We start from the raw sequence: 45,557 nt of genomic DNA, 5'->3' as shown, positions 1-45,557 counted from the left end.
CAAGTGGGTTAAGTGGTGATTAAATGTCGCTTCTGAGGAAATACTGTCACAAGCTGAAAGTCAGCTAAAAATTGTCTTACTTGTTCGTATGTTCCTTAATTACTATTAAGTTAATTTGTCCTTAAATTAACTTAAGGACAATATTCATATCTATCAAACACTTAAAAAATTCGCTCTATCTAACCTCTAAATTTATTGTCTATTTTTTCTTTTAAAGAAATGTACACCCGACTTTCATGAAAGCTTTAAACGACTTTCAAAAAAAATGTAAAAAAATATTAAAAAAAAATATTTGAGACTAATTTTTAAGATTATTCCCCCACTCCCCCAACGCTTTGCGCATCTGTTCTCTCGAATGGGTGTGCATGTAGCGTTTGTCCAGTCCGTCCCGTTCGTGGTTGAGTAGCATTTCCCCTATGACCCAGTCGATGCCCATATCTTGCCAGCTATCACGTGCGAGTTTGCGTATGTCGTGGCTGGTGAACTTGATACCCACGTCGTCGCTGAGGCTTTGATACCAACGCTCTATGGTGCGTGTGGTGATGGGTTTGATGCCTTTCACACTGAATATGTAGGTGCCTCGTTTGGGCAGGCTGTTGATCAGGTCCATGGCGTGTTGGGTGATGGGCAAGCGGTGCTCTTTGCCGTTTTTGGTATTCTCTGGCGGGATGTACCATTCCAGTTGGTTGGGTGAAAAGTGCTTCCATTCGGCAAGGCTGGTTTCGCCTTCTCGTGTGGCGTGGAGTAATTGGGTCATGAAGAAGACGCGGCGTTGCTTTGGTTGCTTATTGATGGCCGCTAGTAACGCGGGTAAATCGTGGGGCTTGAGTCGCCCTGGTTGGCTGTCGGGCTGGGAGGTGGTGAAACTGCTAAGCGTGATGTTTTTGGTGGGATTGCTGGCAATGAGGCCCAATTCATGGGCGCGAGTGAAGGCGGTTTTCAGGGTGCCAAGCACGCCTTTTATGGTAGATAGCGCGTAGTCGCTTTGCATAGGCATGTAGAGCTGCTTGTACAGTAAGGGCTTTTCTATGTCGTTGAGTCGCACTTTGTCGAGCTGGCTCAGTAAATGGTTGCCTATGTAGCTGGACGAGGTGGACACGTAATCCGCCGAGTAGGTTTTGTCGGCGTCGATGTGCTGCATGTACCAGATTAAGACCTCGCCGCCTGTTTGAAAGGCGGACACGGTGAGGCTGGCTTCCCGATCCGCCAAGGCGTTGGCACGTATAGCGGGGAGTTCGGCAAACAGGGTTTTGGCGGTGACGGCTGGCCATTTAGCAAGCTTGGTGCGCTGGCGCTTTTTGCCTTTGTAGACAACATCGTAAAAGGTGCCACCGGTTCGCGCCGCGTTGATGTGAAATTCAACACGGCGCGCATCGTAGAGGTAACGCTTGTCTGTTTTCAGGGCGGCTTTTATGGTGGTGTCGGTTATCTTGGTGGTGCCCTTGGTCATGCAATGGCCCTTAGCTGTTCCTCTGTCAGTCGTGCGGCCTGTTCGGTTTGCAGCTTGAGTAAGAAGCGTTTGCGCCCTTCTGCAATCTATTGGGGTCAGATGAAAAATGGTTTGCCTACCGTAAAAGAAAGCTGCGCTTTCACGGCAGATTACGCTTCGCTTATCGTGCCCTACATGCAGCGAGGGGCAAGGCAAGTTCGAGTCGGAAATCTATTAGGGGCAGATGAAGAATGGTTTTCACCCACAAAAGAAAGCTGCGCTTTCACGGCAGATTACGCTTCGCTTATAGTGCCCTACAAGTGATGTTGTTTATGTTCAGCAGTGAGGAAAGACGCAACAATGCATCAAAAGAGTTTTATAGAAACACAAAAAGATTAAATAAGTATTGAAGTATAAAAAAAGAGAATTTAGAACATTGGGGGAGATTAAGGTGGCATCTCTACCAGCCGCACCTCGGCACACAAGTCCACCGCTGTGGCTGCTTCCTTCCGGACCTGACCAGATTAACGGTTTATCGTTGCGAGGGGACCAGCAGAGACACCATAAAGGAGGCCTGTTGACCTTGGGGCGCAATTATACGCAGCCAATTCGAAATATCAACCGCCTTTCTTATGTATTTTCAAATACTTAAATCCAACTAACTATCTTACGCCCTCACCTACTCTTTTGCTTCTTAGTATCGCGCTATAACGCGGCTTCTATTTACGGTAAGATACGCACCATTAAGAATCATAGGAGTAGCGAGTTGAAGCTATTTGTTAAAAACCTAACCCATGTAGATTTTTCCTACTTTGATGCCACACGTGGTTTGTTGGGTGAAAGCTGGCAGACAGACATTGTTCTGACCGGCAAGTTAAACGATGAAAGCATGATTTGTGATTTCAGCATCGTTAAAAAACAAATCAAGAAATGGCTCGATGACCACATTGATCACATGCTGGCAATTCCTGCTGAGCACAGTGGATCAGCAGTCACACCATTAGCAAATGACCGCGTGTCATTTCATTTTGACCACAACAAAGAAATCTCTAGCGACAAGCGTGTATTTCAGTGTGATGCACCAACTCAAGCGATTTGTGTATTGCCAATGACAGAAATCACACCTGAAGCCGTGGCTAAATGGGTTGAATCACAAATTCTTAACCTGCTGCCTGCGGAATTAGAAGCAGTAAGCGTGCGCTTTTCACCAGAGCACATCACTGGCGCGCAGTATCAATACAGCCATGGTTTGAAAAAGCACGCAGGCAATTGCCAGCGTATTGCTCATGGCCATCGTTCTACGGTTGAGATTTACGCCGATGGCGCACGTAATGCAACAATCGAACACGATTGGGCAAGGCGTTGGGAAGACATCTATTTAGGTACACAAGAAGACTTAATAAGCCAAGCGACTGAAAACGGCGTGAGCTATCACTGCTTTAGCTACACCAGTCAGCAAGGCTTGTTTGAGCTAAAGATAGACAGCAATCAAGTCTACATGTTGGATTGTGATACGACAGTCGAATCCCTTTCCGCACACATTGCCGATGTATTAGCAGAAGAGAATCCAGGTGTGCACATTGAAGCCCACGGCTTTGAAGGCATTGGTAAAGGCGCGATTTCAGAAAAACTTAAGGCAAGAACATGAGCTTAAAAGAATACGAGAACCTCGCCAAAGGCGAAACACTCTCTTTAGACACTGTATTAGCTAACCTAAAAACAGACGAACATGGCTTGATCGCCGCTATCGCGCAACAGCACGATACAGGTGAAGTCTTGATGCTGGCGTACATGAACGAGAAATCCATTCGTGAAACCCTAGAAACAGGCCAAGTATGTTATTGGTCTCGCTCTCGTCAAACCTATTGGCGCAAAGGCGAAAGTTCAGGGCATCGTCAAACATTGGTGTCTATGTCATTTGATTGCGATGGTGATGCGATACTTATTCAAGTAGATCAAAAAGGCCCTGCTTGCCACACCAACCGTCGAGACTGCTTTTTCTTCACTGTCGAAGGAAATGAAGTGGTTGTAAAGTCCGCGCCACAATAGACTCTCCTCCCCACAATTTACGCACTATATTAGTGCGTAAATTCAAATTATTTCTGTACCTTTACTCCCATTTCACGCTATCTTAAGAGCTGGCCGCTTTTTTTGCACATTTCAGACAAGAAAAACGGGCTAATACATGACACAGAAATGACCCAATCTGTATCACCACCCCCCACTTTCTAGATTAGTACCTAAAACAGGACAAGTAAGTACCAATACATAGAAAGCTATAAGCAGACGTTATTTCTGTAAGGTAATGTAATTTAATTGGCATAACTATTGCTCAATTATTGTCATTCTCTTCCACTCTTAATATTGGATTCGCTATGTTAAAACTGTCCGTGCGCACAAAAATATTGTCGCTTATTGCCTTGTTTTCACTGGTTATTGTAGGAATTAGTATCAGCTCCGCTTTAACCAGTAAATCTGTCTCCTCCGAATTACAAAGCCTTTCCTCTCAAAGCCTCCTACTAGTTAAAAATTTAGAAAAGAGCCGTCAGCTTTTACTACAACAATCAGTTGAATTTGAACGAGGTTTTTTCCAAGTATCAATCGCCAAATCCATTGGTGGTTATGGCGTAGAGCAAGTTACCGAGTCGGCGAATAAATTCAAAACCTATACTGGCGAACTGCTCACCAGTATTGAAAATGTAAAAAGCATACTGGCCACTATGCCAGTCCACGATGGTCTAGAAGGTTTATTTGAACAAATCAGGGTATTAGAAGAACAGCAAGAAGTTTTCCTAGCATCCAGCACAGAGACCTACAATTGGTGGGAAAAACTTAATACACTAAAAGCCAACAAATTCCGTAAAGAAGCCGAAGAAAGCCTGATTACCGTTAATGCGCAGATGGAAGAAATCATTACTGCGATTAACGACTACAACGATACCGTTGCAAAAGCACAAAGCAGCAAGCTTGACCAAACTATTTATACCAGCGGTGTACTTGCTGCCATTCTTATCGCTATTGGCCTTATCGTCAGCATCATTATCGTTAACGGCATTTGTCGACCTCTTATCCGAGCCGTTCGCCGCGCTGAAGATATTGCAGCTGGCAACTTGGCTAAATCGCAAGTTACCAGCACACGTAAAGATGAAATTGGCCTATTAGAAACAGCAATGGATAAGCTTGTTATACAGCTCAGTAGCATCTTGCACGATGTGGCGGAATCCAGCTCCATGCTCACGAATGCTGCCAATGACCTGAATCGAATCACCGATGAGTCTTCCGATATGGTGGATCGCCAGCAAGAGGAAACCAACCTCGTCTCTCAGGCAATACAAGAACTTCAATCTACCGCGGTTCATGTTTCCGAAGCCACTACAGATGCGAGCCAGGCAGCACACGATGCCGAAAGCGCTGCGACTGAAGGCACAGCCATAGTAACAACAACCATTAAGAGTATAGAAGAGTTGGCCTCTGAAATTGCCAGTTCGGCCGATACCATTAATGAACTACAGTCTAATACCCAAGAAATCAGCACCATTCTGAATACCATCTTGGGCATTGCTGAGCAAACCAACCTACTCGCATTAAACGCGGCGATTGAAGCAGCACGAGCAGGTGAACAAGGACGAGGCTTTGCGGTGGTGGCCGATGAAGTGCGCCATCTTGCCCAGAACACTCAGAGCGCCACACAAGAAATTGAAAAAATGATTACTCTACTGCAAACTGGCACATCGTCTGCGGTAAAAGCCATGACATCCAGTCATCAGCGTTCAACTGATGCAGTGAACCAGGTGAAGCATGAGGAAAAATCGTTACAGAATATCAACCTTTCTGTTACCAAGATCCGCGATATGAATGACCGCATTTCGGCCACAGCAGAAGAGCAAGCTTCTGTTACCGCAGATGTCAGCCGCAACGTAGAGAACATTACTGAAATCGCCTCACGAACCACTACATCGATTCACTCGATTAGTAACTCAGCTGGGCAGCTAGCGTCGTTAGCAACACAGCTATCGGCAAAGATCAGTTATTTCAAAGTATAGATCCACAGTAGCGCGCTTTTAGATTAAGATAATTCGGGGAAGTAACTTACTTCCCCTTTTCATTCCCAGGAGAAAATCATGTGTCGTTGGATGGCGTATCAAGGTGATTCTGTTTATCTTGAATCGTTGCTTTTTAAGCAAGAGCACTCTTTAATTCATCAAAGTTTAAGTGCCAGAAAGTCGGAGGTCACAGTAAATGCTGACGGCTTTGGTCTTGGTTGGTACGATGAGCGAGAAGAGCCGGGCCTGTACCATGAAGTCTTACCTGCTTGGAGTGATAGCAATTTAAAAAGCCTAGCAAAACACATTAAAAGTGGTTTATTTTTCGCTCATGTGCGCTCGTCTACTGGCACAGAAACCAACCGTTCTAACTGCCATCCATTTAGTTACAAAAACTGGCTATTCATGCACAACGGACAAATTGGCGGCTATGAATCTTTGCGCTGGCAACTGGATCGTATGATTCCAGAGCACCTTTATAGCCATCGCCATGGAGCAACCGATTCAGAAGTGATTTTCTTATTGATGATTGCCAATGGCTTAGAGACGAATCCAGAGCATGCGATTGAGACAACCTTAGCGCAAATTCTCGACATGATGAAAGTAAAAAACATACAAGATCCGCTGCGTTTTACCGCTGTGCTTTCAGATGGCACAGAGATCACAGCCATTCGTTTTTCAAGTGATGAACAAGCCCCAAGCTTGTACTACAAGCAATTTGAAAAGCACATAGTCATTGGCTCAGAACCACTCGACTATTCTGGCGCCAGCTGGGTTCAAGTTCCTGCGGGACACATTGCCAAAATCAAAGATCAAGTCTACAAAATCCATCCCTTGTCTGAATTATTAAAAATGACCGCCTAGCGGTCATTTTTAATAATAGATTCCTCTTTAACCATTAAGCGCTAGATCTACGACCTGTTTCCTGAATTAAGCTTGTTCTTTTTCTCGATACGCATAAGTCGCATCAAAACGAGACTGAATCCAGTCGCCACTCAAGATCCCATCGTATTTCGCCGGTTTGTCAGCGGTCGCACAGCTAGGTACGCACTCAACATTCGTTTCGTAATCGGGTTCCACAAAGAATGGGAAAGAATAGCGATGTACATCTGGCAATGAAGCACGCACTCGATGCGCGGTGGAAACGTATTCGTCGTTAGTCCAACGCTGCATCAAATCGCCGATATTCACGACTAAGGCATTATCTATTGGCGTTGCATCCACCCATTCACCTTGGCGATTTTTCACCTGCAGGCCACCAATCTGATCTTGCAATAATAAGGTGACACAGCCGTAATCCGTATGCGCACCCGCACCATTGTCATGGTCGTTGGCTGGACGTGGCGGATAATGAATCATTCGCAAAACAGTCACGTGATCTTTAAAGCCGCGCGTAAAGAAGTCATCCTCTAAAGACAAGGCTTGCGCCATGGCAGTCAGTAGTTTTTGCGCTACTTGAAAAGCCTCTACATAGTATTCTTGCAGCACTTCAAGCGTAGTAGGATTGCTTGGGTTCTGATTAGGGCCGTACGCCGTCGGATATTTAATCACCAAAGGGTGATCTTTAGGAAAGTCCAACGCCATATCAAAGGTTTCTTTCCAGTCCCCTTGGTTCACTTCGTCGAGCTGCTCTTCACCAATATTGCCGTAACCACGATGGTTAATGCTGTTTTTTATGTCGATGGCGTTTTTTACGTCTTGCGGCTGATTGAAAAAACGCTTGGCTTCGCGCATCAGCGCGGCCATCAATTCTTTTGGGATGCCTGTGTTGGTTAGGTAAAAGAAACCAATTTCACGACATGCCTTATCTAAGGCTTTAATTTCGCTCTGACGAACAGATTCGTTCTCATCAATCAGTTTCGACAGATCAATTAACGGTATAGACATTAGGTGTTCCTTAAGCTCTGGAAGACAATTTTATAAGTTGTGTATGCTTGGGATTAAAGCGCTTTAGACCCATTTCACCAAAATCCACGAAAATCATTTGCTTGGCGTCTCGCTCTTGTCGGACAACAACGCCCTGACCAAATTGGTCGTGACGGACTTTGTCGCCGGGCTGTAATAGACTCTTACCTTCTACACGATGGCGAAAGGTTAAAGCAGGCGAAGGATCAACCGCATTTAAATAGCGCTGAAACACCGAACCTTTCTCCGTATCAATTTGCGTGCCAGTATTTTCACTGTACCAAGCTTCACAAATATGGCTCACCGCGTACGGCTGCGCTTCGAACACAAAACGCGACAAGGACAAGCTTTTCAACGCAGTACGGGGAATGTCACCCTGTTTCATACGTTTGTGCTCATCAGCACTTGGGGATTCGAGCAGGACTAACTTCTGTTTTGCCCGCGTAATGGCCACATAAAACAAACGTCGTTCCGATGCCATATCACTGGCGGCCTGCTTGTCTATGGCGCTCAAATCCTCGTCATAATACGGGAAGCGGCCTTCTTGTAAGCCAGACAATAGCACCTGATCGAACTCCAAGCCTTTCGACTTATGAATCGTCATCAAATGCACGCCGTGAACATCGTCCGTTTGCTTTTCATTCAGGGTGGCAAGTTGTTCCAAGATCGACTTGGCATCACCGCCTACGCCTCGCACATAGGCCATAAAGGCATCGCAGGTGGCGATCTTTTCTTGGGTCTGAATATCTTTGCTGCTGGTGCTTTCGAAATAACGATAAATGCCCAGTTTCTCCAAGGTATGCGCTAAGCCTTGCCCCGGATCGGTGCGATAAATGCCTAAGCTGCGCAACCAATCAGCACGTTCGTAGAGTTTTTTAGCACGCCAGCCATCCGTGGCATCAGCCACAGATTCGATAATCTGCGGCAACAAATGCGGAGACTGTTTCGCTTGTTGAATCAAGGTTTTGCGCTGCGCCATAGAACCACCAAGGCTCGGCACCGTCAGCAAGTATTCAATATCGTCAGGATGGAAGAAGGTGTTCGACGTTTCCAAACCACCAGCAATCACCGCCAGATACGCCATTAGCATGCGAATTTGGCGGTTTTCCAACAATGGCGAGTCACCATGTAATTGATACGGCACGCCCTTGTGCATCAAGGCTAGTTGCACTGGCACCATGTCACTGTACAAGCGCACCAATACCGCGGTATCGCTCAATGCACGACCTTCATCAACCCAAGATTTGAGCTCCCCCAACAACGCCTTACCCGTTTTCGGAGCGCGGGCAAAAGACACTCGCGTGCGCTCGCCAGCGCCAATCACCAAGGCATCAGGATCGTTTTCACTGATCACGCTCGACGCCATTAAACCGACGGCATGGCCAAAACGAAAACTGGTGCTCAACGGATAAGTCGCTACGTTTGAAAAGTCTTGATCAAACTGACTCGCCATAATCTCTGGACTAGCACCGCGCCATTCATAAATACACTGCTGAACATCGCCGACAATCATCCATTGGCAAGGCACTGGATAAAGCAGCTTGAGCAATTCGTATTGGCAAGGGTTAATGTCTTGAAACTCGTCAATTAGCAAGTAACGAAAATCCGGCACCAAACCACGCACTCTCACGCGTTCAGCTTCGTCTAATTCACTGATTAATTCATAAGGGTCGCTGAGTAAATCGGCAAAAAAGCGTATGTTATTACGCTTGCGCAGTTTTTCTAACTCATCATATAACGCTGGGAAAAACTTACGTTCGTTAGACCAGCCCAAAGCTTCAAAAACGATCTGCGCAGGTTGGTCAGAAGCTTTCACTTGATCGACAAACAACAAGACATCTTCTAGCCAATCTTTCTCGTCTAAAATAGCGATTTTCTCACCATTGCGAACCAAACGCTGTAACGCCTCGCGTAACATTTTTACCAAACTAAAATCGTCGGTAATTAACTTGGCACTCGCTAGCCAACCTTGCTGTTCTAAGCGGCGGCAAAACTTCATACCAAAGGCATGAAAGGTCATCACGCTTGGTGAACGCAAATGCCCAGCACTCATGAGTCGCTTGCTCAAACGCTCGGAAAATTCCTCTTGCGCGCTTTTGTTAAACATAAACACGCCAATGTGCGACGGATCCACACCCTGAGCCAACAGATGCTCGATACGAGAAATTAAGGTGGTGGTTTTACCCGCGCCCGCTACGGCGATGACTTTTGCTGGCAACGAAAGATCGTGATGAACAACGCTTTGCTGCTCATCGGTTAACGAGGACGTCACGTCAGTATTAGGTTGAGCTTGAATCAAAATAGTTTTGCCTTGTAAATCTTCAAAGCGCTAGTCTTCAAATAGATGGCCAATTTCACGAAACGCAAGGTGTTCTCTACCGGCGATCTTGGCAATAGATTCGCCACACACCACCAAACGTCGTTGTACTCGGGCGAAAAATACGCCATTGGTGCGTGAGATCAAAGGATAACTGGAGGTCTCAACGTCGTCGTCCATCAGGTTCACGACTTCACCAATCACCTCACCTTCTTCTACTGCGTCGCCAATGGCTTTGTGATAGCAGACAATGCCAGCACACGGCGCTTTGACTAAATCCATGGCATCCAATGGATAATATTCGACTTGGCTGTCATCAATCACAGGTGGTTTGCCTGCAATCACTTCTCGCAGCACAAGGTAATCGAACAAGGCTTGCGCATCTTGCTGAGCAAACTCATTGGATATATCGTTCTCGCCGCGTAATTCTACCGTTAAAGAGCGACTTCCCCAAGGAATCAAATGGGCATAATGGGCTTTTAAATCCCGCCACACGCTGACATTGGTTTCGTCAAACGAGGCGGCACCGGTTTCCAGTTCAGACAAACCGACTTTTGCCCCGAGTAACGCTAACAAGGGTGTAAAATGACTTTCGAATTCTTGCGCCACATAGGCGTGCATGCTGGCTTCGCCCGAACAATGTAAATCGAGCACTTCGTCTGCGTCCATAGACAGAGCCAACAAGGTTTTCTTCATACCTTGAAGTTCGGTGGTTTCTGGCAACAGTACCAGCTCGTCGTGAATTGCTTGGCGAACTAATTCGATATTACTTTGAATATCGCCGGTCACATCGCCCTTAATGCGTTTTTCTACTTTCGCGCCTAACTGGGGCCAGTTGCGGTTAAAATTGCCGCCGCCATCAGAAAAGGCAAAGCGTCCAGGAATATAACCATGAAAGTTCTGCGCCAAACCTATCGGGTTCGCCACAGGTACAATCACTATTTCCCCTTGAATCAAGCCTTCTTCATCGGCTTTCTTCAATTTTCTTAGCAAGGTGTTAAGTACCAAAAAGCCCGGCCATTCATCCGCATGCAGCCCCGCCTGAAAATAGACTTTAGGTCGCGCACCCGCTTCACCAAAGTGATGGGCTTTTAACACACGTTGAGTTCCCGGTGTCGCGCTAGGCAATACATGAGAGTAAATTTGGTAAGACATAACACCTCGAAAAAAGCAGTAAAACAGTCAAGCAATTTGAGCATGCAACATGGTACGCTAAAACCGATTCTTAATAAAAAACAATTCCTTAAATATAAAAGTTGTAAGAAACAAAGATCTATTTACGTCTAAGCTTTCGTACAGATTAAAAACATCAGGAGAAAGGAATGAAAAAATCGTTACTCGCAGCCTCCATCGCTGCCACGTTTGCGTTTACCAGCTTATCCACCCAAGCCAGCACAACAGAGACTTGGCAAGACACGCTACAACATGCCAAAGGACAAACCGTGTATTTCAATGCTTGGGGCGGTGCTGACAATATTAACGATTACATTCAATGGGCCGCCGACCGTATTAAAGAAGAATACGATGTGACGCTAAAACAAGTGAAACTGACCGATACTTCTGATGCGGTCAATCGTGTCTTAGCTGAAAAAGCCGCAGGCAAAAACACTAATGGTTCAATCGACCTCATCTGGTTAAATGGCGAAAATTTCCGTGCCATGAAAGACAACAATCTATTATTTGGCCCGTTCAGCCAGTCACTGCCAAACTACATCACTTATGTGGACGAAAACGCACGCCAAAGCTTAACGCAAGATTTCGGTACGCCCGTTGATGGCATGGAATCCCCTTGGGGCATGGCGCAAGTCATCTTTATGCACGACACCGCGACCTTGAGCAACCCACCCAAATCCATTGTCGATTTGCTCACTTACGCGAAAGCCAACCCAGGACGAATCACCTACCCAGAGCCACCGCAATTCCTTGGTTCAACCTTTTTAAAGCAAGCCTTGTACGAATTAACACCTTATCGCAAAGCGCTTTCACAACCTGCAGACAGTGTGGATTTCGATAAAATCACCGCACCTTTGTGGGCCTACTTAGATCAGCTTCATAAAGTCGCATGGCGCAATGGTCAAACCTTTCCATCTAGCTCAGAAGAAATGATGCGTTTGCTCGATGACCAAGAAATCGATGTTGCATTAAGCTTCGACATTTCCGCTGCATCGGTTCAGATCGACAAAGGCAATTTGCCAGACACAGTCCGCTCTTACGTTTTCACCAACGGCACCATTGGTAATACGCACTTTCTAGCGATTCCCTACAACAGCAGCGCAACAGCAGGCGCACAAGTGGTTGCCAACTTTATGCTGTCACCTGAAGCACAAATTAAAAAACAAACGCCGACCATTTGGGGCGACTTAAGTGTTTTATCTTACGCAAAATTGCCTGCGTCTGAACAAACCAAATTCGATGCCTTGCCACGTGGCATCGCCACATTAAGCATTGAAGAGCTAGGACAAACGCTACCGGAACCACACAGTAGTTGGGTGGGAGCGTTAGAGAGTGAGTGGCGTAAGCGTTACGCACAATAAGGTTTAAAGATACGGTGTAATTCCCGCGATGGAGACCATCGCAACACCCCCTCCCAGCCTCCCCCTTAGCAGGGGGAGGAGCAGACTGGTTTAATTCCCTCCCCTTGTGTCTTTAAAGGGGAGGATTAGGGTAGGGGTTTAGCGACAAGCTCAAACGCGGGAATGACAAACATTAGTAGCTAGGATTATTAGCCCCAAATATATTAAGAAGTAAGATGCCGTTAAAACACGCGAAATGGATCACTGGGATAATTAGTCTGTTATTGGTATTTGCCATTGGTTTGATCGGCACCTTGCTTCCTGCGTTTGCGTATTTTCCTCCCCTTGGTGAATACGACCTTTCTCTCTCTCCTTGGCGTGACTTGTTTACCCAAGGGGAATTTTACGCCAGTTTAAAACTCACTCTCATAACGGGAATTGCCGCGCCTCTGCTCGCCCTTTGGTTCGCTCTGTCGCTGTTGGCTTGGGGTTATCAACGACCATTTTTCCGTAAAGTCGAAGCACTGTTATCACCGATTCTGGCGATTCCTCACGCGGCCATTGCCATTGGCTTGTTGTTTCTATTGAGTCCATCTGGTTGGTTAGTTCGGTTGTTTAGTCCATGGTTGACAGGGTTTGACCGACCGCCTAACTGGATTACTGTACAAGATCCTTATGGCGTTTCCCTGATTCTCGCCCTTGTGATAAAAGAAATGCCCTACCTGCTGTTTGTTATGCTCGCCACCATGAAAAGCATAAAGGCGCGGGAAAGCTTACAAGTGGGCCAAGCACTTGGTTACAGCCGTTTCACCTTATGGCGCAAGGTGTTAATCCCTCAACTCTATCCGATCATTCGCCTGCCTATTTTTATCGTCATTGCTTTTAGTTTGACGGTGGTGGATTTAGCTTTGGTGATTGGCCCCAATACACCGTCAACACTGGCAGTCACTTTATTGCGCTGGTTTAACGACCCAGATTTATCCATGCGATTAATGGCCAGCGCGGGCGCAGTCACTCTTATGCTCGTCATTGTTGTTGTATTGGCTGGCTGGGAACTCTCGCACTTGTTGTTTAGCCGCTTAACTCGTGCTGAACGCAGCAATGGCAAGCGCTTTGGCTTAACCGACAGCGTACTCAGATTAGGTGTCGTTTTGGGTTTGCTCGCCTTATTGAATGCCTTTGTGGCTCTGGCTTTGCTACCTATTTGGTCACTGACTCGACGCTGGCGTTTCCCTGATGCGCTACCGAGCCAATGGACGTGGGACAATATCGAACGCGCCACACCGCTACTGATGGAACTCACCTCAAATACGCTAACCATTGCCTTAGTGGCAACTCTCATGGCGTGCGCGATTAGCCTTGTGATGCTGGAAACCAAACGTCACAACATGACAGCTTCAAACTCAAGTAAACCGCATGTATTCGATTGGCTGATTTATGTACCTATTCTTTTACCCCAAATTGGATTTCTATTTGGTTTGCATGTGTTGCTGATTTATTTGAACCTCAATGGCGACTTGTGCGCCATTATTGCCCTGCACCTAATGTATGTTTTGCCTTATGTATATCTAACGTTAAAAGGCCCCTATTTGGCCTACGAAGAAGAATACTTACTGCAAGCTAATCGACTCAATCATCGCCCTTGGCGTAATTACGTCTTAGTGAAAATCGCCATGTTAAAACCAGCAATATTGACGGCTTTTGCGATTGGTTTTTCCGTCAGCATCGCTCAGTATTTACCGACCCTTATCGCCGGTGAAGGCCGTTACAGCACGTTAACGACAGAAGCCGTGGCGCAAGCCGCATCAGGCGACAGAAAACAAGTAGGCAGCATGGCAATGCTGCAAGCTTTCTTTCCCATCATGGTATTTTGGCTCGCACAATTCATCCCACCACGTTGGACTAGGTGGCGACTGGTATTAAAAAATTTGTTTAGCAGAAGGAATACAGAGTGCTCAGTGTAAATGCGTTTTCTTTGACATTGGATGGCAAGACACTTATCAAAGATTTGAGCTTTGAGATCGCCGATGGTCAAGTCTTATCCATTATGGGGCCAAGCGGCATCGGCAAATCCAGCTTACTGCATTTTCTCAGCGGCTCTTTATCACCTAACTTAACCACTACTGGCGAAGCTTTTTTAAACAACCAAGCCTTGCACACAAAGTCTACCCAAGAACGAAAAGTCGGCTTGTTACAACAAATGCCTTTGTTGTTCCCTCACATGAGCATCATAGAAAATCTACTCTTTGCCATCCCTGCCGACATCAAAAAATCTGCACGAATCGACATGGCGCAAAACGCCTTGGAAAAACTCGGCATTCCCGACAAAGCCAACGCCCTACCAAAAGATCTTTCCGGTGGACAACAAGCCCGCGCTGCCCTGCTTCGCACACTGCTTTCCCAACCCGACTTCCTACTGCTCGACGAACCCTTCAGCAAACTCGACCCAGCTCTAAGACGCGACGTTCGAACCTTTGTGCTCAGCGAAATACAAAAAGCCAATATCCCCGCGCTCCTTGTCACACATGATCCTGAAGATGCCAAAGCCATGGAAGGAGACTGCTTGGAGTTGGGAGTAAAAAGCCCTTTTGAATAAAACAAAAACGCAGATAAACTGTTAGCAGATACAAAAATCAACAGGATGATTAACAATGAGCAAAGTCGTCGAAACGGAACTTCCTAAAAACAGCCTTCTTACCGATCGTATCAATAAATCGGATTTCATAGACAGCTACGCTGTTCAATCCAATTTATCACCTCGCGAAGCAGCTGAAATTATTACCGACTTTCCCGGATGGGCGCGTTTTCTAGTAAGCATACGAAACTCTGTTGTTTCAAAATTTGGTCTATTGAACGATGGACCAGAAGCAGCAGACAAGGTTGGCTTTTTCCCCGTTGAATCAGAGAATGATCAAGAATTGATCGCAGGGTTTAACGACAAACATTTGGATTTTAGGGTGTCTGTTATCGCTCAAGACGGGCGAGTATTTTTATCGACTTGGGTTCATCCCCATAATATTGGCGGAAAACTTTACCTTAAAACTATTCTACCTTTTCATGTGTTAATTGTTCGTAATGCATTGTCTCGCGTTCAGTCGTTAAGCCTGTCTAGCAACACTTAACCTTACAAAGCTTTCCCTATTCAAGTTCATAAACTGGCCATAGTCTCTTATTGTGCACATTAACGTTATGATATAACATCTCTTTTTTCGTTACCCTAGATTGACAGTATCGATGCAAATGACGAACACCGCATTGAGTAAAATTACAATTTCCAAGGAGAGAACTGAATGATCAAACGCCTTAGCAGTGTTAGCCTTCTCGCACTGAGCATTAGCTCCACTGCGATTGCAAGCGAGACCCACGATGACAGCATGACTCGTTATCGTGTATTTATTGGTGATCACGCTAAACCACAAGTCACCGCTTTTGATTTAGATAATCCAAGTAAGCGTTGGACATTTAATACTGCAGGACAAAGCAAGCTTTACTCTGTTTCCAATAACGGTCTAATTGTTGCTGTTCAGTCTGATAATGATCAGGTGAACTTTATTCAATCTGGCTTTCATTTCCATGATCACGGTGCTCACACTGATATAGAAATCAACGATCCTGTTGTACTAAAAAAAGCGCTCCAGGGCCCTCGTCCATTTCATCTAGTTGAGCACGATGGTCTTGTGTCCATCAACTTTGATAAAGGTGGGTACGCTGATGTATTGGACAGCCATGAACTGACAGAGGGTCATATTGAGGTAACGCGTGTTCAACAAAATCATGCTCATCATGGTTTTGTGACCTCTTGGAAGGATAACTGGCTTTCTAGTGTTGCATCGAACGAAGCAGAAGAAGGTCATGCCCCACCACGTATAGGCTTACAAGCAATCAAGACAGACGGAACAACCGTAGGTGAACTGCAAACTTGCACAGGATTACATGGAGAAGCCTTCTCTGGCACTTACCTGACAGTCGGTTGTAAAGAAGGAGTTTTAGCCGCAAAAGCAGGTAAAAACGGTACAGAATACAAAATGCTTCCTTATCCTGCAGACTTTCCAAAAGGGGAAGCGACAGGCACCTTACTAGGCTCTAAATCCTTTCAGATATTCCTTGGCAACTATGGCAAAAAAGGCTTAGCCATTATAGATCCAACAGAAGCACCTTACATGCAGCTTGTGGAGCTGCCATTCCGCCGTGTGGACTTCATTTTAGATCCAGTTAAGCTTCAGAATGCCTACGTTCTAACCGAAAATGGTGAAATCCACCGTATTAACTTATTAAGTGGTGAAATCGAAAAAAGCACTCGCGTAACCGCGCCATACAGTATGGACGGGCACTGGAATGACCCAAGACCTCGCTTAGCCATGGCTGGTGATAATATTGTTATAACTGACCCAAATGCTGGCCTGATACGCCTCATTAATGCAAAGGACTTCTCTGAGTCAAAGAGCATTAAAATTGATGGCATTCCTTATAATATTGTCATTGCTGGCGGTAGCGGTATTAGCCACTAATTTTCCCTCAGCTTTAGTTAGAGTGATAGTACCCCAAAACCACTTTATGCAATGTAAGGTGGTTTTGTTGTTTTAAATTGCTCAAAAATATTGCAGGATTTAAAAACTGTAATTTCAATTCGTTCAGACCAATAATTACCAAGTAAGAAAACGAATATGCCAGAACTCAAAGCTGAAAGCCGATGACACAGGCAACTATGATTTGTTTGTTAAACATTACGAAGATCAAGATCTGGTCGATTTCTCTCCAGAGCGTTTTGAGCAAGACATCAAACAAATGCAAGCCAGAAATGGAAAAAAATATGGGCTACGAGCGCTGACAGACACTCTTAGCTTACGGCCAATCCGAAAAGTCAGGTGTATTTTCATCACTTTCAATGACACCTTTCTCTGTGTGATTACGCTTAAATTGACTGGGTGAAATGCCTGTTTCCTTTTTAAAAAAATGACTAAACTGGCTGCCATCACTGTAGCCTAGGTCATTGGCAATAGCTTGTATGGATCCTGCGGACTTTTTAAGTCTCGATGTGGCTTCTATCAGCACTCTGCTATTTATCAGCTGCAAGGGCGACTTTTTTAAGTTGCGTTGACAGATTGCGTGTAATCGGTCATAGGTCATAATCAGTTCCTCGCAATAATAAGAAACTGGCCTTCTATTCCGGTATTCAACCTCCACAAGCTGACGAAACTGTTGAAGCACGAGTTCATCAGGGGAATGCGTTAGTCGAATAGATTCGATGTTGCTAAGGCGATAAATACCGATAAGCAAAACACGAATAATGGAGCAAATTACTGTACGCGAGCGCTTATTGGTAGTGGATATTTCGGCCTTTAATAACTTCATAAGAGGTAAAAACTCTTCGTCTATGTCTTGTTTTGAACTCGATGTAATGGTGAATTGTCGCATCAATGTTTCAAGTTTGGCACTGTCTAAGTCAGACCCTGTCACCAAAGAACTAAGCTCATCTCGATAACCTAACAACCAAACCTGACTACCTGCAGGCACTAATACCTTGGCTTGTTTTTTGTGAGGAATACAGAAAATAGAAGACTCTGTAACCTGATACATTTCCTCCATCGAGACAGTCGCATCGCCACGCTGAATGATGCCGATTAAATTGAAATCAAAAAAGTTGTCATTGCCCGTGCTAAATATTCGAGATTGCAAACCGGGTTGAATAGACTCAAACCGCACCATCGAGCCAATGATATTTGTCAGCATCGTTTTTCCTCAAGAAACCATCAAATAAACCAGAATTTAACAAGATTAAGCCATAATTTAACATGTTTATAGAAAATATAGCTGTTAGTCTTTTAACCGTTACTCATCGACCGATAAAAAATCTAATAACGGCAAGGTGTAATTTTGAACATTATGTACCGAGATGTAGATCCATCTATCATACCCGAAGTGAACTTGTTCATTGGCGGCCAATACACACCAGCAGCGGCTGGCGGCTATTTTGAAAGATTAGACCCGAGCACTAATTTGGTCGCTTCTCGCGCGGCATCTGGTCGCGTAGAAGATGCAGAGCACATGACTGCGCTCGCAGCCGCTAATTTTTCAAAATGGTCTACGACCCACGTTTCCGAACGAGCTAAAATTCTACGCCGTGCAAAACAGCTCATGCCTAAGTACAGAGATCGTTTTGCTCAGTTGATGCTTACGGAAATTGGCGCGGTGAATGACTGGGTTGATTTCAATATCAATGTCGCTGGTGAAGCCATAGAAGCTGCAGTTGCTTTGGCACTTAAACACCCTTCGTCCCTTGCCGAGAATGAAACATCCGATTCCTATATTGTCCGCCAGCCAGTTGGCGTATGCCTTGCCATTGCGCCTTGGAATGCACCTATTGTGTTGGCCATGCGCTCCGTCGTCTTCCCATTGGCTTTTGGCAACAGCGTTATTCTTAAAGCGTCTGAACTCTCGCCAGCCACACATTCTCTAATAGCGGAAGTACTACACGAAGCAGGCGTTCCAAAAGGCGTAATTTCTGTCATGACGAATGCACCAGAACATGCTGAAGAAGTCATCGCTAGCTTCATTGCGAACCCGTCAATACGACGGGTTAATTTCACTGGCTCGACACGTGTTGGGAAGATTATTGCGAGTCTTTCGGCGCAACATCTCAAGCGCTGTCTTTTGGAGTTAGGCGGTAAATCTCCATTAATTGTTTTAAAAGACGCTGATTTACAGCTGGCCGCACGTGAAGCGGTTTACGGCGCTTTTTTAAATCAAGGCCAAATCTGTATGGCGACGGATCGAATTATTGTTGAGCAAGTTATTGCAGACGAGTTTATTGGCATACTAAAAGAGATGGTTGCTGACCTGGTATCAGGAGACCCTCGTCGAAAAGGCGTTAAACTCGGGCCCGTAGCAAGTCCTTCCATCGCTTCACGGTTATCCGCACTTATTGAAGATGCTCTCGATAAGGGGGCAACGCTTATATCAGGTACACAGCGCAGAGGCCAATTTATTGATGCGACTTTGCTAGACCACATTACTCCCATGATGCGAATTTACTCGGAAGAATGCTTTGGCCCAATTGCCGGAATTTATCGTGTAGATTCACCAGAAGAAGCTATTACCGTCGCCAATAATTGCGAATATGGACTTGCCTCTGCCATTTTTACCCGAGATATCCCACTCGCCAGAAGAATGGCTTGTCTGCTTGAATCCGGTGCCTGCCATATCAATTCCGCCACCGTAAAAGATGACCCAGCGATGCCTTTTGGCGGATTAAAAGCCAGTGGCTATGGACGATTTGGTAGCGACGCTTGCGTGGACGAATTCACCGAAGTGAGCTGGATTACTGTCTCACCGACCTAGCTTCCAATCCTTATCACTTAACCCACGATAATGAAAAGAGGCTCTTATGGCATCAACAAGATCAACAAGATCAACAAGATCAACAAGATCAACAAGATCAACAAAAATAATTAAGCATTAAAATTATAAAAAGGAGAAACGTTATGACTGTTTTATTAAGCATTGGCGGTAATGACCTAACAGCCAGTAGCCGCAAAGAATATAACCGTTTAGATCCCGTTACAGGGCAAGTTGCCTCTACCTCAGCGGCAGCCACGCTTGACGATGTAAACGCAGCCACTAAAGCTGCTGCACTTGCCTTCCCGGCTTGGGCACAATCAGGCCCAGCCGAACGCCGCAATTTGCTCAATAAAGCGGCCGATATTATGGAAACGAAGCAAGACGAATTTATTGCTGCCATGATAGCCGAGACTGGGGCCACAGGTCCTTGGGCTGGCTTTAACGTTATGCTAGCCGCCGGACATATTCGTGAAGCGGCAGCATTAACTACACAAATGGGTGGCGAAGTGATCCCATCAAACAAACCGGGAACCTTGGCCATGTCGGTTAATAAACCCAAAGGCGTTTGTTTGGCTATGGCTCCATGGAATGCGCCTATTATCTTAGGCTCTAGGGCCATTGCGACACCTTTAGCATGCGGCAATACCGTGATATTAAAAAGTTCCGAATTTTGCCCTCTAACCCATCGTTTAATCATCGACTGTTTTTTAGAAGCAGGATTCCCAGCAGGCGTTGTGAACCTAATTTCGAATGACCCAAGCGATGCCCCAAGCATAGTAAAAGCCCTAATCGAAGCGCCAGAAGTACGTCACGTTAACTTTACAGGCTCTAGCCCTGTTGGACGTATCATCGGACGTATTGCGGGTGAAAACCTGAAGCCAGCCCTACTCGAACTCGGCGGAAAAGCACCGCTCATAGTCCTGTCTGATGCCGATATAGAAGGTGCTGTGAACGCGGCTATCTTTGGCGCATTCATGAACCAAGGGCAAATTTGTATGTCCACCGAGCGCGTTATTGTAGATGAAGCCATTGCAGACGATTTTGTAACGAAACTAGTAGCTCGTGCTTCAGCATTACCATGGGGAAATCCTCGTGATGCAGTCGTTCTAGGCTCACTCGTTAACCCAGAAGTCTCCGATAAAATGCACGATTTAATCGATGATGCGGTAGCAAAAGGCGCCAAACTGGCATGTGGAGGCGAAAACAATGGCGCTATCTTCTCTGCCACTCTGTTAGATGGCGTTAATGACACCATGCGCATTTACACTGAAGAAAGTTTCGGGCCTGTAAAATCTATTATTCGCGTCAATAGCGATGAAGAAGCTATCGAGGTCGCCAATGACAGCGAGTACGGATTATCCGCTGCTGTCTTTTCACAAGACATCAATCGAGCACTTGCCTGCGCCAATGCCATTAGAAGCGGAATTTGCCATATTAATGGGCCAACCGTAGGTGATGAGCCTCAAATGCCATTCGGAGGGGTTGGTGATTCTGGTTATGGTCGCTTCGGTGGCAAAGCTGGCATTGCTGAATTTACTGATTCACGCTGGATAACAATCGAAGATCCAAAGCAGCACTACCCTATCTAAAGGGTCTTCAAGCTCATTAAGGTGCTCAATGCCAGTCTATTACTATATGGTCTGGCATTTTTTATGACTGCTCAGTTGAGGTTTAGTAGACTTATTCATACCTCCCTTAATTCCACCCCCTCTACTTTTTATAAATCGACTTAATGTGTATTAAGTTATGTGCGCTTTTATTTACCTGTGTGAATCACAGAGCTAATAACTCCAAAATCTCTTTTTCGAAAGAATTAGGCTCAACACAAAACAGCCTACTATAATTAGATCTCTAACTTTTACCAATTTAAAGGTTACATAACTAATCATTAGAGATGACACCTATTTAAAATTTATATTTTCTACTCTAAACGCCTATTTTTAGGGCGATTACGCGCATTTTTAGAGCACGAAAATAAGCTTATTTAATTGATAAAAATGTGAATTTTAGTTTTTTTTAATATTTTTTACACTTTCATCTATGTGTTTGTTTTGAGCGCTTTTTTTGTTTTTTTCTTCTTATATTCCCTTCCTTATCTACTTTTATTTAACAATTTTTCTATTTTTCGGCCTTGCAAGTCACAAATTATTTAATTACTACTGTATGAAGTTTTCGAATTAAACAAAGTTTAAAAATCTTTTCAGGGAGGCGTTTATGCAGAAATTATGGCAAGACAATATCATCTTCGCTGAAAAATTGCGGAAGCAGTTGCACGCTCACCCCGAGCTTAGCTGGCAAGAAAAAAACACCGCGTCATTGGTACGAAACCAACTCGATGAATTAGACATTCCATGGCGTGCTTGTGCCGATACGGGAACGGTAGCTTGGCTCAATGAAGAAGCCAAAGGTACTGCGATTGCGTTACGAGGCGACATGGATGCCTTACCTATAGACGAACAAACAGGTAAGGAATGGCAGTCGGTAAATCATGGCTGTATGCACGCCTGCGGTCACGATGGCCATACCGCAACCTTGCTCGCAACGGCTCGCTGGTTAAAACAGTTTGAAAAAGAATTGCCTCAGCCTGTGGTATTAATCTTTCAGCCAGCCGAAGAAGGTTTTCATGGCGCTCGTGAAATGATCAAAGATGGCGCGTTGGAAAATGTCGGTGAGATTTACGGGTGGCATAACTGGCCAGCTTTGCCTTATGGCACGATTGCTTGCCCAGACAACATTGTCATGTGTGGTAATGGCACTTTCAGCATGGAATTCAAAGGTCGCGGCGGACACGCTAGCCAACCAGAGCTGTGCGCTGATCCATTGCTGGCTGCAAGCGCAGTTAATGTTGCTTTGCAGCAAATTGTCAGCCGGCGTATTGCGCCGCAAGCAACTGCAGTGATCAGTGTCACGCAAATACACGGTGGAACTGCGCCAACGGTAATCCCAGAAGAAGCGACACTAAGTGGCAGCATTCGCGTTCCAGACGAAGCGACACGAAGGTTAATTAATAAACACATTACCGATGTCGCTACGCAAACGGCAGCAGCTTATGGCGTGGAATGCATTGTCGAACATGATATGCGCTACCAAGCGACCATTAACCATAAAGCCCAAGCGACTTATGGTCGCGAGGTATGGCAATCACTTTATGGCGAGCAAACACTTAATCATGGACAAGCCTTGCCTATCATGGCGTCGGAAGATTTTAGCTATTACTTACAAGCTATTCCCGGTGCGTTTGCTCTGATTGGTAGCGATGATGGCGAAGGCCATAACGTGTCTTGCCACAGCCCACATTACGATTTCAATGATCGCTTGATTGCAGATGTCTGCCGTTGGTTTTGCCAACTTGCCGGCCTTACCGATCAATCACTACCAAAACACTCAATACCCAAGCAATAAAATCCAAAAACCCGAACCAAAGGTCATAGATATAAGACCTTTTGAGGAGACGTTATGACTATTTTCGAACAACGAGAATCCAATATTCGAGCTTACGCTCGCACGTACCCAACGGTTTTTGTTACGGCAAAAAACGCTCGCCAGATTGACGAAAACGGCAAGGAATACATCGATTTCTTCGCCGGCGCTGGGGTACTTAATTTTGGTCACAACAACCCACACATGAAAGACGCCATGATTGACTACATGCAAAAAGATGGCGTGCTGCACAGCTTGGATATGCAAACCCAGGCAAAAGCCCAATTTATGCAGAAGTTTACCGACGTCATTCTTAAGCCAAGAAACATGCCGCATTGCATGCAGTTCATGGGACCAACAGGCACCAACGCCGTCGAAGCTGCCATGAAGTTAGCTCGTAAAGCCACAGGCCGCCACGATATCGTCGCTTTTAGCCAAGGCTTTCACGGCATGACACTGGGTGCTTTGGCGGCAACAGCAAATGAATATTTCCGTCAGGCTTCCGGTGTGCCTTTGCTGCATGTCAGCCATGAATTATTCGATCAAGAACACGATCAAGAAACGTCACTTGCGGCGTTAGACACATTAGCGAGCCAATACCGCGACCCATCCAGTGGTATTAAACCACCAGCGGCCTTCATGGTAGAAACGATTCAAGCGGAAGGCGGTGTGAATGTCGCTTGTAAAGAATGGATGCAAAAACTGGAAAAACTCGCCAAAGAATTTGGCTCAGTGCTGATCGTTGATGACATTCAAGTAGGTTGTGGACGCACTGGCTCATACTTCAGTTTTGATGATATGGGCATCAGCCCAGACATTATTACCTTGGCCAAAGGTATTGGCGGCGCGGGGACTCCAATGGCAATGAACTTAGTACACCCTGATTTGGATAAACATTGGTCGCCAGGCGAACACACTGGCACCTTCCGCGGGCAAAACTTGTCCTTTGTAGCGGGTGAAGTCGCATTGAGCTACTTTGAAGACGATACACTGATGAAAGAAGTCGTCGATAAAGTCAAAACCGTTCGTAGCGCACTAGAACCCTTAGTAAGCGAAAACAGCGCCAAAGAACTGCGCGGCAAAGGCCTGATTCTAGGTTTGGATATGGGCAGCGGCGAAGTTGCAGCAAAAGTCGTACAGCGTTGCTTCCAAAAAGGCTTGATGCTAGGCGCGTGTGGCAGTGGCGGTCGCGTCTTGAAGATTATCCCACCATTAACTATCCCTGACGCGGACTTAATAGAAGGCTTGGATATTTTAAAAGACGCCGTACGTTTTGTAATGGAGGAAGCCGCATGATTGAACGTGATGATATGACCTTTACCTTTGCTGAATATCAGCGCCGACTAGGTGAATTACGCGCTCGCATTGCTGAGCGCCGCTTGGATGCAATTGTGATCACAGACCCTGAGAACATCGCGTATTTAACGGATTATCAGACTACTGGCTACTCCTTCTTTCAGGCGTTAGTGATTCCGCTCGAAAAAGAGCCTTTCATGATCACCCGAGCGTTGGAAGAATCTAATATATTTGCTCGCACATGGGTTGAACTCACTCGACCTTATCCAGATACAGGCGATGCAATTCAAATGCTAGTGGATGCGCTGCGAGAATTTGGTTTGGCAGACAAACGCATTGGTTATGAACGCAATAGCTACTTCTTCCCAGCTTACCAGCAAGATTGCATTCACACGACATTGAAAAACGCCAAGTTAATGGACTGTTTCGGCATCGTCGAAGAAGGCCGAATCTGTAAGTCTCAAGAAGAAATCATGGTAATGCGCCGTGCTGCATTGGCGACAGAAGCCGGTATGAAAGCCGGTATTGAGATCTGTCGCCCAGGCATTACGGAAAACGAAATTGGTGCAGAAATCGCGGCGGCCATGTTCCGTGCGGGTGGTGAAACGCCTGCAGTCATGCCCTACGTGACTTCTGGGCCAAGAAGCATGATAGGTCATGCTACTTTCGAAGGTCGAACGGTTCAACCGAATGAACACGTCTTTTTGGAAGTCGGTGGCTGTTATCGTCGTTATCACACCGCCATGATGCGTACTGTGATTCTTGGCGAATTATCCGATGCCATGTATCAATCCCAAGAAATCATGAAGCGCGCGCTCAATGAAATTCATCGCGTGGTGCAGCCGGGCATGACAGTGTCGGACGTGGATAATATGGTGCGAAACATTATTATGGACAACCAAGTCGGTGCCAGTTTAATCACGCGTTCTGGCTACTCCATCGGCATCGCCTTCCCACCAAGCTGGGATGAAGGCTACATCATCAGCTTGAAACAAGGTAATTCTGCGGTGCTAAAACCAGGTATGACTTTCCATATGATTCCATGGATGTGGGGCATTGAAGGCGATAAAACCTGTGGCATTTCCGATACCATCGAAATTACCGAAGATGGCTGTCGCTCTTTCTTTAGCATGGATCGTGACTTTACGGTGAAATCCGAATCCGGCATAGCCGTGCCTCAGGAAAACAAAGCGATCGACCTGTCCAGCACCTTGCCGACAAAAGAGGAAGTCAAAAAGTCCAAATCGAACACCAAGCAAACCGAGAAAGCGGCGAGCTAATTAGGAGGTGACTATGTTAACAGCAGCCAAACTAGAAACTGCAGCCCTTGAAAGCATCAACCCTACAACTGGGCAAGCCTTACCTTCATGTGCCGCGTTGTCACTTGATGAAGCACGCTCCGCCATCGATAAGGTGGCGGCAGGCTTCTCGGAATGGAAGGCGAAAAGCTTTCCAAAGCGAGCGGCTATATTAAAAGCCGTTGCAGCGTCAATGCGAGAAAACAAACACGAGCTGGCCGATTTAATGGCGCTTGAAATGGGCAAGCCAATTAAAGAAGGCGTTGCTGAAGTCGAGAAAAGTGCGTGGTGTGCAGAATATTATGCCGACAACGGTGAAGCGTTTCTAACACCTGAAAGCTTAGAGTCGGACGCGAGCCACAGCTATGTGCAATACCCTCCTCTTGGTACGGTGTTGGGCATCTTGCCTTGGAACGCACCGGTTTGGTTGGCATTACGCTTTTTGGCACCTGCCTTGATGGCGGGTAATACTTGCGTGCTAAAAGCCGATCCGAATGTGCCTGCCACAGCAAATAAATTGGTGGAATGTTTTTATCAAGCTGGCGTGCCAGAAAACGTCGTCACAAACTTAGCCGTCGAAAACTCGGTGGCGAGTAAAATGATCGACCATCCGCAAGTAAAAGCCGTGTCTTTTACCGGCTCAAGTAAGGCGGGACAATCCATTGCTTCACAAGCGGCAGCGGGATTAAAACCAGCCGTCTTAGAGCTTGGCGGTTCTGATCCTTGCATTCTGATGGCCGATGCGGATTTGGAAAAAGCACTCGATATTATAACTCTCTCGCGCATGATTAATGCGGGGCAATCTTGTATCGCCGTAAAACGCCTGTTTGTCGAAAAATCGATTTATAACGAAGTCTGTGAAGCACTACGTGAACGCTTTAGCAAACTCAAATGTGGTGATCCAAGAGACGAAAGTAATAATCTAGGGCCATTGGCGAGAGAAGATTTACGAGATCAATTACATCGCCAAGTATCTGCAAGCATCGACGCGGGTGCACGCTGTTTAACAGGCGGCGACTTACCTTCTCGTTCGGGTTTCTTCTATCCGCCGACGTTATTGGTCGATGTAAAGCCTGGCATGACAGTATTTGAAGAAGAGACCTTTGGACCAGTGCTCAGCGTGACGCCAATTGATACGATTGATCAAGCTCTGGAGTTGGCTAACAACACTGAATACGGCTTAGGCGCAAGCATCTGGACCAGCAGCCAAGTAGCCATAGACCGAGCCATTGAGACACTGGAATCAGGACAAATTGCCGTGAACGGTATCGTAAAAAGCGACCCAAGATTGCCATCTGGTGGGATTGGAAAATCCGGATATGGTCGTGAACTTGGCCCGCAAGGTATAAGGGAGTTTGTTAACGTACAACAGATTTGGATTGCTTAGCCATTAACAACGGCTATAAACAAAAAAGAAGAGCCCCATAATGGGGCTCTTCTTTACTTCAATACATAAGGCAACTTTCTGTCTACTTTCACTTTCGAAATTACAGTGTTGCGGTAAATACTTTAGAGAAGCTGGTTTTTTCTTGAATATCGATGTTAAGACGCAGTCTGCGCGAAATATCACTGGCTGAAAAAATGCCTCGAATCTTGTGATTCTCACGATCCATAACAAGACAGTGACGTTCACCATCATTTTTAAGGGCGGTGATCACATCCGAAATGCTGGCTTTGGAAATATCCTGCCAATCCAATGCTTTTAGATTCTTTTTAGCTGTCATTAGGTCAGCAACGACGATTTCAGCTCGCTCCAAACCCTCCGAAACTTTTTGAACAATTTTTCGTTCGATCAGATCATCAGCACTAACAACGCCAATAAAATGCTTATTTTCATCAATGACAAATTTTAAGCGCACATGCTCTTTTTGCATGAGCTCTTTAACATTTAACACAGACCATGTGGACTCAACGATCAACGGTTTATTGTTTTTAAAATCAGTAAAAAAGCTCAGTGCTGGGGAATCGATGGTAAGGTCATAATTTTCTTCAGGCCAAGCCAATTCGTCGATATCAGTTGTTGGGTAAAAATTTAGTTTTTTCATATAAAGCCGCTCCGAAGTTCTCTCTTGTAATAAATATAATGTAGACGGTGTCTGACAACCATATCGCAATCATTATTGATAAAGTAATAGATAAGTACTAAAAATAACAATTACAAGCCTAAGGACCGTCTCTACAGCAAGTTTTGCACTATTTATGTCGTTTCTACATTGAAATCATGTTGAGCTTGCTCTTTTTGTCAGTGGCTATAGTCGTGCTTCAATCATATTTGGTAGGATCAAGTCATTGTGAATTGGCTAAATGATAGAGAACGTAGGAAAAACGATGACGCAGTCCGAGCTTTCGATAAACGACCTCATGAATGATGTAATGACGCAATGTGTGCAATTTTACTATCAAATGGGGCCATTTAGTGTGTTAACTGAGTTCGAAAAAGCCAGTATTGAACGAGACATTCGAGTAAAAATCAGTCATCTAAGCGAACTGTCTAAAGGCTACAGCCACGTAGCAATGATGTATTTACAAGTGGCTCTGGGTAACCAAAAAGAGTTGAGCAAAGCGTTTTTCGAAACATTAAATTATCTAGATAATGCCACTATTTACAGTAACTACGCTTCTCATCTTAACAGCCTAGGTTTTCCAAAAATGGCAGTTCAGGTGCTCGAAGATTACCTAGCATCCACTCCGGCATCCATGAGCGTAATTGTTACGCTAAGCAATCTTTATCAAGGCATGGGGGCGTTTGCGAAAGACACCAAACTGATGGAGACGTATTTAAAATCCAACGTCCCTCAAGAAAACCTATTGCAAGAGTATCTTGTTAAGAACGATATTACTCCAGAAGAAACCGAAGAGTATTTCACACTTGTCAGCAATTATTTTCTTGCTCAACGTATCGAGCATTACAAGATTTCACGTCGCATAGAAAAAGGCCATGACGATAAAGATTGGATTACCACAGAATTCCAGATTGAAGACGATTTAAGCCCAGATCAAATTCATTCAACTAACCTAGGTCTTTCAACTTTGTTAGCCGACAGCAACCTACCCAGAAAATTCGCTGAACATTTCATCACCCGCATTTATTAGGTATAAAATATCCAACAATATCAACTGTCAAATCGTTATACATAAAAACGAGGTAAGAATGAACGCAGTACAGAAACAGTACAAGATGAAAGGCATGCAGATTACCGAATACGAGTTGGACGTACCTCTAGATTGGGCTTCCTGTGATAAAAATTCCGTTAATCACTCTGCTGGCAACACCCCAACGATCACACTGTTTGCTCGCGAAGTAGTGGATATAAACCGCGCCGATGATGAGCTGCCTTTGTTATTATTTTTACAAGGTGGGCCTGGTGGCAAATCCCCTCGCCCAATGCCAGGCTCCCCACCATGGATGGCGGAAGCGTTAAAAACGCATCGGGTTATTTTGATCGATCAACGTGGCACTGGCCGCAGCAGCCGAATTGATAGCAACTTGATTAGCAAGTTATCTGCTGAGAAAGGTCGTGATTATCTACTTAAATTCCGTGCCGACAGTATTGTCGCCGACTGCGAACATTTAAGAAAAACCGTTTATGGCGGCCGTTTGTTTGAAACCTTGGGACAAAGCTACGGTGGCTTTATTACGCTGGCTTATTTATCCCAAGCGCCGGAAGGGCTAGCGGCATGTTATGTAACGGGTGGATTGGCTGGGCTTGAAGAATCAGCAAAAGAGGTTTATCAGCTAACTTATCAGCGCGTGATCGAGAAGAACCAAGACTATTATGCGCGTTACCCGGAAGACGCCAATACCATGGCAAAAATCGCTCAATGCCTTACTAACGAAACGGTACGGCTGCCTGATGGCGACCAACTTACCTTAGAACGCTTCCAAAGCATTGGTATTTTGTTGGGAATGGGCCCTGGGATTGATCAAGTACATTGGTTGGTGGACGAAGCCTTTGCAGGCAGTGACAAAACGCGACTCAGCGATGTATTTTTGGAACAAGTAATGAACATTACCAGCTACCATGAAGGCCCGCTATTTGCGGCGATTCATGAAAGTATCTATGGTCAACCGAATGAACAAACCAACTGGTCAGCCCAACAGCTGCGTGGGCAATTGAGTGAATTTGACGCATCACACTCGCCTTTGATGCTTACTGGCGAAATGATCTATCCGTGGATGTTTGATCAAATCTCCTCACTGCGCCCTTTTGCGGATGCAGCAAACGCCCTAGCGGAATACCAAGACTACGCGCCACTTTATGATCTCGAAAAACTTGCCAAGAACAAGGTGCCCGTTGTCGCCGCTGTGTATCACAACGACATGTACGTGCCCCGTGAATTGTCGCTAAAAACGGCGAGCAAAGTCGCTAATACTCAGGTGTGGATTACCAATAGCTACGAACACGATGGAGTTCGTCAATCGCCAGAAGTGTTCTGCAAATTACGTGAATTATTGTTAGACCAAGGCGGCCCTTTAAAAAGCGAACAACACGCATAACATTAATTTATGCAATTGCTTCGCATTTCAACCAAGCATTAAACGCTATGCTTAAATGGATTTTTAAAATTAGTTTTTATCATCTATAAGAGGTTTCCATGAGTCACGTATTAGATTTGACAGTTAATGACATCCAAGGCAAAAGTGTTGATCTATCGACTTACCAAGGCAAAACCGTTTTGGTGGTTAACGTTGCGTCTAAATGTGGGCTAACGCCACAGTACGAAGGTCTTGAAGCCTTGTACAAAAAATACCACGAACAAGGTTTAGAGATCCTAGGCTTCCCTGCCAACGATTTTGCAGGTCAAGAGCCAGGCAGCGATGAAGAAATTCAACAGTTTTGCAGCCTTACCTACGATGTAACCTTCCCAATGTTTAGCAAAATTGCTGTCACTGGCGAAGACAAGCACCCTTTATACAAGGGCTTGATTACAGCGGCACCGGTTACACCAAATCGCGATGCTATGGTTAACATGTTGGCAGGTCATAAAATCGAAGCGACAAATGCACCAGAAGTCGTTTGGAACTTTGAGAAGTTTTTGATCACCAAAGATGGCAAAGTTGAGCGTTTCTCTCCAGATGTGACGCCGAAAGACGACGCACTTGTTGCATCGATTGAAGCTGATCTATAAGCGTTAAAGCAAAGTTTAGACAAAAAAGAGTCACGCCAATAACGTGACTCTTTTTTTTGCTATGAAGACCGGATTTGTCTAAGTATCTTCATGCGGTTCCATTTTTGTCTATTCAGTTTTTTATACATCCATAAACAGCCAATATCGAAACCAAAATAAAACACGCTAATGCCACTCGGCGGATTACTACTCGCAATGAAAGGCACCTTACCGAACCAGGTGTCGGGCCAAAACCAGCACTGGTAATAAGTTCCCAGTAATTCCAAATACACCACCATGAAAAACATGATAAGAAAAAACAGCTCATTGCCCGTTTTCTTTCTTAGCAACAGCACAATCACCAACATACAAAGGAAGCCAAATACATCCTGGTCGAACAGCAGCCAAAGGCTTGAATAGACAATCATTGCCCAATACAAAATCGAAATGACACGCGCCTTATGACGCTGGACAACTTTTTCTTTTTGGATATAAAACACTGCAGCATAGATAAGACTATGGCCAAGGGGCACATAAATAGGGACATTCTCAAGCCGATATTCGTACATTCCCAGCACGATAGAAAACACCACCTCCCCCAGCAAAGCCAACGCAATGCCATACAACATCAGCTTTTTGATTCTTGCCGTAACACGAGAATAAACCCAGGCAAAACAGATCAATACCAAGAAATTAGTGATCCATTGATTAAACGGAATGTGCTCCGCCAATGCTTTGCTATCGAGGAAAAGCCCCAGCCATAACACAAGGAAGACAGGCAGATAAATAGCGGTAAATTGCAGTTTTGATTTCATGCTGGAATCATAGCAAACTTGACGGTAGGCACCATTGAAAATAAACCCGTTAGCGTAAGAACCTGCTTTTCATAAAACGCTTTGGCGTAATACCTGCGATTAACTGACATTCACGTGTCATGTGCGCTTGATCAGAAAAACCGTATTCGACAGCGAGTTCAGCCAGTTTAACATGATTTTCTTCCATTTTTAGAGCCAACAAAACCGCTCGAACTCTTCTCAAGCGTTGGAAGTATTTTGGAGACATACTCAAACGAGTTTGAAACTGACGTTCTATTTGACGCTGACTAAGAGGAAGGCTATCTAACAAATCAACTCGGGAAGATTGTTGAAGCAATTCTACGGCTTTCACTACTGGGTCATGATCATATGCCGATCCTGAAGTAACGTGATCGAAAGCCTTATCCAATAAATTAATACGTTCTTCTACACTTAAAATACTTTTTAACTGAACCAATAAAGATTGGATAAATTCAGACGATTGCCATGAGCCAATATTGCCTTCCAGCGCAGCTAACTCCGTCTGCAACAAGCCCCCCATTCCGGGCTGAAAACGCACACCAATTAAATTAGCACCAGTGGGTAAATGAATAATATGCGCCTGCCGATTGGTTGATTGAAATATCACGGGGTCATTCCAAACTTCTTGATCAACCCGTATCGGCTCTCCAAGATTGAACAATATTCCACTACCTGCATCAGCAACCAATCGACGCGTAACACCCTGTTGATCCATTGGGATTTGTGCCGACCAAATAGCCTGTACCCACAGAGAAAGTGGCCCTTGCGGAAAGCGAATATCAAACAACAAGGGCGATAACATATTAGTCCTCTCATTTACTGGTGAGCGAAAGTACTTTATTCAGCGTAAACTACCAACCTCAGGCTTAAAGACTTTTACAATTCGATTCCAACTCGAAATAGCATTTATTGCAATGGTTAAATAAGTTAGTCCAGATTCACCGAAATTAGCCAACATTTCTTCATAATAAGCATCATCAACAGAATATCCAGAGACAAGATGTTCCGCAAAACCCAAAGCTAGACGCTCTTGCTCAGAAAATAAAGGTGAGTCTTTCCAAGCATTCAATGCAATCATTCGTTCGTACGTCTCACCCATTTCAAATGCTTGCGTACTGTGCATATCCAAACAAAAAGCACATTGGTTTACTTGTGAGACACGAAGCTTCACTAGCTCCCAAATAGTTTTACTTAAGTTTGGTATCTCTGCGAATTGTTTACCTATGATTTCTTCTTGCTTGAACAAAAGCTCTAACGCTTGTGGTGCTGCGGCAAAATAGTTGATGCGTTTTAACATAGTGAGTTCTCCAAAGAATAAATTTGAAGCCCAATCCTAGCGATAGCTGATCAGCATTAATTGAAGAAATTCGACATTTTGAAGGGAAATATAAAACACACCAAATTAATGTAGAAACGTCAATTCGGTGTGTTTTGCTTTATTTTTCTATAGCTCTCTATTACCAATAATTTAACAATAGTAGAGCGACAGTTTACTGACTACTGAACAAACTGCTCAGCCCAAAATGCCACAGGCGAGGCGATTAGGATCGTCAAGGCCACACGCTGATACCAAACCATCAACATTTGTTTAATATTCAATGGGATCTCGGTCGACAAGATACAAGGAATCGATGCAGAGAAGAAAAGTATGGATGAGATAGACACTACACCAACGACAAACTTCACAACAAACACGCTTTTCGCTGCGATTAGCGCCGGTAAGAACATTTCAGCCAAACCAGTAGCCGACGCTGTCGCCACCATCATTGGATCTGGCAACTGGGCGATCCATGCGAATGGGTAAAACAGGTAACCAATCCACTCAAACACTGGCGTGTATTTCGCCAATAACAAGCCACACAAACCAACCGACATAATAGAAGGCAAAATGCTCATTGCCATTAACATGCCTTCTTTGATGTTTTGTAGGATATTACGACCGATAGGCGCGGCGTTTTTCGCCACATCCAACCCTTCCAATGCAGCTTGTTTGAAGCGCGAATGTTCGAACTTTTCGACTTCACGACTTTCTGCCGTGTCGTCCATTTTGCTAAGCGGAAAAATGCGTACTGTAATGGCTGTCACTACAAAAGTGATCAACAAAGTGGCCCAGAAAAAGACATTCCAAACATCCATCAACCCCAATGTTTTCGCCACAATAACCATAAAGGTTGCTGATACGGTGGAAAAGCCAGTGGCAATAATTGCCGCTTCTTTCGCGGAATATTGGCCAGACTTATAAACACGATTGGTAATCAACAAGCCAATAGAATAACTACCTACAAAGGACGCAACCGCATCAATCGCTGATTTACCTGGCGTTTTAAACAGAGGCTTCATAATTGGTTGTAAAAGCACACCAGCGAACTCAAGCAAGCCGTAGCCAATCAGAAACGCAAGAAATACTGCACCGATAGGTACGATCAAACCAACCGGCACGACCAACTTGCTAAATAAGAACGGCAACATGTCTTTTTCGAACAAGAAGGCAGGTCCAACGGAGAAAAACGCCATTACAGCCGTCACTACGCCCAAGAATTTGAAAATAGACAAGACAGTTTGAGTTTTACTGGCACGCCAGTTACCCGAGATAAAAGGATAAGCACCACCAGCCAACACCACTAAAATAGCGTAAACCTCAGCCATTTGACCGTAATCATTACGGAGCCAAGACACAATATGATCAAGCGGGATGGTTTCTTTCCCACCGATATTGATCGGAATGAAAAAGACAAAAAGACCAATGCAGCTATAGGCAATGAGTTTAAGAAGAGACAGTGGAGACACCGCTCCTGACTTTGGATCTGTAGCATTCATATGAAGACTTCCTATGAGAAGGTTATTAATCATAAGCTAAAAAGCAACATACGTACCAACATGTATATACATATTAAAATGACGTAAATTTGCTCTTATTTCTTACGATTAAATGAATTTGTTTTTATTTTTTAAGGTAACAACCATAGGAATATCGCACAAAATAGGCGCAATATAAAGCATTACGCGCCATTTTGATTCATAAATAATGTAGAGAAAAACAGAAACAATAAGTGCTTGATAAAATACAGATTAGCCAAGTTGTCTATACATAATCATTTTGACATCCGTGCTGATCAATAAGCTCATCATATTTTTTTAGTAAGTTTTCGGCTTGGTAATGGCTAACATCTGGCGCTTTCACATCATCCCTAACAACACGCAGAATCAAGTCCACTGCTCGCTCAGCTTCGCTCTGAATATCCTTTAAATCGCTTTGATAAAGATACAGCTTTTCGTTTAGGTGATTGCCAAACAGCTCTGGATAAACCTGTCGGTCTGGCAGCACTGGCACACAACCCAGCGCAACCGCTTCCAGCACAGCAAGACCTTGGAATTCATGTAACGCCGTCGACAGAACGATGTCTGATGAAGCAAGGAAACCTAGATAATCCGCCCGACTTGGTGCAAAGCCAAACTGTGTGATTCGATGAGCAAACTTGGCTTGAATCTGGTCAAATTCTTTTGGAATAGAACGAAACTGTTCGCCAAGAATGGCAATTTCATAGTCTAGCTTGCGGCGCTCTAGTTCTTCTAATATAGCCAGCAATCGATCTGGCCCTTTGTCAAATTCCCAACGCGCCGACCAAACCAATTTAATTCGCTCTGATGCTTTGCTATTCACGCCCTGCTCGTCAGGCATTAAAACATTTTTTGCTAACTCATCTTTAGAAGTAGGCATATCCAAAGGCACAGCAAGCACTTGAGCTTTGGCTTCTGTGTCATTTAACCAATCTGGCGAGACATAATCAGGCAGTTTCTTTAGTAAAGCCCGCGCCCCACCAAAGAAAGAGTCTTTATTGAATGCGCTATTAAACACGCACAGGTCAGCAGCCAAGGCGCTGTACAAGGTGACCATCTGCATTTCCACCAAACCTTGCTGTTTATCACTGGCCGGGTAAGCAAATTGATTTTCATGAAAATACAGCACCCAAGGAATGTTCTGTAAGTTTGTGCAAAAGGCTTTTAAACCGACACAGTCTGTCATCGACGTCGCAATGACCAAATCGTACTCTTGCTCTATCTGAGGTTTAAATTGCGGATCAAACGCAAAACTCATGGCGTTACCGCGAATCCGCCACGCAAAATGTCGAGCAGGCAAAGACAAATAATGCCATTCATGCTGATCTAAACCATTCATCAAAGTATTTGCCCAGGCTTTATGGCTGCTGGCTTCGTAGGCGCTGATCAATAAAATTCGCACGATTTCTTTCTACTCGTTGGTTAAATTTAGTTTTTTATCTATTTAAGAGCTTTTATGTCTATTTGAAAGCTTTGCGGCTGGCTCATCTCGGTTGGGTCGAATATCATGTAGGAAAATTACGAATTGCTTTAAGGAAAACCATGATCATTCAACGTCACGATCAAGATATTAACACGCCAACAGGCACCATGCGCTGTACGGTTTATCGCCCTCAAGCAGAAGGTCGCTTTCCTTGTATCTTTTTCTACTCTGAGATTTTCCAACAAACCGCACCAATTGCCCGCTCTGCTGCCATTATGGCTGGCCATGGTTTTGTGGTGATTGTGCCAGAAGTGTTTCATGAACTTAACCCAATCGGCACAGTGTTGGGCTATGACGATGAAGGCAAGGACAAAGGCAACGCGGACAAATTCACCAAAACCCTAGAAGCCCATGACAGTGACACAGTAGCTATGCTGGAATATTTCGAACAGCAAGATTATTGCACGGGGCAATTTGGCACCATGGGCGTTTGTTTGGGTGGGCATTTGGCGTATCGTGCGGCGTTAAACCCTCGCATCCAAGCGGCTTTTTGCTTGTACGCAACAGACATTCATTCGAATACCATTCCTTGCGATGAAGGTAACGACTCTTTTACTCGCACAAAAGAAATTCAAGGCGAAATCACTATGGTGTGGGGCAAACAAGACCCGCATGTTTCTACGGAAGGACGCCAGAAGATTTACCAGCAATTGATCGATACTAACCGCTTATTCACTTGGCATGAATTCAACGGCCAGCATGCTTTCATGCGCGACGAAGGCGATCGTTACGACCCTGCCCTCGCCTTAGAGTGTTACAACAAAGCGGTTGCGCTGTTCCAACGCACTTTGCACAAGGCGTAACACTGTAAACTGCACATCGTGGTGGAAGGTGAGCTTATTGCTCGCCTCGCCACATAGGTGTCATCTGGCATTCGCCTAGCTCACCAGAGATCCACATTTCGCCGTCTTGAATGGTTACATTCAATTGCATAGAACGGGTACAGATCTTCGCTAACGCTTCAACTTGAGCCTCTGGGAAACGCAATACTCGCATGTTATCAAAACGGCTATTCTTGCCTTTGTTTTGTTCCCACCAAATATCGGACTTATCGTTGTAATTCACTACAACGACGTTTTGAGCGCGACCACAGGCTTTGCGCAAACGCTTCTCGTCTGGCTGGCCCAACTCGACCCAAAGCAAAATTTCGTCTGAGTAATTTTTCTGCCAAAGATCTGGCTCGTCTTCAGTACTAATACCTTTACTGAAACTCAGTTGCTCGCCACCCTCTTTCTCATCAGCCAACAAGGCAAACGCCGCCAAACGCACCATCATGCGCTCTTCGGTTTCAGAAGGGTGTAATGCCAAGGTTAATTCATAACTTTGGTAATGGTTCCGATCCATATCAGACACTTGAACCGATGCTTTGTAAATTGTTGCTTTCGTCGCCATGAGGTCACTTACTACATTTGTTAACTATAAAAAGAGCACAGGAAAATCGCGAAGAATTGTACAGCAAAACACACCCATAATACCGACATAAACAAACTGTTTTTTTGCATTCAAGAGTGTATTTATAGTTTTTAAAAAAAGAACCGTTATTTCAATATAAGTAATTGACATAAGTCACGAAAAAAGGCTCAATTAAGGAGCTCAAACGAGCAAATATTACACAATGCATAACGCAATGAATAAACCTCAAAGTTAAGGAGAAGCAAAATGACTACTTATACGCTAAATCATTCTACTTCTTCCATGGCGACTCGCTGTAATAATCGAGTACGCAAAACTTTGTCCACGCGTTCAATGCCTGTGTAATACACCATTGACCGCGGAATTTACGCGGTCACCTCTGTAAGAAATCACCCCGTAAGTTCCGCCAAAACACACTATTAAATGTATATTTTGGAGAAAACTTATGAGTATCATCGCCCTATTCAACGCCGCTAAAGAATACTTCGAAGCTCGCCGTACGAATCAGCTGTTTCGTCAGCTTGATGACCATTACTTAAAAGATATTGGTTTCTACCGCGACAACGGACAAATCCGTCCTTTGGCTGGCAACAAAGACCTAGAAAGTCACAGCAATGAGAAAGCCCAAATACCACCGGGAGAACAACCGAGTGACGGGTGACCAGATCGTCACCTCAGAGGGCTCTGAGGTGACGGTAAACCACTAGGCCGGATGGCCAAACACGCCTTTCATTATTCGGTAATGAAAGGCGTTTTTTTTGACTACTAGCAGCCAATATTCAACATAAAAATTAGCAGCAGACGCAAAAAAGGACACTGTATAAATACAGCACCCTTTAGTATTACCATCATCAAGATATTGACCTTCTAGCTGTCTATTTTTTTATCTCAAATAGAATCCAGACAAATCAAAAACTGATTAACAAAGTATTTTACTTCGCCGCTTTTTTGGCTTCTGAGATCCAGCCATCAAATGTCGCTTGATTAGCACTGATCCATTTATCAGCATGGATATCCATCTCACGCTGAGAATCCTCACCATCTGCAATCAGCATATTCTGAGCACTTACTGCATTAATAGGTAATTTCATGATCTCAAATAATTTTTCAGCAGCAGGGTTGGCTTCTGCAAAGGCTTTGTTTGCAACAATTCGCTCGCTATTGATGTCAAAACCGTAGTTTTTACCATTTGGCAGCGCAGTGTCTGTGTTGTTCGGATTCGAAGAATAAGGCACTTCTAACCATACAACATCACGACCTGGAACAAGCTTGCCGGATACCCAATAAGGCGTCCAAGTGTAATAAAAGATCGACTCACCTTCATTGTAGCGAGCAATCGTGTCAGAAATAATCGCTGCATATTGACCTTGATTATGAGTAATCTTATCACGCAAGTTGAATGCATCTAGCTGATGCTCAATAACGCCTTCACAACCCCAACCAGCCTGACAGCCCGTTAGGTCTGCTTTACCATCACCATTGGTATCAAATAAAGCCGCAATTTCAGGCTTTTTGAAATCAGCGATATTGGTAATCTTGTATTTGTCTGCGGTTTTCTTATCAATTAGGTAGCCTTGCGCCGCCCCTTCTATATAGTTGCCACCGCGATAAAACTTGTCATCACCACCGGCATTTTTGTACATAGCATTATGCAGAGGGTACCAGTTCACTGCGAGGAACTGTGCATCACCATTCGCAACAGATGTATAACCAGCACTATAGTCAACCTCTTTAATTGGCTGTACGTCGTAGCCCAATTTTTCTAGCGCTTTGTTAACAACTATTGTTTGAAATGTTTCTTCTGCGATTGGGCTTTGTACCGCTGTGACTTTGACGCCCTCGCCAGGCAAGTGACCATCGGCTAGGACAGCACCGCTAAACAGTGCGGCAAGTGAAGTTAATGTAACTACCTTTTTCATTGGAACATCTCCTTTGAATGAGTTTAGTGTAACCGTTTTGATTTTCATTTTTTAAAAGCGAGCAATAGGCCAATTGGTCCAGTTTCATACCAATGACGTGTGCCACGCTGACGAGCATCTTGTCCAAGTGATTGAGTCATGCGATCTAAGATAACAGCGAGAATAACAATACCTATACCACCGATAGTCGCGAGACCAATATCTAAACGGCCAATACCTCGTAACACCATCAAACCTAAACCACCGACCGAAATCATCGATGCAATTACCACCATAGACAAACCAAGCATTAGCGTTTGGTTAACACCAGCCATGATAGTCGGCATAGCAAGTGGCAATTGAACTTTGAACAACATCTGTTTCTTATCTGCACCAAACGAGTTTGCTGCTTCTATCAAGTCACTGGGTACTTGTCGAATACCTAGGTTCGTTAAGCGAATAACGGGCGCGACAGCAAAGATAATAGTCACGATAACCCCAGGAACATTACCAATACCGAACAACATAACGATTGGAACCAGATACACGAAGGCTGGCGTTGTTTGCATGATATCCAGAATCGGACGAATCACTTTGGCTGCGCGATCACTCCGCGCCATGGCAATGCCAGTCGGAATCCCCAGTACGATACAGAACAGGACGGAAGTTACCACTAGAGCCAAGGTTGTCATCGATTCTTGCCAAGCACCAATTGCACCAAGCGTTATCAAGCCAACTACAGAGCCTATCGCTAAACGTCGACCAGACAATTGCCAAGCAATCAAACCGAACAACGCAATAACAAGCAGCGGAGGTGCAGCATTAAATGTACTATCAACCGCTGTCAAAGTAGCATCTACTGGCGCTTTAACAGCGGTAAAGAAAGGACGGAAATTCGTTACTACCCAGCTAACACCCGTTTCAATCCAGCTATCAAGTGGAATCCAAACGTCTTGAAAAGGATGAAGTAAACTAAAATCCGTTTGCTCGACAGGCGTGCCACTAGCTGACATAGACATAGCATCTGAATTTTGAGTCGATGCAGCGCCACCCCAAGGGTTACTGGCTGTCGATTCCGCTGCACCCGTGTCGTCTGACGCGGTTGCCCAAGGATTTGATTCGGTACTCATACAGAAGCCTCCTTATCCAATGTTTCTAGTAAACGAGCTTTACTGATAACACCTACGTACTTCTGCTGATCATCAACAACCGGCACAGCACACGGAGAGTGAGCCACAATCGAAATAATATCCCCGATAGAAGTATCTGCAGCAATCGGTTGAATATCATCAATAATAGCCTCAGAAAGCGTCTGCTTATTCTTGATCACATCTTGCAGTGAAATAGTAGATACCACTCCTAAAAATCGCTGGCTTTTATCAATGACATAACCATAGTCACGCTCATTTTCATTTAACAATTTCAAACCGGTTATAAGCCCCTCGCTAGAATCTTTCTTAATAAGAGTAAGACTGGATCTAGAAGCAATATCTCTAGCGCAGAAAACATTACTAACATCAACGCCTTTGAAGAAGGAGCGGACATAATCATTCGCAGGATTATGCAAAATATCATCTGGTGTTCCGACCTGAACAACTTCACCACCTTGCATGATGGCAATTCGATCGCCGATACGCATAGCTTCATCAAGGTCATGTGAAATAAACACTACAGTACGCTGGTGCTCAGACTGCAAGCGGACTAGCTCATCCTGCATTTCTGTTCGAATAAGTGGATCGAGCGCTGAAAATGCCTCGTCCATAAGAAGAATATCAGGGTTATTGGTTAATGCCCTAGCAAGACCAACACGCTGCTGCATACCTCCAGACAGTTCGTCAGGGTAACTGTTGGCGTGAGATTCCAAACCAACTTGAGCCAATGCATTGCGTGCTTTTTCATGACGCTCTTGTACATTGACGCCGGAAAGCTCTAAACCAAAAGCCGTATTATCGAGCACATTCATGTGAGGCATTAATGCAAAGGACTGGAAGACCATACTGATTTTACTACGGCGAATGTCGCGTAATTCTTTATCATCCACTTTAGTGATATCGTGGCCGTCAATTAACACTTGGCCTTGGGTAGGTTCAATAAGACGGTTTAATAAACGAACGAGGGTTGATTTACCAGAACCCGAAAGCCCCATTACAACAAAGATTTCACCTTCATTAATAGCCAAACTGGCGTTCTTTACACCAACTGTTTGACCCGTCTTTTTAAAAATTTCGTCCTTGTTTATGCCTTTATCAAGCATCTTCAATGCTTTCTTGGGATGTTCTCCAAAAATTTTATATAGGTTTTTAACTTCGAGTTTTGTGACCATAATGGCTCTCTGTTGTTAAACACAATCGTAAATCGTTGTTGAAGAACGACTTAACGTTTATTTAGCATAAAGACAAAAATTATTAGTTACAAGTCTAAATGTTTACATTTTGTTTAACATTCCAAAAACTTGCCCGTATCAATGTCATGGGCAATACCGCAACAATTAGACCATCAAAATTGCATTTTTTTTGCTAAATAAACCCTAAAATTACTATGTTAATGAACTATTTAGCTAGATTCGTAAGCTTAAGAGCATAGACACTGTGCTTGTTGAGTTGCGAGCAAACAACACTAAAAAATTAGAGCCGTAATCATTTTCCACAACAATGATACTAGCCGACTTTGATGAATTGTTCCGGTCAATTATCAAGAGGAGCATTTTTATGACTTTTTCCATCTGAACGGAGCTTTGCCGGAAATCAACAAACCTTCCTTGAACCGCAAAAAACACTACCCGCCCTAGCGCCAAACACCTGCTAAAGACATTAAATAAGTCTTGATACAGAAGAATCGATAAAAATGCTCCTTTCAGATTCTTTACTTATTTTAACCACAAACCCTCGGATAAATTTCGTTATGGTGAAAAGGTTATAAACATTTAACAAAAGGCTATTTCCGTATAGATACATTCTAATTTCACAGGAGAAGTTTATGAGCTTTGAAAATAAAGTCGTACTAATAACCGGTGCCGCTGGCGGCATTGGTATTGCCGCAGCGAAAAAATTTGCCGCCGCTGGAGCACATCTCGCATTAGTTGACCTATCAAAAGAAGCCTTAGAGAAAATCTCTGCTGAGATCAATGGAGAAACGCTATTAATAGACGCCGATGTGTCTAACGAAAAAGATGTCGAGAATTACGTACAAAAAACATTGGATAAATTTGGCAAAATTGATGTTTTTGTAAACAACGCAGGTATTAATGGCGATTTTGCTAACATTGTTGATCAGACCGTAGAAAACTACAAAAAAGTAATGGACGTAAACCTGATTGGTGCCTTCCTTGGACTAAAATATGTGATGAAAACAATGATGGGGCAAAAAAGTGGTGTCATTGTGAACACAGCATCCAATGGCGGATTACTAGGCGCACCGGGCATGAGCGCCTATGTTTCATCTAAACACGCTTTAATCGGCTTAAGCAAAACCGCCGCTCTTGAGGCAGCGCCTTATAATATCCGAGTCAATTCCGTCGCTCCTTCCGGTGTCGATACAGCAATGATGCGCTCCATTGAAACAAATTCAGCGAAAGGCCATGAAAAAGAAGCGAGAGAAGCCTTCGAAGCCGCAGTACCATTAAAACGCTATGCAAGAGCCGATGAGATAGCCAACTTAATGTACTTCCTAGCGTCTGACGACGCTTCCTTTATCACTGGCGCCTACTACCGTATTGATGGCGGCGGCGGTGCATCCTCCGTTTAATTCTGTTGCAGAACTAAGTAACAACTAAACCGAAAAAACCACCGAATGACGTGATCAATCGTGATAAAAAACATTGAATATCAATGCTTTCGGTGGTTGCGGGAAGGTGTTTTTGCTAGTTGTGCTGTTTGGAGTCGATGAAGGCTAGGCGCTATTTTTCATCTAGCCCAAAATTCACAAATTCAAATACTAACGCTCATGATCTTTCAGTAAATCACTGTCACTAACCTGCCCCCTCGTTGCCAGGGAGATGCGCCGGATGTATTTTGCCGGCGAACGCTTATGGATGTGCAACCAGCTCCAAACGTGAGCTTGCTTAACTCCTAAGATGTGCGCGAGTGCAGTTTGACTTCCTACAATTTCGACTGCTTTTGCAATGGCTGACATATAACCTCCTTAACAACCTTTACTGTATTTGATAACAGCTTTTATTGTTTGTCAAATACAGATAAAGTTGTAATTATTCACCTTATGAGCATCTCAGAACGCGTTAAACAAAAACGAACCGACCTTAGACTAACTCAATCAGAGCTAGCCAAGCGCGTTGGCATTTCACAGCAGTCTTTGCAAAAAATCGAAGATGGCAGAACACAAAACCCGCGAAAGCTACTCAATTTAGCCAAAGCGCTTGATTGCGACGCAGAGTGGCTGTTACTGGGCACAACAAATGAAGTAAGAGAGAACACCTCTCACTACATCAATGATGATCAAGCCTCACAGCCCTTTAAAAATGACCTAAGACCCATCATCACAGCCCAACAAGCTGCACAATGGCCAAACATAGGCGAGTTAGAATCTTTAGAGCTAAAACACCTAGAAGTACCAGATACGGTATCTGCAACGGCATTTTGGCTAAAAGTGATTGGCGACAATATGATGTCATCGTCTGGCATTAGTGTCCCAGAAGGGTATTTTATTCTTGTTGAGCCTGCCTTAACGGCAAATAGTGGTGATTTGATCGTTGCGAAATTAGCAGACAGCAAAGACGTAACCTTTAAAAAATTTGTCGTAGACGCGGGTCGCACTTACTTAACGCCACTTAATTCAAACTACAGGCCTATTGAAGTGGCTAATGATCTACAGATCGTAGGGGTTGTGACCCAAGCCCGAATAATGTTCTAAACTATGTACAAGCCATCCTCTTCATACTAGCGCAGTGGTTTTTTTTCATAACAAAACAACTTAGACTGTTGGCTAGCTAACAATAAAAACTGTAACTTGAAGTGGTCGACAACAACCAAAGGATAGGAATCATGCTAGTCATAACTCGACACCCAGGTGAAACGATTAATATCGGTGATGATATGGAAGTCACGGTATTAGGAATCCAAGGTACGCAAGTACGCATAGGCATTACAGCCCCAAAAAAAATAAGCGTTCACAGGGAAGAAATATACAAACGCATTCAAGCCGAAAAATTACAGCAGTCGAAAAGCGAGCAGCTCAGTGAAACTGAACCTGCTTAGTGCTGTATCACTTATTATCTGAATTTAGGCCTAAAACCACTCGAACAACAGCGGCCAATAAAAAAGCCCAATACTCTAAAAAGAGCATTGGGCTATTAACCTATTATCAACTAAGATCAAACTCTATAGACAATATGGTGTCTATGTCATATGAGCCATTAAACAGCTCAAATATTTTACCGTTTAAATCTTCTCTACTCAGAATATATAAAATTGATTTAGCAACATCGGCTCGTGGAATCTTCATTTCTTTTATGGTGGTTGGTCGTCTAGTGGTAATCTTCCCTTCGCCTTCATCATTCGTTAATGGGCCAGGACGAACAATGGTGTATGGCACACCAGACGCCATCAGGTATTGATCCGCCATGTGCTTAGCCACTAAGTAGGGCTTAATGTCAGACTCCATGGCATCTGGGTCGTCAGCACCAATACTGCTCAACATAATAAACTGTTTAATATTGGTTTTTTGTGCATAGTCGACGGCTTTTTTAGCAGCCCACAAATCAATCAGCAAGGTTTTGTCCGCACCTGTTGAACCACCAGAACCAGCCACAAAAATCACATTATCAATACCATCAAATGCATGACTAAAATCTTCTTCAAGATCAGCCTCGACTATCTCCAGCTCACTGTCTTTAAATTCATCCAGCTTACTTTTATCTCGCACCAGAGCACGGGCAACTTCTTTTGACTCAACAAGTGTCTTCGTTATCAACTGCCCAATTTGACCACTTGCACCTATAACGAGAGTTTTACTCATAACCTGCCTCCTTTTACGTTTCAAGGAACGAGACGCGAATATTAAAACGCCACGGCCTTTTAAATTCTTACCTATTACTATAAGGACATGAGGCTAAGATAAAACCCCAAACGACAAGCTTGCATATTTACTGGATATTAGAGAATCATGCTTAAGAAAGTAGATCACACCTAAATTAACCTCATAACTACAAACTCGAAAATGCCATTCAGATAACACCACAAAGCTGTCACACAAACCTCATACAACCCATACACTTACTCACAAACCTCATACAACCCATACACTTACTCACAAACCTCATACAACCCATACACTTACTCACAAACCTCATACAACCCATACACTTACTCACACCTGAATTCAAGTCCGAAGTGCGACACTTTCACTTCAAGCAACTAAGCACATTTCTTTAAACACTACGGCTGGTTGCTTGAACCCTAAACACTTC

41 protein-coding genes and 1 other RNA gene are annotated in these 45,557 nt (G+C 44.4%); 24 read left to right on the top strand and 18 right to left on the bottom strand.

The annotated features are described in order from the left end of the window. Nucleotides 1-298 precede the first annotated feature (298 nt). Nucleotides 299-1,450, bottom strand: a complete 1,152-nt coding sequence (locus tag DFP77_RS16870) for a tyrosine-type recombinase/integrase (RefSeq protein ID WP_114413394.1) — start codon at nucleotides 1,448-1,450, stop codon at nucleotides 299-301. A 3-nt stretch (nucleotides 1,451-1,453) separates the two neighbouring features. Here DFP77_RS16870 and DFP77_RS19580 point away from each other — a divergent pair, with 3 nt between their 5' ends. Continuing rightward, nucleotides 1,454-1,753 carry a hypothetical protein gene (locus DFP77_RS19580; RefSeq protein WP_181858585.1) on the top strand — a complete coding sequence of 100 codons (300 nt, stop codon included), beginning with the start codon at nucleotides 1,454-1,456 and terminating at the stop codon, nucleotides 1,751-1,753. 134 nt (nucleotides 1,754-1,887) lie between these two features. On the opposite strand, the gene ffs is transcribed toward DFP77_RS19580, so the two are convergent. Beyond that, nucleotides 1,888-1,984, bottom strand: an RNA gene (ffs, locus tag DFP77_RS16860) — signal recognition particle sRNA small type. A gap of 211 nt (nucleotides 1,985-2,195) precedes the next feature. Here ffs and DFP77_RS16855 point away from each other — a divergent pair. The 4 genes from DFP77_RS16855 to DFP77_RS16840 all read left to right on the top strand — a co-directional run bounded on the left by DFP77_RS16855 (nucleotide 2,196) and on the right by DFP77_RS16840 (nucleotide 6,336). Beyond that, entirely contained in the window at nucleotides 2,196-3,077 is an 882-nt protein-coding gene (locus DFP77_RS16855; protein ID WP_114413392.1) for a 6-carboxytetrahydropterin synthase, read from the top strand. Beyond that, nucleotides 3,074-3,478 (top strand): phosphoribosyl-AMP cyclohydrolase, encoded by a 405-nt coding sequence (gene hisI / locus DFP77_RS16850; RefSeq protein ID WP_114413391.1) that lies wholly within the window; start codon nucleotides 3,074-3,076, stop codon nucleotides 3,476-3,478. The genes DFP77_RS16855 and hisI overlap by 4 nt, the downstream gene beginning before the upstream one ends. 326 nt (nucleotides 3,479-3,804) lie before the next feature. Next, entirely contained in the window at nucleotides 3,805-5,472 is a 1,668-nt protein-coding gene (locus DFP77_RS16845; RefSeq protein ID WP_114413390.1) for a methyl-accepting chemotaxis protein, read from the top strand. A 78-nt stretch (nucleotides 5,473-5,550) separates the two neighbouring features. Further along, nucleotides 5,551-6,336, top strand: a complete 786-nt coding sequence (locus DFP77_RS16840) for a class II glutamine amidotransferase (protein WP_114413389.1) — start codon at nucleotides 5,551-5,553, stop codon at nucleotides 6,334-6,336. A gap of 66 nt (nucleotides 6,337-6,402) precedes the next feature. Here the strand turns inward: DFP77_RS16840 and DFP77_RS16835 are convergent, their stop codons facing one another. Genes DFP77_RS16835 through DFP77_RS16825 form a run of 3 tightly spaced genes read right to left on the bottom strand, consistent with a single transcriptional unit; the run spans nucleotide 6,403 to nucleotide 10,849 of the window. After that, the gene (locus DFP77_RS16835; RefSeq protein WP_114413388.1) at nucleotides 6,403-7,359 is read right to left on the bottom strand and encodes an isopenicillin N synthase family dioxygenase; all 957 of its coding nucleotides are present in this window, start codon (nucleotides 7,357-7,359) and stop codon (nucleotides 6,403-6,405) included. 10 nt (nucleotides 7,360-7,369) lie between these two features. Next, nucleotides 7,370-9,676 carry an ATP-dependent helicase gene (locus DFP77_RS16830; protein WP_258861201.1) on the bottom strand — a complete coding sequence of 769 codons (2,307 nt, stop codon included), beginning with the start codon at nucleotides 9,674-9,676 and terminating at the stop codon, nucleotides 7,370-7,372. A 30-nt stretch (nucleotides 9,677-9,706) separates the two neighbouring features. Next, a complete protein-coding gene (locus tag DFP77_RS16825) occupies nucleotides 9,707-10,849 on the bottom strand; it encodes a succinylglutamate desuccinylase/aspartoacylase family protein (RefSeq protein ID WP_114413387.1) in 1,143 nt (380 codons plus the stop codon). 167 nt (nucleotides 10,850-11,016) lie between these two features. On the opposite strand from DFP77_RS16825, the gene DFP77_RS16820 reads away from it, so the two are divergent. The 5 genes from DFP77_RS16820 (at nucleotide 11,017) to DFP77_RS16800 (ending at nucleotide 16,715) form a co-directional block, all read left to right on the top strand. Then, on the top strand, nucleotides 11,017-12,228 hold the full coding sequence (locus DFP77_RS16820; protein ID WP_114413386.1) for an ABC transporter substrate-binding protein: 1,212 nt from the start codon (nucleotides 11,017-11,019) through the stop codon (nucleotides 12,226-12,228). Between the two features lie 215 nt (nucleotides 12,229-12,443). Further along, the gene (locus DFP77_RS16815; protein WP_114413385.1) at nucleotides 12,444-14,171 is read left to right on the top strand and encodes an ABC transporter permease; all 1,728 of its coding nucleotides are present in this window, start codon (nucleotides 12,444-12,446) and stop codon (nucleotides 14,169-14,171) included. Then, on the top strand, nucleotides 14,159-14,803 hold the full coding sequence (locus DFP77_RS16810) for an ATP-binding cassette domain-containing protein (protein ID WP_114413384.1): 645 nt from the start codon (nucleotides 14,159-14,161) through the stop codon (nucleotides 14,801-14,803). The genes DFP77_RS16815 and DFP77_RS16810 overlap by 13 nt, the downstream gene beginning before the upstream one ends. 55 nt (nucleotides 14,804-14,858) lie before the next feature. Next, the gene (locus DFP77_RS16805; protein ID WP_114413383.1) at nucleotides 14,859-15,329 is read left to right on the top strand and encodes a DUF2867 domain-containing protein; all 471 of its coding nucleotides are present in this window, start codon (nucleotides 14,859-14,861) and stop codon (nucleotides 15,327-15,329) included. A 168-nt stretch (nucleotides 15,330-15,497) separates the two neighbouring features. Then, the gene (locus DFP77_RS16800; RefSeq protein ID WP_114413382.1) at nucleotides 15,498-16,715 is read left to right on the top strand and encodes a metallochaperone AztD; all 1,218 of its coding nucleotides are present in this window, start codon (nucleotides 15,498-15,500) and stop codon (nucleotides 16,713-16,715) included. A gap of 334 nt (nucleotides 16,716-17,049) precedes the next feature. Here DFP77_RS16800 and DFP77_RS16795 read toward each other — a convergent pair whose 3' ends face one another. Then, entirely contained in the window at nucleotides 17,050-17,937 is an 888-nt protein-coding gene (locus tag DFP77_RS16795) for a helix-turn-helix domain-containing protein (protein WP_114413381.1), read from the bottom strand. 153 nt (nucleotides 17,938-18,090) lie between these two features. Between DFP77_RS16795 and DFP77_RS16790 the strand changes: the two genes are divergently transcribed. The 6 genes from DFP77_RS16790 (at nucleotide 18,091) to DFP77_RS16765 (ending at nucleotide 26,946) form a co-directional block, all read left to right on the top strand. Beyond that, on the top strand, nucleotides 18,091-19,545 hold the full coding sequence (locus DFP77_RS16790; protein WP_114413380.1) for an aldehyde dehydrogenase: 1,455 nt from the start codon (nucleotides 18,091-18,093) through the stop codon (nucleotides 19,543-19,545). Nucleotides 19,546-19,688: 143 nt separating this feature from the next. Continuing rightward, on the top strand, nucleotides 19,689-21,134 hold the full coding sequence (locus DFP77_RS16785) for an aldehyde dehydrogenase (protein ID WP_114413379.1): 1,446 nt from the start codon (nucleotides 19,689-19,691) through the stop codon (nucleotides 21,132-21,134). A gap of 625 nt (nucleotides 21,135-21,759) precedes the next feature. Further along, on the top strand, nucleotides 21,760-22,947 hold the full coding sequence (gene doeB2, locus DFP77_RS16780) for a N(2)-acetyl-L-2,4-diaminobutanoate deacetylase DoeB2 (RefSeq protein ID WP_114413378.1): 1,188 nt from the start codon (nucleotides 21,760-21,762) through the stop codon (nucleotides 22,945-22,947). Nucleotides 22,948-23,001: 54 nt separating this feature from the next. Beyond that, entirely contained in the window at nucleotides 23,002-24,261 is a 1,260-nt protein-coding gene (locus tag DFP77_RS16775) for an aspartate aminotransferase family protein (protein WP_114413377.1), read from the top strand. Then, complete coding sequence (doeA, locus tag DFP77_RS16770; RefSeq protein WP_114413376.1) at nucleotides 24,258-25,541, top strand: ectoine hydrolase; 1,284 nt, start codon at nucleotides 24,258-24,260, stop codon at nucleotides 25,539-25,541. The genes DFP77_RS16775 and doeA overlap by 4 nt, the downstream gene beginning before the upstream one ends. A 13-nt stretch (nucleotides 25,542-25,554) precedes the next feature. Next, a complete protein-coding gene (locus DFP77_RS16765) occupies nucleotides 25,555-26,946 on the top strand; it encodes an NAD-dependent succinate-semialdehyde dehydrogenase (RefSeq protein WP_114413375.1) in 1,392 nt (463 codons plus the stop codon). A gap of 100 nt (nucleotides 26,947-27,046) precedes the next feature. Here the strand turns inward: DFP77_RS16765 and DFP77_RS16760 are convergent, their stop codons facing one another. Next, entirely contained in the window at nucleotides 27,047-27,604 is a 558-nt protein-coding gene (locus tag DFP77_RS16760) for a CBS domain-containing protein (protein WP_114413374.1), read from the bottom strand. A gap of 283 nt (nucleotides 27,605-27,887) precedes the next feature. Here DFP77_RS16760 and DFP77_RS16755 point away from each other — a divergent pair, with 283 nt between their 5' ends. The 3 genes from DFP77_RS16755 to DFP77_RS16745 all read left to right on the top strand — a co-directional run bounded on the left by DFP77_RS16755 (nucleotide 27,888) and on the right by DFP77_RS16745 (nucleotide 30,689). After that, nucleotides 27,888-28,652 carry a hypothetical protein gene (locus DFP77_RS16755; RefSeq protein WP_114413373.1) on the top strand — a complete coding sequence of 255 codons (765 nt, stop codon included), beginning with the start codon at nucleotides 27,888-27,890 and terminating at the stop codon, nucleotides 28,650-28,652. Between the two features lie 58 nt (nucleotides 28,653-28,710). Further along, nucleotides 28,711-30,057, top strand: coding sequence for an alpha/beta fold hydrolase (locus DFP77_RS16750; RefSeq protein ID WP_114413372.1), 1,347 nt, complete (start codon nucleotides 28,711-28,713; stop codon nucleotides 30,055-30,057). A gap of 98 nt (nucleotides 30,058-30,155) precedes the next feature. Beyond that, nucleotides 30,156-30,689: a glutathione peroxidase gene (locus DFP77_RS16745; protein ID WP_114413371.1), complete on the top strand. Its 534-nt coding sequence runs from the start codon at nucleotides 30,156-30,158 to the stop codon at nucleotides 30,687-30,689. A gap of 59 nt (nucleotides 30,690-30,748) precedes the next feature. On the opposite strand, the gene DFP77_RS16740 is transcribed toward DFP77_RS16745, so the two are convergent. The 5 genes from DFP77_RS16740 to DFP77_RS16720 form a co-directional block, all read right to left on the bottom strand. Then, nucleotides 30,749-31,483 (bottom strand): hypothetical protein, encoded by a 735-nt coding sequence (locus DFP77_RS16740; RefSeq protein ID WP_114413370.1) that lies wholly within the window; start codon nucleotides 31,481-31,483, stop codon nucleotides 30,749-30,751. A gap of 49 nt (nucleotides 31,484-31,532) precedes the next feature. Continuing rightward, on the bottom strand, nucleotides 31,533-32,306 hold the full coding sequence (locus DFP77_RS16735; protein WP_114413369.1) for an AraC family transcriptional regulator: 774 nt from the start codon (nucleotides 32,304-32,306) through the stop codon (nucleotides 31,533-31,535). 39 nt (nucleotides 32,307-32,345) lie between these two features. Continuing rightward, a complete protein-coding gene (locus DFP77_RS16730) occupies nucleotides 32,346-32,801 on the bottom strand; it encodes a carboxymuconolactone decarboxylase family protein (RefSeq protein WP_114413368.1) in 456 nt (151 codons plus the stop codon). Between the two features lie 200 nt (nucleotides 32,802-33,001). Further along, a complete protein-coding gene (locus DFP77_RS16725) occupies nucleotides 33,002-34,321 on the bottom strand; it encodes a YjiH family protein (protein WP_114413367.1) in 1,320 nt (439 codons plus the stop codon). Between the two features lie 265 nt (nucleotides 34,322-34,586). Then, nucleotides 34,587-35,744 carry a tRNA-queuosine alpha-mannosyltransferase domain-containing protein gene (locus DFP77_RS16720; RefSeq protein WP_114413366.1) on the bottom strand — a complete coding sequence of 386 codons (1,158 nt, stop codon included), beginning with the start codon at nucleotides 35,742-35,744 and terminating at the stop codon, nucleotides 34,587-34,589. A gap of 140 nt (nucleotides 35,745-35,884) precedes the next feature. On the opposite strand from DFP77_RS16720, the gene DFP77_RS16715 reads away from it, so the two are divergent. Next, nucleotides 35,885-36,628 (top strand): dienelactone hydrolase family protein, encoded by a 744-nt coding sequence (locus DFP77_RS16715; RefSeq protein ID WP_114413365.1) that lies wholly within the window; start codon nucleotides 35,885-35,887, stop codon nucleotides 36,626-36,628. A 34-nt stretch (nucleotides 36,629-36,662) separates the two neighbouring features. Here DFP77_RS16715 and DFP77_RS16710 read toward each other — a convergent pair whose 3' ends face one another. After that, a complete protein-coding gene (locus DFP77_RS16710) occupies nucleotides 36,663-37,217 on the bottom strand; it encodes a YaeQ family protein (protein WP_114413364.1) in 555 nt (184 codons plus the stop codon). A gap of 466 nt (nucleotides 37,218-37,683) precedes the next feature. Here DFP77_RS16710 and DFP77_RS16705 point away from each other — a divergent pair, with 466 nt between their 5' ends. Further along, nucleotides 37,684-37,899: a DUF1127 domain-containing protein gene (locus DFP77_RS16705; protein WP_114413363.1), complete on the top strand. Its 216-nt coding sequence runs from the start codon at nucleotides 37,684-37,686 to the stop codon at nucleotides 37,897-37,899. A 271-nt stretch (nucleotides 37,900-38,170) separates the two neighbouring features. Here DFP77_RS16705 and proX read toward each other — a convergent pair whose 3' ends face one another. The 3 genes from proX to proV are packed head-to-tail and all read right to left on the bottom strand — an operon-like array spanning nucleotide 38,171 to nucleotide 41,459. Next, entirely contained in the window at nucleotides 38,171-39,157 is a 987-nt protein-coding gene (proX, locus tag DFP77_RS16700) for a glycine betaine/L-proline ABC transporter substrate-binding protein ProX (protein ID WP_114413362.1), read from the bottom strand. A gap of 44 nt (nucleotides 39,158-39,201) precedes the next feature. Then, nucleotides 39,202-40,266, bottom strand: coding sequence for a glycine betaine/L-proline ABC transporter permease ProW (proW, locus tag DFP77_RS16695; RefSeq protein WP_114413361.1), 1,065 nt, complete (start codon nucleotides 40,264-40,266; stop codon nucleotides 39,202-39,204). Beyond that, nucleotides 40,263-41,459 carry a glycine betaine/L-proline ABC transporter ATP-binding protein ProV gene (gene proV, locus DFP77_RS16690; protein ID WP_114413360.1) on the bottom strand — a complete coding sequence of 399 codons (1,197 nt, stop codon included), beginning with the start codon at nucleotides 41,457-41,459 and terminating at the stop codon, nucleotides 40,263-40,265. The genes proW and proV overlap by 4 nt, the downstream gene beginning before the upstream one ends. Nucleotides 41,460-42,112: 653 nt before the next feature. Here proV and DFP77_RS16685 point away from each other — a divergent pair. Continuing rightward, nucleotides 42,113-42,880, top strand: a complete 768-nt coding sequence (locus DFP77_RS16685) for an SDR family NAD(P)-dependent oxidoreductase (protein ID WP_114413359.1) — start codon at nucleotides 42,113-42,115, stop codon at nucleotides 42,878-42,880. A gap of 189 nt (nucleotides 42,881-43,069) precedes the next feature. On the opposite strand, the gene DFP77_RS16680 is transcribed toward DFP77_RS16685, so the two are convergent. After that, nucleotides 43,070-43,267: a YdaS family helix-turn-helix protein gene (locus tag DFP77_RS16680; RefSeq protein ID WP_114413358.1), complete on the bottom strand. Its 198-nt coding sequence runs from the start codon at nucleotides 43,265-43,267 to the stop codon at nucleotides 43,070-43,072. 84 nt (nucleotides 43,268-43,351) lie between these two features. Here DFP77_RS16680 and DFP77_RS16675 point away from each other — a divergent pair, with 84 nt between their 5' ends. After that, a complete protein-coding gene (locus DFP77_RS16675; RefSeq protein ID WP_114413357.1) occupies nucleotides 43,352-44,002 on the top strand; it encodes a LexA family protein in 651 nt (216 codons plus the stop codon). 131 nt (nucleotides 44,003-44,133) lie between these two features. Further along, on the top strand, nucleotides 44,134-44,346 hold the full coding sequence (gene csrA / locus DFP77_RS16670) for a carbon storage regulator CsrA (RefSeq protein WP_114413356.1): 213 nt from the start codon (nucleotides 44,134-44,136) through the stop codon (nucleotides 44,344-44,346). A gap of 106 nt (nucleotides 44,347-44,452) precedes the next feature. On the opposite strand, the gene DFP77_RS16665 is transcribed toward csrA, so the two are convergent. Further along, on the bottom strand, nucleotides 44,453-45,106 hold the full coding sequence (locus DFP77_RS16665) for an SDR family oxidoreductase (protein ID WP_114413355.1): 654 nt from the start codon (nucleotides 45,104-45,106) through the stop codon (nucleotides 44,453-44,455). Between the last annotated feature and the right edge of the window lie 451 nt (nucleotides 45,107-45,557).

The sequence above is a fragment of the Marinomonas foliarum genome, assembly GCF_003337275.1.
Lineage (GTDB): Bacteria > Pseudomonadota > Gammaproteobacteria > Pseudomonadales > Marinomonadaceae > Marinomonas > Marinomonas foliarum.
The sequence above is the reverse complement of the archived record's forward strand: the minus strand, read 5'-3'. Positions and strand labels throughout refer to the sequence as shown.

What these genes read in the sequence shown, in the direction of transcription:
- DFP77_RS16825 (WP_114413387.1), bottom strand. Translation starts at nt 10,849, where the DNA reads ATGTCTTACCAAATTTACTCTCATGTATTGCCTAGCGCGACACCGGGA.
- DFP77_RS16820 (WP_114413386.1), top strand. Translation starts at nt 11,017, where the DNA reads ATGAAAAAATCGTTACTCGCAGCCTCCATCGCTGCCACGTTTGCGTTT.
- DFP77_RS16790 (WP_114413380.1), top strand. Translation starts at nt 18,091, where the DNA reads ATGTACCGAGATGTAGATCCATCTATCATACCCGAAGTGAACTTGTTC.
- DFP77_RS16675 (WP_114413357.1), top strand. Translation starts at nt 43,352, where the DNA reads ATGAGCATCTCAGAACGCGTTAAACAAAAACGAACCGACCTTAGACTA.
- DFP77_RS16750 (WP_114413372.1), top strand. Translation starts at nt 28,711, where the DNA reads ATGAACGCAGTACAGAAACAGTACAAGATGAAAGGCATGCAGATTACC.
- DFP77_RS16835 (WP_114413388.1), bottom strand. Translation starts at nt 7,359, where the DNA reads ATGTCTATACCGTTAATTGATCTGTCGAAACTGATTGATGAGAACGAA.
- proW (WP_114413361.1), bottom strand. Translation starts at nt 40,266, where the DNA reads ATGAGTACCGAATCAAATCCTTGGGCAACCGCGTCAGACGACACGGGT.
- DFP77_RS16725 (WP_114413367.1), bottom strand. Translation starts at nt 34,321, where the DNA reads ATGAATGCTACAGATCCAAAGTCAGGAGCGGTGTCTCCACTGTCTCTT.
- DFP77_RS16745 (WP_114413371.1), top strand. Translation starts at nt 30,156, where the DNA reads ATGAGTCACGTATTAGATTTGACAGTTAATGACATCCAAGGCAAAAGT.
- DFP77_RS16755 (WP_114413373.1), top strand. Translation starts at nt 27,888, where the DNA reads ATGACGCAGTCCGAGCTTTCGATAAACGACCTCATGAATGATGTAATG.
- proV (WP_114413360.1), bottom strand. Translation starts at nt 41,459, where the DNA reads ATGGTCACAAAACTCGAAGTTAAAAACCTATATAAAATTTTTGGAGAA.
- DFP77_RS16760 (WP_114413374.1), bottom strand. Translation starts at nt 27,604, where the DNA reads ATGAAAAAACTAAATTTTTACCCAACAACTGATATCGACGAATTGGCT.
- DFP77_RS16740 (WP_114413370.1), bottom strand. Translation starts at nt 31,483, where the DNA reads ATGAAATCAAAACTGCAATTTACCGCTATTTATCTGCCTGTCTTCCTT.
- doeA (WP_114413376.1), top strand. Translation starts at nt 24,258, where the DNA reads ATGATTGAACGTGATGATATGACCTTTACCTTTGCTGAATATCAGCGC.
- proX (WP_114413362.1), bottom strand. Translation starts at nt 39,157, where the DNA reads ATGAAAAAGGTAGTTACATTAACTTCACTTGCCGCACTGTTTAGCGGT.
- DFP77_RS16685 (WP_114413359.1), top strand. Translation starts at nt 42,113, where the DNA reads ATGAGCTTTGAAAATAAAGTCGTACTAATAACCGGTGCCGCTGGCGGC.
- DFP77_RS16870 (WP_114413394.1), bottom strand. Translation starts at nt 1,450, where the DNA reads ATGACCAAGGGCACCACCAAGATAACCGACACCACCATAAAAGCCGCC.
- DFP77_RS16680 (WP_114413358.1), bottom strand. Translation starts at nt 43,267, where the DNA reads ATGTCAGCCATTGCAAAAGCAGTCGAAATTGTAGGAAGTCAAACTGCA.
- DFP77_RS16775 (WP_114413377.1), top strand. Translation starts at nt 23,002, where the DNA reads ATGACTATTTTCGAACAACGAGAATCCAATATTCGAGCTTACGCTCGC.
- DFP77_RS16735 (WP_114413369.1), bottom strand. Translation starts at nt 32,306, where the DNA reads ATGTTATCGCCCTTGTTGTTTGATATTCGCTTTCCGCAAGGGCCACTT.
- DFP77_RS16705 (WP_114413363.1), top strand. Translation starts at nt 37,684, where the DNA reads ATGAGTATCATCGCCCTATTCAACGCCGCTAAAGAATACTTCGAAGCT.
- hisI (WP_114413391.1), top strand. Translation starts at nt 3,074, where the DNA reads ATGAGCTTAAAAGAATACGAGAACCTCGCCAAAGGCGAAACACTCTCT.
- DFP77_RS16665 (WP_114413355.1), bottom strand. Translation starts at nt 45,106, where the DNA reads ATGAGTAAAACTCTCGTTATAGGTGCAAGTGGTCAAATTGGGCAGTTG.
- DFP77_RS16795 (WP_114413381.1), bottom strand. Translation starts at nt 17,937, where the DNA reads ATGCTGACAAATATCATTGGCTCGATGGTGCGGTTTGAGTCTATTCAA.
- DFP77_RS16765 (WP_114413375.1), top strand. Translation starts at nt 25,555, where the DNA reads ATGTTAACAGCAGCCAAACTAGAAACTGCAGCCCTTGAAAGCATCAAC.
- DFP77_RS16785 (WP_114413379.1), top strand. Translation starts at nt 19,689, where the DNA reads ATGACTGTTTTATTAAGCATTGGCGGTAATGACCTAACAGCCAGTAGC.
- doeB2 (WP_114413378.1), top strand. Translation starts at nt 21,760, where the DNA reads ATGCAGAAATTATGGCAAGACAATATCATCTTCGCTGAAAAATTGCGG.
- DFP77_RS16730 (WP_114413368.1), bottom strand. Translation starts at nt 32,801, where the DNA reads ATGTTAAAACGCATCAACTATTTTGCCGCAGCACCACAAGCGTTAGAG.
- DFP77_RS16815 (WP_114413385.1), top strand. Translation starts at nt 12,444, where the DNA reads ATGCCGTTAAAACACGCGAAATGGATCACTGGGATAATTAGTCTGTTA.
- DFP77_RS19580 (WP_181858585.1), top strand. Translation starts at nt 1,454, where the DNA reads ATGGCCCTTAGCTGTTCCTCTGTCAGTCGTGCGGCCTGTTCGGTTTGC.
- DFP77_RS16805 (WP_114413383.1), top strand. Translation starts at nt 14,859, where the DNA reads ATGAGCAAAGTCGTCGAAACGGAACTTCCTAAAAACAGCCTTCTTACC.
- DFP77_RS16845 (WP_114413390.1), top strand. Translation starts at nt 3,805, where the DNA reads ATGTTAAAACTGTCCGTGCGCACAAAAATATTGTCGCTTATTGCCTTG.
- DFP77_RS16840 (WP_114413389.1), top strand. Translation starts at nt 5,551, where the DNA reads ATGTGTCGTTGGATGGCGTATCAAGGTGATTCTGTTTATCTTGAATCG.
- DFP77_RS16800 (WP_114413382.1), top strand. Translation starts at nt 15,498, where the DNA reads ATGATCAAACGCCTTAGCAGTGTTAGCCTTCTCGCACTGAGCATTAGC.
- csrA (WP_114413356.1), top strand. Translation starts at nt 44,134, where the DNA reads ATGCTAGTCATAACTCGACACCCAGGTGAAACGATTAATATCGGTGAT.
- DFP77_RS16715 (WP_114413365.1), top strand. Translation starts at nt 35,885, where the DNA reads ATGATCATTCAACGTCACGATCAAGATATTAACACGCCAACAGGCACC.
- DFP77_RS16710 (WP_114413364.1), bottom strand. Translation starts at nt 37,217, where the DNA reads ATGGCGACGAAAGCAACAATTTACAAAGCATCGGTTCAAGTGTCTGAT.